This is a genomic window from Streptomyces sp. MMG1121, assembly GCF_001280015.1.
GTDB lineage: Bacteria > Actinomycetota > Actinomycetes > Streptomycetales > Streptomycetaceae > Streptomyces.
The window spans coordinates 224613-280160 of record NZ_LGDV01000213.1 but is presented as its reverse complement, the minus strand read 5'-3'; the positions used below and the strand labels follow the sequence as shown (position 1 = coordinate 280160).

Below are 55548 nucleotides of genomic sequence, written 5' to 3'. Positions count from 1 at the left end.
GACGGATGACTGCCGGTCGCCGCGCGGTGCTCGCCGCCATGGTGGGGGGCCTGCTCGCCGGTTGCGCGAGCCAGAAGAAGGGCACCGACGCCTCCGCCGCCTCTTCCGGACCGTCGGCGACGGGCCCGGCCCCGGCGCCGCAGGCCTCCGGCGCCACCCCCTCGACGACGGCGGCCGCGTCCCGACCCGCCGTCACCCGCGCTCAGGTCGTGGCCCGTTACGGGCGCAGCGTCCCGCACAGCTGGGGCTTCGACGCCCCCGGAGTGGTGCACTCCCTGCCCAAGGCGAAGAACGAGATCGCGCTGACCTTCGACGCGTGCGGCGGCCCGGGCGGCAGCGACTACGACCGTGCGCTGATCGACTTCCTCCGCGAGCGGCACATCCCGGCGACGCTGTTCATCAACTCCCGCTGGATCGACGCCAACCCGGCGGAGTTCCACCGCCTGGCCGCCACGCCGCAGTTCGAGATCGCCAACCACGGCACCCGGCACCGCCCCCTGTCCGTCACGGGCCGCTCCGCGTACGGCATCCCCGGCACCCGTGGCGCCGGCGAGGTGTACGACGAGATCGCCGGGAACCGGGCCAAGCTGACGCGGCTGCTGGGCGCGGCGCCTCGCTACTTCCGGTCCGGGACCGCGTACTGCGACGACGTCGCGGCACATATCGTCCGTGACCTAGGGGAACGCTTCGTCAGCTTCTCCGTCAACGGCGACGGCGGCGCCACCTTCACCCACGAGCAGGTCCACGAGACCGTCGCGGCGGCACCGGGCGGCTCGATCGTCCTGTGCCACATGAACCACCCCGAGGGCGGCACCGCCCAGGGCATCGCGAGCGCCGTGCCGCACCTGCTGGCCACCGGCCACCGCTTCGTCCGCCTCTCGGACGCATTGCAGGCATGACGGCGGAAGTGATCGCTCCGCGCGCGGCGTGAGGGCCGAGGCACCGCTGTCAGGAGCCGATCGGAGCCTTACCCGCGGCACAGCACTCGTCACCGCGCCCACGCGGGAGAACAATGTGTTCCAGAGGCGGACCGGGCACGGGAGGCGTCATGAGCACTTCAGCAGAGCCGAGGGTGTCCGGCCTTGAGGTCCGGTCCATCGACTACGTCCCCCTGGACGAGCGGCACGGCAAACTCTGGCATCTGGGCCCGCTGTGGTTCATGTCCAACGCCCAGATCGCCACCCTGGCCGTGGGGCTCATCAGCATCACCGGGGGCGGCAATCTGATCTGGTCGCTGCTGGCCATCGTCGCCGGCACCGTCATCGGCACGTTCTTCATGGCGTTCCACTCGGCACAGGGCCCACAGCTGGGCCTGCCGCAGATGATCCAGTCACGCCCCCAGTTCGGCTACGTCGGCGCCCTGCTCGTCTGGCTCTTCGCCTACGTGCAGTACGCCGGGTTCAACGTCTTCAACAGCATCCTCGCCGCCGACTCCCTGCACACCACCCTGCACGGCAGCGTGAAGCTGTGGGTGGTCGTGGTCACCGCGGTCGCGCTCGTCATCGCGCTGGTGGGGTACGACATCATCCACAAGGCCGAGCGGGTCCTGACGTACACCTTCCTGGTGATCTTCGGGATCTTCACCGTCGGCGTCCTCGTCACCCTGCACTACCCGGCCGGCTCCTTCGACCTGGGCGCCTTCAAGTGGACGCCGTTCCTGGCACAGTTCGGCGTGGTCGCCGGCTACCAGATCAGCTGGGCCATCTACGTCTCCGACTACTCGCGCTACCTCCCGCCGGACGTCACGGTCCGCAAGACCTTCTACTGGACGTACTTCGGCTCCGCGCTCGGCGGCATCTGGCTGATGGTGCTCGGCACCCTGCTGGCCGCCTGGGCGGGCAAGGACTTCGAGACGATCAAGTCGATCAACGCGGCGGGCGACAAGGTGTTCAGCGGCTTCGGCGCGATCGTCCTGCTCTTCGCCTCGCTGGGCCTGGTCTCCGTCACCGCCCTGAACATGTACGGCGGTTCCCTGACCCTCATCAGCGGCATCGACTCGTTCAAACGCGTGCGGCCGACACTGGGCGTACGCCTGCTGACCCTCGGCGTGACCGCGGCGCTCTCCCTGGTCGGAGCGCTGGCCGCCACCGCCAACTTCCTTCAGGACTTCAATAACTTCCTGCTGCTCGTGCTGTACCTCTTCATCCCCTGGACCGCGGTGAACCTCATGGACTACTACGTCGTCCGCCGCGGCCACTACGCCATCGCCGAAATCTTCAACCCCCATGGGATCTACGGCCGTTGGGGCTGGCGCGGCATCACCGCCTATCTGGTCGGCTTCGCCGCCATGATCCCCTTCTTCTCCGTCGGCACCCTGTACGTCGGTCCCGCCGCCAAGGCCCTCGACGGAGCCGACATCTCCCTGTTCATCGGTCTGCCGGTGTCCGCCCTGCTCTACTGGTGGCTGACCCGCTCGCTCGACGTGGCGGCCGAGACCCGCCTGGCCCTGGCGGAGGCGGCGGCGCTGGAACAGGCGGCACACGAACACCGCGAGCCCTGAGCCGGCCGTACCGGTCCCCGCGTCGGTCCCCCGGATGTTCGGTCGTCCGGACTCCGGTGACCAGCCGAGCGCCGGCGGCCGGTGCCGGGGAGGCGTTGCGGACCGTGGCCGGACCGGTATCGCGTCCGGGCTGCTGCTCCGGCGCGCGCTGGCCGTGGCCGGGCCCGCGGACGCGCTCGCCGCGTCGCCGCGTCGCCGCCTCGCCGAGGGCGTACCTGGCCGTCGAGCAGCTCGGCGCCGGCTACCTGGTGTTCCTGGGCGCGCAGTCCCTGTGACAGCACCGTCCCGCCGCAGCCGTACGGCGGCCACGGGGGCTCCCTCGGCCACCAAAGGCCCCTGGCGGACCGGGCCGATCAGCGACGCCCTCACCCCCAAGACCGCCGTCTTCTGCTCCGGGCCGCTCCCCTCCCCGGCCCCGCCACGGCTGCCGGCCGCCTGGGCCATGACGCTGCTCGCCCTCCTGCGCATCGGCCTGACCGTGGCCTGGCTGGGGGCTGCGCCGCCGGCGCCGGCCAGGGCTGGGCCGCGCCTGCACACGGCTCGGCCGCGCCGCGCGCTGGTCCGGGCGACCGGCGTCGTGCTGATCGGGTTCGGGCTCGTTGTCACGACCACGGACCGCTGACCCGCTCCGTGTATGTGTCTGGTCAGGACATGCCTAATGAATGCGACAAACGGGTACTTTCCGTAGAGAGATGCGCAGACGTGGGCGGCACGCCGGTGTCGTCAGCCCGCCTCGGGGTTCCGACCAGCACGTTCGTGGGCTAGCCAAGCGTCGGCTGCTGGTCCGGCTCTGCTCGAAGGGATGCCGGTCATGATCGAGGACACGAGGAGCCCGCACCCGGAGCGGCCACCCGCGGAGAACCCGCGCCCGGCGGTCTGGGGCGATCCGGCCCCGCTGGGCCTGGCCGGCTTCGCCCTCACCACCCTGCTGCTCTCCATCCTCAACACCAACCTGCTGAAGGAGGGCGCCGCCATTGTGCCGGTGCTGGGAATGGCCGCGTTCTACGGCGGCCTCGCCCAGTTCGCCGCAGGCCTGTTCGAATTCCGCCGCGGCAACACGTTCGGCGCGACGGTCTTCATCTCGTACGGGGCCTTCTGGATGGCGTACTGGTGGATCGCACCGCGCCTGGCCCTCGCCGGCGACGCGCACAACGCGCTCGGCCTGTTCCTGCTGGGATGGGGGATCTTCACCGCCTACATGGCGGTCGCCGCGCTCCGGGTCAGCCTCGTCGTGCTGGCGGTGCTGGTGCTGCTCGCCCTCACCTACGTCCTCCTGGCCGTCGGAGCGTTCCAGACCGGGGCGGAGCCACACGTCATGACCCAGTTGGGCGGCTGGTTCGGCATCGCCACGGGTCTCGTCGCCTGGTACGGGTCGGCGGCGACCGTCATCAACGAGACGCATGGCCGCACGCTCCTGCCCGTGGGCGCGCGCCGGCCCGGCCCCGCCCCGGCGCAGGCGTCGAGCGTTCCGCCCGAGGAGACATGAGCGGTCGCCGGCCGCCCCGGTTCCCGCCGGGAGGGGATCGCCCGCGACAATCCTCGTCATGAACGACGACATGGATGACGCCGAGGGCCGGCTGGCCCGGATCGAGCGGTTGCTGGAGAGCGGCGAGCGGGAGTTGGCCCCCGCGTGGCGCCGGGCGACCCGTGGTGAGCCGCGCTGGACGGTGACCGTCGTGATCCTCACGGCCGTCGCCCTGCAGCTCACCCTGCCGCACCGGCTCATCCTGCTGCATCCCGTCTGGGCCATGCCCGTGCTCGAGCTGGCCCTGCTGGCCGGCCTGGTCGCCGCCAACCCGCGCCGAGTGGAGCCCCGCACCCGGTGGTTGAGGTGGCTGGGTCTGGCCCTGATGTGCGTCATCAGCCTGACCAACGGCTGGGCGGCGGTCCGGCTCGTGGGGGACCTGGTGAACGGCACCGGCGGTGACCAGGCCGTGCCGCTGCTGCTCACCGGCGGCGTCATCTGGGTCACGAACGTGATCGTGTTCGCCCTGTGGTACTGGGAGTGGGACCGGGGCGGCCCGATGGCCCGCGTCCAGGGACGGCACCAGTACGCCGACTTCCTCTTCGTACAGATGCAGAACCCGGAGATCGCGCCGCCGGACTGGGAGCCGATGTTCCTGGACTACCTGTACCTGTCCTTCACCAACGCCACCGCCTTCAGCCCGACCGACGTCATGCCGCTGTCCCGCTGGTCAAAGATGCTGATGCTGCTGCAGTCGTCGGTGTCCCTGGTGACCGTCGTCCTCGTGGTCGCGCGGGCCGTCAACATCCTGAAGTAGCCCGCTCGCCCGGGCAGCCGCTCAGTCACCGTGACGGGAGCCTGCGCTGCGCCTTCTCGCAGCGGCGGACCGGCTCGCCCAGGGGCGGTGTCACCGCCGCGCGACGACACGGTCCCCACGCGTGCGGCGGACCGGGCGGCGTCCCCACGGCGGATCTCGTCGGGTGCCGTCGGACAGTCGGCGTACGGTGAGGACGGGTCGCGAGCGCGGCCGCGTAGGCGGGGACGGTGGACTGACACCGCTGCCCCCTCGCGCGGCCGTCGTCGTACAGCGTCCGCGCGCAGGTGTGGGGTCAACTGCCGCCGCAGGAGCGTAGTCGGCGTGATCCTGTGCCGCGCATGGGGACCAATGGACGGCCCGGGTGGATCGTCCTCACGGCTCTCGTCGCCCTCCTGGCGCTCACGGGACGGCCGCGTCCCGCCGTGTCCACGCCCGCCGCGCCGCCCCGGTCAGCCCGGGCCCGCTCAGCTGACACGTGCGGCGATGATGTGCGCGCACTCCATCGACTCGGTACGGGTGGTGTCCACCTCCAGGTCGTAGGCCACGCCCTCGTGGACGATGTCCGCCTGGGAGGCGGCCATCCCGATGACACGATCGCCCCGGGCGACCTCCCGCCCCGCGGCGACCGCGCCGTCACACCTGACGCCGACCCACAGCACCCACAGCCCACCCAGAGCCTTCTGCCATCGCTGCTGGGAGTCCGCTCCGCCGAGGAAGACCTCGTCGACGATGACCCGCGCGCCCGCGTGGGCCATCGCGGCGACCCCCTCGATCCATGCGGCCTCCACCGCGCGGAACTCCGGCCCGACGACCACCTGGCCGTCCGGAGCGAACTCGATCCCGGAGTCCGACGTCCGCAGCGACGCCGGCATCGCCTCGACCAGCACGTCCGTCCCGAGTGCCAGCCACGGATCCGGCAGAACGGCCTGCAGACACCGAACGATCCCGGACTTCCCCGAGCTGGAACCACCGTTGAGGACGATCACCTGGGTCATCACCGGGCCCACCCTAGAGGAACCGGTGCGGCGCTCCCGGCAGTTGGGACGGAGAGGCCGGGCCAGCCGCTGGGCGTTGCCCGGAGCGCCGCGTCCGCGGGCATGAAGTTCACCCCCGCTCGTCAGGACCAGCCGACCGGGCCGGTGCGGTCGACGAAGCGTCCCGAGCCCGCTCCGGGGTCCTCGGTGGCGAGACGGACGATCGCGTCCGTGCCCTCGGTGACGGACTGGGGCCCGGACTGGCCGTTGAGATCGGTCGCCGTGTAGCCGGGATCGACGGCGTTGATACGGACGTCCCGCAGAGCCTTGGCGTACTGCGTGGTCAGCATGGTCAGGGCAGCTTTGGAGGCCGTGTAGAGGGGTGCGACGACGGAGGACTCGATGCGCGACGGGTCGTGCGTGAGGGCCAGCGAGCCCAGTCCGCTGCTGACGTTGATGATGACCGGGTCCGGCGACCGGCGCAGCAGCGGCAGGAAGGCGGTGGTCGTCCGGACGACGCCGAAGAGGTTGACGTCGAAGACGCCGAGGGCGTCGGCGCCGGTCAGGTCGCTCGGATCAACGTGCGGACCGGACACGCCGGCGTTGTTGACCAGGACGTCGATCAGGCCCTCGTGTGCGGCGACGTCGGCTGCCGCGGCCGCGACCGAGGCGTCGTCGGTGACGTCGACAGGAACGCATCGCGCACCCAGCGAGGCGGCGGCCGCAGCGCCCCGTCCCGGATCGCGGGCTCCCATGAGCACGGTGTGGCCGAGTTCGACGAGGCGGCGGGCGGTCTCGTAGCCGAGACCCTTGTTGGCTCCGGTGATGAAGGTGATGGGCATGCCTCGATCGTCCCCGCCGCATCGTGATCCTGACCACGCTGCCCGGTAGTCCGGACGAGGCCAGGCTGCGGCTGGCCATGGCGGAGAAGTCCTCGTCCCGCACCTGAGCCGCTCGGACCGATGGCCGGCTGCCCATGTGCAGGCGGTAGTCCGGTGTGCGACGACGCCGTACCTGCCGCGACCGCCCCGTCCGTGCGCCCGCGTCGACCCAGCTCCCGGCCTCGCCCGCCCTGCGATGTCACACACGGCGGGCCTGTCTCGTCTCGGTCTCGGAAGCAGAGTTCGGGACCAGGGAGGCGATGGCCATGCGGGTGTTCGTGGCGGGCGGCACCGGAGCGTTGGGGCGACGGCTGGTGCCGCAACTCGTGGGCCGTGGCCACCAGGTGACGGCCACGACGACGAGCGGGGCCAAGCTGGGCCTGTTGGCACGGCTGGGCGCGGACGGTGTCGTGATGGACGGACTGAACGCGGTGTCCGTGGGCGAAGCGGTGGCCGTGGCCCGGCCCGACGTGATCGTGCACCAGATGACCGGGATCAGCGTCGCCCATGCCGGCAAGCCCGACCCGAAGCACTTCGATCAGTGGTTCATGCCCACCACCAGACTGCGCACCGAGGGGACGGACCACCTGCTGGCCGCCGCCGGGGCGACCGGCGTGTCGCACTTCGTCGCGCAGGGGTTCGCCAACTGGAACGGGATCCGCGCGGGCGGCTGGGTCAAGACCGAGGAGGACCCGCTGGACCTGCACGAGGGATCGCCCGCGCACGGGCTGATGGCGGCGCTGCGCCACCTGGAGGACGCGGTCGGCAGTGCCGGCGGCGCGGTGCTGCGCTACGGCGGGCTCTACGGACCGGGCGCCACCGACGAGGCGCTCGTGCTCGTGCGCAAGCGGCAGTTCCCGCTCGTCGGGGGCGGTACCGGCTACGCCTCCTGGGTGCACCTCGACGACGCCGTGAGCGCCACCGTCGTGGCCGTGGAGCAGAAGGCGAGGGGGGTGTTCAACATCGTCGACGACGAACCGGCCCCCGCGAGCGAGTGGTTGCCCCACCTGGCGGCGTGCGTGGGCGCCAAGCCGCCGTTACGGGTGCCTGCGTGGCTGGCCCGGCTGCTGGCCGGGGACGTGATGGTGACGATGATGACCGAGGGACACGGCTTCTCCAACGCCAAGGCCAAGCGGGAACTCGGCTGGCAACTGCGCTATCCGTCATGGCGGCAGGGCTTCAGGGAGGGGCTGGTATGAGCCGGATCGAGGATTTCGAGACGCTGCGACCGCTGTTGTTCTCCCTCGCCTACCGTCTCCTGGGCAGCGTCAGCGAGGCCGAGGACGCCGTGGAGGAGACGTGGCTGCGCTACGACTCGTCCCCGACCCGACCCGCGTCGGTCAGGGCGTTCCTGTCCGCCACGGTGACCCGGATCTCGATCGACGTGCTGCGCTCGTCCCGTGCCCGGCGTGAGTCGTACCGCGGACCCTGGTACCCCGCGCCCCTGCTCGCCGACCCGTACGAAAACCCCGAGCAGGCAGCGGAGTTGGCCGATTCGCTGTCGATGACTTCCCTGCTTCTGCTGGAGCGGCTCAGTCCTCTGGAGCGGGCGGTCTTCGTGCTGCGGGAGGTGTTCGGCTTCGAGTTCGCGGAGATCGGGCCCGTGGTCGGCAGGCCGGAGGCGGCGTGCCGGCAGCTCGCGGAACGGGCACGCCGCCATATGGAGGCGGGCCGGCCCCGTTTCGAGGCCGACCGCAAGAAGCGCGAGCAACTCGCCGAGCGTTTCTTCGCCGCCTTGGGGAAGGGAGACGTCGACGGGCTGCGCGAACTGCTCGCCGCCGACGTGTCGATGACCGCGGACAGCGGTGGCAAGGCCCCGCAGTGGGACAGGGGCGTCTTCGGCGCCGGGAACGTGGCCCAGGTGCTCACCTCGGTCGTCCTGCCGTTCACCCGGATCGCCGGCGTCGTGGAGCCCTGTCAGGTGAACGGCCAGCCGGGCGCGATCCTCCGCGACCGGGACGGCAACGTCATCAACACCTGGACCCTTGAGATCCTCGACGACCGTATCCAGACAATCCGCGCGGTGAGCAACCCCGACAAGCTCGGCCACGTGGGCCCGGTCGCGGACGCCTGGGCGATCCTGCGCGAAGCGCGGCGCACTCGCCGGGACGAGGACTGACACCCGTACTCGACAGCCGAGGTCGATCTGCCCGAAGAGGCTTGCCGCGCAGGGTAGTTGGGCCTGCGCGGTGATCAGTCGGACCCGATCCGGGCCCCGTCGCGCATGATGACTCTGCCGCGCAGTTCCGGCTCGCCGCGCCAGGCGCGCACGGTGTTCGGTACGACGCGCACGTACATGAACGGACCGTCTTCCGTACGCGGGTCCCAGCCGAACGTCTCGGTGTACGCCTGGGCCGCGTCAGCGGGCACCTCCTGCGCGGGGTGGGTCTCCGCCTCGCCCTGGATCAGCACCACGTCGAAACTGTCCGGCAGCGCCAGGCGCACGCGCGGTTCGGCACGGACGTTCCGCGCGGTCACGGATGTGGCGCCGGTGCACATCCACATCGCCCGCCCGTCCCACAGAAACCACAGCGGTACCTGGTGGGGTCCGTGATCGGGGTGAGCCGTCGACACCCACACATCCCGATCCGTGGCGAGCCTCTTCAGCGTGTCGCGCCTGCGTTCCGCAAGCCCGCGCGGGACCACGTCGTTGATCTGCATGAATTCAGAGCCTGCAGTCCGCGTCGTGAGGCTCGTCCGAGACGCCCGCGGGGGCCGTGCTCACGCCACCGGTGCCGCAGCCCAGGTCCAGCGTCGGAGTACGCCCGCGACAGGTGCGCGGGCGTCCGAGGTGGACCGGCCGACTGTTGAACGGAGTTGGGCTCAGGCGTTCGGGTCGAACGGGATGCCCGAGGGCATGGAGTGCGCCAGCGCGTACGCGAAGTCGCCGTCCTTGATCTTGATGGTCGCCGCGCCGAAGTCGGCGTTCATGAGCTTGTCGCGGAAGCCGGGCGGATAGCCGTTCCAGCCGACCAGGCGCGGGTAGAACCAGCCGCCGGTCACGTTCTCCGGCGGCTCGTCGTTGCTGTTGGCGAAGCGGAAGTCGTGGGTGGAGACGCCGTCCTTGTGGTAGACGATCTTCGGGTGGGTCCCGTCGAAGCGGACCGAGGAGCGGGCGGCCACCTGGTAGCCGGTGTGCTGGGACACCGACACGTACTGGACCTCGTTGTTGTTGACCCACACGACGACGTGCTCCCAGTCGTGGGTGTGGCCGATGGCCGCCGGGCCCAGGGTCGCCTGGTCCTTCTCGAAGTAGCTGGCATACACGACGGCACACCAGCCGTTGTTGCACTTCTCGCGTGAGTAGGTGTTGGCGTTGGCGAGCTGGGCGTAGTCGTGGCAGTGGCCGTTGACGTCACCGCCGAGCTTCAGGCCGGGGTTGATCGTGCCGTCGGCACCGATGGCAGCGGTGGCGTAGCAGCCGTCGCCGTCGTAGTCGTAGGCGGGGGAGAAGGTCTGTTCCAGGCCGTCGGCGTTCTGCGGCAGCAACTGCAGTACGGCGGCGTCGGCCTGGGCGGGGAGCGTCAGTACGAGGGCCAGTGCGGCGAGGAGAACGGCCGGGGCCGACCGGCGCAGTCGTGGCCGGCGGCGGTCGGCGGATGCCTGGGTGCCCGGAACTCGTGCGGGGGACAGGGGGGTTCGCACCTCAACTCCTCATAGGTGAGTACAGAAGGCGGGACCGGGTCGCGTTCACCTCGTGAACGGTGAACGCGTCGGACGGGGGCGTGGTCGCGCCGTGAACCTAAAGGTGTGGACCACTTGCGTCAAGAGGTGAAGTGAGGGGTGCGGGAAGGGAGGTGGGATTGTTATGGGTGTCGGGTGCCGGGGTGGCGTCGTCCGCCGGCCCGGCGGGGTGTCCGTCCGCTGCCCGCTCACGCTTCGCACCTCGCCGCTCGCCGACGCCCAGGAACGTCGCCGCGACGGAGGCGCAGGCGACGGCGGCGATGCCGAGCCACTGTGGCCAGGCGAGCCGTTGACCGAGGATGAGCAGTCCGAACAGGGCGCCGACGGCCGGCTCGAGGCTGGTCAGCACGCCGAAGACGCGCGGAGGAATCCGGCGCAGCGCCTCCAGATTGAGCGAGTACGGCAGCACGCTGGAGGCTACCGCCACCACCGCGGCGACCCACAGCACATGAGGATCCAGGAGCGCGCTCCGGGCGCGTGCGATGCCGTACGGGGCGCTCAACAGGGCGGCCAGCAGGACCGCGACCGCCAGCCCCTGCCCGCCGCTGACGCGCTGTGCCATGCGCGAGGAGACGAGGATGTAACCGGCCCAGCAGCACGCCGCCACCGCGGCCAGGGCGAGGCCGCCCGGGGCCAGCGGGACGCCGCCCCCGCCGAGCAGCAGCACACCGCCTGCTGCCAGACAGGCGGGCAGCAGGTCGGCCGCCCGTCGTGATCCGGCCAGGGCGATGGCGAACGGGCCGAGGAACTCGATCGTCGCGACGGCGCCCAGCGGGATGTGCCTGACGGCCTCGTAGAAGGCGAGATGGTGCCCCGCGAGCAGCACCCCGGCGCCGAGCACCACCCTCCAGGCACCCCGCGCCGTGCCCGGCGCCTGCCGTCGTGGGCGCCACACCAGACACAGCAGTACGCCCGCGATCAGCAGCCGCAGGAAGACCACGCCGGCGGCACCCACCTGCGGATAGACCCGAGGCGCGAAGGCGGCGCCGAACTGGATGCCGCACACGCCGCCCAGCACCAGCCCGGGAGCGGGTATCTTCCCGACGGCCGCCGTGTACGCCCGGGTCGTGCTGCCCTGCTTCATACCGGCTCGCATTTCCTTGCTCCGTACGGTCCGTGCTCAGTCGGTCGTGCGCAGCAGCAGTTTGCCGGTCGACGTGCGCCGCCCATCGGCCGGTGTGCCTCGGCGGCGTCCGACAGCGCGAACTCGGCGGTGACGGGAAGGCTCACGGTGCCGTCGGCGCCCGTGCGGAAGGCACGCTCGGTGGGTGCACGCAGCGCCTCGGGCGCGGACCGTGCGGGATTCAGGATGGAGAACGCCGCGACGGACCGGCCCCGGGCGCGGAGTTCCGCCTGCCCGATGCGCCACGGCTCGGCACCGCTCGCGTTGCCGAAGGACACCAGGCGGCCGAAGACGGCCGGCGTGTCGATGCCCCGGCGCAGGGTGTCGCCGCCCACCGGGCCGAGCACCAGGTCCACGCCCCGGCCGCCGGTGGCGCGGCGGACGTCGTCCGGGAAGGCGTCGGTCGTGAACACCTCGTCGTAGCCGTGCTCGAGGGCGTGTCCGGCCTCGTCGCGGGAGGAGACCACGCCGTACACCGCACCGGCGCCGGCCGCGCGGGCCAGTTGACCGGCCGCCGTACCGACGCCTCCCGCCACGCCGTGCACCAGCACGCTCTCCCCGGCGCGCAGCCGCCCGACCTCGTGGAGCAGGCGTGCGCGGTCGGCAGGACGGCCGGGAGCGCGGCGGCGATCCGCAGGTCCAGGCCCTCGGGCAGCGCGAAGACGGCGGCGGTCTCGGCGAGCGCGACCTCCGCGCAGGCGCCGCCGGTGACGAAGGCGACGACCTCCTGCACCGGGCGCAGCCCCTCGACGCCCCGGCCGACGGCACGGATCCGTCCCGCGACCTCCAGGCCGGGGCGGAACGGCGGTGACGGCAACTGGACGCCCGCGACCGCGCCCGGCCCGACGTCATCGCCACCGGGGCGGGCTGGTGCAGCCGTATCCACAGCACGACGGGTGGGCGCGGGCCGGTGATTACCTGCCGGGTAATCGACCACCGCGGGTCAGGGCGGCAGGATCGGGGACATCAACAGCCGACCGGCCCGGAGGATGCCATGTCCGCCTACGCGATTGCCCACCTGCAGGAATCCGCCCCGCACCCGGAGATCGCCGAGTACATGGCGCGCATCACCGCCACCTTCGAGCCGTACGGCGGCCGGTTCCTCGTGCACGGCGCCGCGCACGAGGTGAAGGAGGGCTCCTGGCCCGGCCACGTGGTCGTGATCGGCTTCCCGTCGCTCGCCCAGGCGCGAGCCTGGTGGGACTCGGACGCGTACCAGGAGATCGTTCCCCTGCGCGCGGATCACATCGAGGGCGACATCGTCCTGGTGCCCGGCGTGGCCGAAGGCTACGACGCGGCCGCCACCGCGCGGACGATGCGGGAGGCTCTCGTCGCCTGCTGAGCGCTCCGCGCCTCGGGGCGCGGGCAGGTGCTCCCCGTCCTGTCCGAATCTGGCCAGCACCGCGGCGGACGATCGCCTAGAACTGGGGACATGACGACTTACTCGGCCGTGGTGACCACCGGCATCTACTGCCGGCCGGGCTGCGGGTCGAAACCGCTCGCGGAGAATCTGCGCACCTTCGAGCTGCCGGCCGCGGCCGAGGCGCACGGCTACCGGGCGTGTCTGCGCTGCCGGCCCTACCGGGTGGCCGGACCGATCGCCGCCGATGCGCCCGAACTGCTCTGCAGGGCCGTGCAGTTGATCATCGCCGGGGCGCTGGACACGGGAACCGAGGCCGCACTCGGCGCCCGGCTCGCCGTGTCGCCCCGGCATCTGCGGCGGCTGTTCCACCAGCACCTGGGCGTGACCCCGGACCAGCTCGCCCGCTCACGCCGCGCGCACTTCGCCCGCCGGCTGCTGGACGACACGGACCTGACGGTCGCCGATGTGGCGTTCGCGTCCGGGTTCGGCAGCGTACGGCAGTTCAACCGGGACATGAGGCTCGTGTTCCGCGCCTCACCGGTGGAGCTGCGCAGCCGGCGCCGCCGCGCCGACCGGCTCGCCGCCGACGGCGGACTGGAGCTGCGCCTGCCGTTCGCACCGCCGCTGCACTGGCCGACGCTGCTGGCCTTCCTCGCCGAACGGGCCGTACCGGGCGTGGAATCGGTGGAGGGGGGCGTGTACCGGCGCACGATCAGCCTGGACGGCGAAGCCGGTCTGCTGGAGGTGCGCCCGGGCGGCGAGGACCATCTGCTGCTGCGGGCCCATCTGCCGTTCTGGGAAGGGCTGATCCACGTCGTCGAACGCGTCGGCCGGATCTTCGGCGTGGACGCGGACACCGTTCCGGCGGAGGCCGCCCTCGCCGGTGATCCGGTGATCGGCCCGCTGATCGCGGTCCGACCGGGGCTGCGGGTGCCCGGCGCCTGGGGCGCCTTCGAGATCGCCGTGGACGCCGTACTCGGCCAGTACGCCCCCCGGCCGAGAGTGCGCGAGCAGATGGCCGCCCTCGTCACGGCCGCCGGACAGCCGGTTCCCGGGATCAGCCACGGTCTGACCCACCTCTTCCCGTCCGCCGAGATGCTCGCCGGGACCGACCTGAAGGGCGTCGGACTGCCGCAGGACACGGCCGGCACGCTGGGCGCGCTCGCCCTCGCCGTCGCACAGGACGACACCCTGCTCGACGGCGGTCCGCCGCTGCCGGAGTTCGTGCGCGCCGTGGCGGCCGTCCCCGGTGTCACAGCGGACGCCGCACAGCGCATCGCCTTGCGGCTGGGTTACGGCGACGCCTTTTCCGTCGCGGACCGGGCCACCGCGTCGGCTCAGGCCGAGGCCGCCGCGGCATGGCACCCCTGGCGCGCTTTCGCCGCGACCCACTTGGCCGTGGCGGACCTCCCCACGACGACGGCCTGAACGAGCCGTCCCGTCATCCATCACCCCACCGAAGGGACCGAAGAAATGAAGACCGCCCAGCGAGACCTGGCCGCCGCCCTGCGCGCCCTGCACACACCCGCCGACGGCCGCGCACTGGTGCTGCCCAACGCCTGGGACGCGGCGAGCGCCGCGCTCATCGCACAGGCGGGCGCGCGGGCGATCGCGACGACCAGCGGGGGCGTCGCCTGGTCGGCCGGCCGGCCCGACGGCCACGGCCTGACGCGGGAACAGATGGCACAGGCGGTGCGCCGGATCGCCGACGTGGTCGACGTACCGGTCAGCGCCGACATCGAAGGCGGCTACGGCCCCGGCGGCGAGGATGTCGCGGCCACCGTCCGCGCGGTGATCACGGCCGGCGCGGTCGGCGTCAATCTCGAGGACTCGCTCGCACCGGGCGGTCCGCTGCACGATGTGCCGGCGCAGGCAGCTCGACTGGGGGCGGCCCGTTCCGCCGCCGCGGAAGCGGGGCTGCCCGGGCTGTGGATCAACGCCCGTACGGACGTCTTCCTGTTCGGCATCGGCGCCCCGGAGGGCCGCGTGGAGAACGTGCTCTCCCGGGCCAAGGCCTACGCCGGCGCGGGCGCCGACAGCCTGTTCGTGCCCGGGCTCGTGGACCTGGACGCGGTGGCCGAACTGGTCCGCCGCAGCCCCCTGCCGGTCAACGTGATGGCGGGCCCGGGAGCACCGCCGGTAGCCGCGTTCGAGGCAGTGGGCGTCCGTCGTGTCAGCGTGGGCACCGCACTCGCCCAGACCGCGTACGGGGCCATTCAACGCGCGGCCGCCGAACTGCTGGAGGCGGGCACCTACGACGCGATGGCGGGCGCGGCGGACTTCGGGACGGTCAACAGCGCGGTCAGCGCCGTGCGCACGGGGTGAGGAGATGCTTCGCCCCGATGCCCCGATGCCCCGCACACCTCGTTCGGCCTATTCCTCCGTTACTCACTTTTGGGTGATCGCGTCGGCGGTGGCGGGGTGGCGCGGGCTGGCGGTCGGTTGCCCGGGGCTTGTATTTCCAAGGCTTTCGCGCCCGGTATGGCGTCAACTTAGCGCATTCAGAACATAAATGGTCATTGCAGCCGAGAGTCACGGATTACTGCTGGAAACGTAATGCCATGCGGGTTTCCCTCACAAACTCCGACGAAGGTTGCAGGGTATGTGTGCGCGGCCGACCGGCCGCCGAATAGCACCACCGCTTCCTCGCGAAGGGGGACCTTGTGTCCGTTTCTTCTTCCGTCCGTCGTGTGACCGCCGTCGCTGCCGTGGCCACCGCCATGGTGGGCACCGCGGCACTCCCGGCCGCGGCCGCCGGTCAGCACCCGGGCCGTCTGCACCACGCAGTGGTGTACATCAGCGGCGTGCGGCACGACGGGCAGAGCCGGGCCGACCACTCCAACCGCACGCTGAACATGCAGTGGGTGGCCGTCACGAACAGCTCCCGCCAGGCGGTGAACCTGGACCGCTGGACCCTGTCCGACAAGGACGGTCACACGTACACCTTCCGTCACGTACGGCTCGCCGGCCGCGCCACGGTGCGCGTCCACAGCGGTGTCGGCCGGAACACCAAGACCGACCTCTACCAGGACCGCCGCACGCGCGCGTGGGACAACAACGCCGACAACGCCACCCTGCGTGACGCCCGCGGCCGTGTGATCGACACCGCGGCCTGGGGCGCCGGCCACCGCCGCGACGGAGGCGTCCGGCACCACGGGGTCGACCACCGCCGCTGACTCGTGGGCCCCGTGCCCTGACATCCTCACCGCTTCAGCTCCGGACGGCGTCCTCGCCGGCCGGGGCTGTCGCATGTCCCGCCGGATGGGCACGGCCGGCCCCAGCACCACCGCCCGCGCCCTCGAGAACGCCGTGGCTGCGAGGGGGAACCGCGCCGGCGGAGCACACGTCACCCTCGCCATCGGCTACGGCGGGCCCGAGAGTTCTCCTCCGTCACGCCTCCAGCGGCGCGGAGCAGGCTCGGCCCGGGCTCACACGCCCCTCTCGGCCCCTGTGCGGGGGGCGTAACCCCTGATGATCAGGTGCGGAGACACCCGCGTAATGAGCGGTTCGTACGGTCACGAACAGTGGGTTCAGGTCGAGTACAGGAGAGGGAGGCGCCCGTGGCCGCGCCGGGCTCGGAAAGCGAGGGCACGACGAAGGTGCGGACGGTCTGCTCGTACTGCGGGGTGGGCTGCGGCCTGGTCCTCGATGTCGGCCGGGGACCGGACGGGCGCCGTACGGTCCTGAAGGCGAGCGGGGACAAGGAGCACCCGGCGAACTTCGGCCGGCTGTGCACCAAGGGCGCGACCACCGCGGACATGCTCGCCGCCCCGGGCCGGCTGACCACGGCCCTCGTCCGGCCGGACCGCGGCGCGGAAGCACAGCCCGCGCCCGTCGCCGCCGCCGTCGCCGAGACCGCCCGCCGTCTGCGCGCGATCATCGACGAGCACGGCCCCGACGCGTTCGCCTTCTACGTCTCCGGGCAGATGAGCCTGGAGGCGCAGTACCTGGCGAACAAGCTGGCCAAGGGCTTCATCCGCACCAACCAGATGGAGTCCAACTCCCGGCTGTGCATGGCCAGCGCCGGTACCGGTTACAAACTGTCGCTGGGCGCGGACGGGCCGCCCGGGTCGTACCAGGACTTCGAGAAGGCCGACGTCTTCTTCGTCATCGGCTCCAACATGGCCGACTGCCACCCCGTTCTCTTCCTGCGGATGATGGACCGGGTGAAGTCGGCAGGCGCCAAACTGATCGTCGTGGACCCGCGGCGCACCGCCACCGCCGCCAAGGCCGATCTGTTCCTGCAGATCAAGCCCGGCACGGACCTCGCGCTGCTCAACGGGCTGCTGCACCTGCTGCACACCAACGGCCACACCGACCCCGGCTTCATCGCGGCGCACACCGAGGGCTGGGAGGCGATGCCCGCCTTCCTGGCCGACTACCCGCCCGCCACCGTCGCCGGGATCACCGGTGTCCCGGAGGACGACATCCGGGAGGCGGCGCGGCTGATCGGTGAGGCGGGGGAGTGGACGAGCTGCTGGACGATGGGCCTGAACCAGTCGACGCACGGCACCTGGAACACCAACGCCCTGGTCAACCTGCACCTCGCCACCGGCGCGATCTGCCGCCCCGGCAGCGGGCCGTTCTCGCTCACCGGCCAGCCCAACGCCATGGGCGGCCGGGAGATGGGCTACATGGGGCCGGGGCTGCCCGGGCAGCGCTCCGTCCTCGTGGACGCCGACCGGGCCTTCGTGGAGGAGCTGTGGGAGCTGGAGCCGGGCGCCCTGCGCCCCGAAGGCGTCGGCAAGGGCACGGTCGAGCTGTTCCGGAAGATGGCCGACGGCGGCATCAAGGCGTGCTGGATCATCTGCACCAACCCCGTCGCCTCCGTCGCCAACCGCAAGACGGTCATCGAGGGTCTGGAGGCCGCCGAACTCGTCGTCACGCAGGACGTGTTCGCCGAGACGGAGACCAACGCGTACGCCGATGTCGTGCTGCCCGGCGCGCTGTGGACCGAGACCGAGGGCGTGCTGATCAACAGTGAGCGCAACCTCACCCTCGCCCAGCCGGCCGCGGATCCGCCCGGCGAGGCGACGGCGGACTGGCGGATCATCGCCGCCGTGGCCCGCGAGATGGGTTACGACAAGGGCTTCTCCTACGACAGCGCCGAAGAGATCTTCGAGGAGATCAAAGGCGCCTGGAATCCGGTGACCGGCTGGGACCTGCGCGGGGTGAGCTACGAGCGGCTGCGCACCACCCCGGTGCAGTGGCCGGCGGCGACGGCGCAGGGCCCCGACCGCAACCCGATCCGCTACCTCGGCGAGGACGGCTCACCGGCCTTCCCGACCCCGAGCGGCCGTGCGGTCTTCCACGCCCGCCCGCACATACCGGCGGCGGAGATGCCCGACGACGACTACCCGTTCGTGCTCAACACGGGCCGGCTCCAGCACCAGTGGCACACGCTGACCAAGACGGCCAAGGTGGCCAGGCTGAACAAGCTCGACCCCGGCCCCTTCGTCGAGGTGCACCCGCAGGACGCGGCCGAACTCGGCCTCGCCGAGGGGGATTCGGTGGAGGTCGCCTCACGGCGGGGGCGGGCCGTGCTTCCGGCGGTCGTCACCGACCGGGTGCGGCCGGGCTGTTGCTTCGCGCCGTTCCACTGGAACGACCTGTTCGGCGAGTACCTGAGTGTCAACGCGGTGACCAGCGACGCCGTCGACCCGCTGTCGTTCCAGCCCGAGTTCAAGGTGTGCGCGGTCTCGCTGGCCAAGGTGGCCACTGCCGTGACGGTGCAGACACCGGCGCCGGTGGCCGACCGGGCCACGCCTGCGGTGCCCGTCGCGCCCGGCACGGTGTCCGCCCCCGCCCCGTTCGGGCTGGAGCCCGCCCCGCCACCGGTCCTGGCCGAACACGAACGCCGGTATCTGACCGGGTTCCTGGCAGGCATCCCGTCCGGTGGCCCGGGCGTACCGGTCCTGCCGCGGGACGCCCCGTTCAGCACCGAGCACGCCCTGTGGGTGAACGGCGCACTGGCCGGGATGTACTCCAGGGCCGCGGCGACGTCCGCGCACGGGACCGGCGGCTCCCCACAGCCGTCCGCCCCCCGCCGCCAGGTGGTGATCCTCTGGGCGTCGCAGACCGGGAACGCCGAGGAGTTCGCGACCGCGGCGGCGGAGCGGCTCACCGCCGACGGCCACCGCGCCTCGCTCCTGTCCATGGCCGAGGCGGACCCCGCCGGGCTGCCGTCCGACGCCGACCTGCTGCTGATCACGAGCACGTTCGGCGACGGCGACGCCCCGGACAACGGCGCCGGCTTCTGGGACGCCCTCGCCTCGTCCGGCGCCCCGCGGCTGAAGGGCAGCCGCTACGCCGTCCTGGCCCTCGGCGACTCCTCCTACGACGACTTCTGCGGCCACGGCCGCCGTCTCGACCGGCGGATGGCCGAACTGGACGCGACACGGCTGACCCCGCGCACCGACTGCGAACCGGACTACGAGAGCGCGGCCGGCGCCTGGCTCGACCAGGTGCTGACCGCGTTGCAGACCACCGAGTCGCCCTCGAAGCCCACCGAGCAGCCGGCCCCGACCGCCCCGACGGCTGCCCGCCCGAGCCGTCCCGCCCCGGTCGCCGCCCGCCTCACCGGCAACCGCCTGCTGAGCCTGCCCGGCGCGGGCAAGGAGGTCCGGCGCTTCACCTTCGACACCCGCGACAGCGACACCGCGCTCGGCTACGAGGCCGGGGACGCCCTGGCCGTACACCCGGCCAACTGGCCGGACCTGGTGACGGAATGGCTGGCGGTCACCGGTCTCGACGCGGACGCGGCCGTACAGGTCAAGAACGCCGCGGACGTGCCCTTCGCCGAGGCCCTGCTGCATCACCTGGACATCACCCGTGTCACCCCCGACCTGCTGCGCTTCGCCGCCGACCGCACCCGCGACCCGCGCGAGCTGCGCAAACTGCTACGGCCGGACAACAAGGGTGAGCTGGCGCGGTGGTCCTGGGGACGTCAAGCCGTCGACGTCGTCGCCGAGTTCGGCATCCGGGCCGGGGCGCAGGAGTGGGCCGATGCGCTGGGGCGCCTGCAACCCCGGCTGTACTCCATATCCTCCAGCCCCCTGACCGACCCGCACCTGGTGTCCCTGACGGTCTCCGTCGTCCGCTACGAGAACCTGGGCGGCCGCCCCCGCCAGGGCGTGTGCTCCCCCTTCCTCGCCGACGCCGAGCCCGGCACCCCGGTGCCCGTCCGCGTCCAGCGGGCGCCGCACTTCCGCCCGCCCGCCGACCCCACCACCCCGGCGGTGATGGTGGGACCAGGCACCGGCGTCGCGCCCTTCATCGCCTTCCTGGAGGAACGCCGGGCCCGCGGACACCGCGCCCCGAACTGGCTGTTCTTCGGCGAACAGCATCGGGCGACGGACTTCTACTACGAGCGGGAGCTGACCGCCTTCCTCGCCGACGGCACGCTCACCCGCCTGGACACCGCCTTCTCCCGCGACCAGCGCGCCAAGGTCTACGTCCAGGACCGCATGCGCGAACACGGCCCGCTGCTGTGGTCCTGGCTCCGCGACGGCGCCCACTTCTACGTCTGCGGCGACGCCTCCCGCATGGCCAGGGACGTCGACCGGGCCCTGCGAGAGGTCGCCACCGTGCACGGCGGCCTGGACGAGACGGAGGCGGCGGCCTACGTCAAACAACTCGTCGCCGACAAGCGTTATGTGCGGGACGTCTACTGACCGGGACGGCCTGCGCCGTTCGCCGGTCAGGGCTTGCGGGCGAGACCGCCGTGCTCGGCGATGATCTCCGGGGCTGCGGAGCCGGGCTCCGGGCGCCACTCGGTGACCGAGACGACACCGGGCTCGATGAGGTCCAGCCCGTCGAAGAACGTGGTGATCTCCTCGACGGTACGCAGGTTGTAGGGCACGGCGCCACTGTCGTTGTAGCCGTCCTGGGCCCGCTCGAAGACCGGGTCGATGCCGCGCGAACCGTCGTTGACGGAGAGGTAGCTGCCCGACGGCAGGGCGTCCATCAGCCGGGTGACGATGGAGCGGGCCTGGTCGTGGTCGGCGACATGCCCCAGGATGTTGCTGAGGATGAGCGCGGTGGGGCGGCTGAAGTCCAGTGTCTCGGCGGCGGTCGCGAGGATGCGGTCCGGGTCCGTCACGTCGGCGTCGATGTAGGCGGTCGCACCCTCGGGGGCGGAGTAGAGCAGGGCGCGCGCGTGGGCCAGGACCATCGGGTCGTTGTCGACGTAGACGATCCGCGTCCCGGGAGCGATCCCCTGGGCGACCTCATGGGTGTTCTGCGCGGTCGGCAGACCGGTGCCGACGTCCAGGAACTGCCGGATCCCCGCCTCGGCGACCAGATACGTGATGTTGCGGCGCAGGAAGGCACGGCTGCTGCGGGCGATGGTGACGATGCCGGGGAAGACGGCGGTGTACGCGTCGCCCGCCTGCTCGTCGACGGGGTAGTTGTCCTTGCCGCCGAGCCAGTAGTTCCAGATACGGGCGGAGTGCGGCACCGACGTGTCGATCTTCTGGCGGATCGCTTCTTCGGGCGTCGTCGCGGGGTCGGTCATGAGTCGCATCCATCTTTCGGCCATGGCGTGGATCATTCAGGGCACAACCTACGTCCGAACACCCGTGTCCCACCAAACAGTTCGTGATTCCGGCCGGCAGGACGACGCCGGACAGGCCGCCCGCACCGGGCGGCGGATCGTCCCCTCGAGTCGGTCTCCGTTCCGTAGTGCGCAGGTCAAGGGCAGGTCATGGGTGCGGAAGGCGGGTTGCGGCGCACGTAGGGTGGGTGCGGACAAAGAAAACAGGCACCTCGTTCGGTGAGGCGTCTTCACGGACACAGGCCACTGATCCCACCCGTCGAGAGACGCTCCGGATCAGGACAGGTCTCCCCGGCCCAAGGGGTGACCCCAAGTGGCTTCCCCGCACGGGGATCACGCCGTGGAGTGCCAAAGCTCTGACGAGAAGGGGTGTGCCGGGCCGTGCCGGCTTCGGCTGCCCTCCGCCGCAGGACCGCGACACTCGCTGCGCGGCCGTGACCGGGAGGAGGCGACATGGACAGTAGTCCGGGCCATAGTCGGCCCCTCCTCCTGTCGTCCGCGCCGTCCTTCCGCGGCCCGAAGCAGCGCCTTCTTCCCTGATCCCCGTCCGGCTCACCGGCCTGTCAGGCCGTGTGCCGGCGTGTGCCCGGTGTGCCTGGTACCCCGGCCCGGGGAGGATGCGCGCTGCCTTGGGCCGCCCGTAGCCCCGTCCTGCCGGGGCAAGGGGGTGTTTCTCTTGACTGCCCACACTCTGTTCATGTCCACCTCGGCCCGGTTGCGTGGCCGCCGGGTCGATCTGGAGCGCCGCGCCACGGCGTCCAAAGCGGTCCGCACCTCGCTGGTCTCCCTCGCCGGGCTGATCGGCGGCCCGGCGACCAACCAGTCCGGCGACGAGGTCGGCCGCGTCGTCGACGTCGTCGCGCGGCTCTACGGCACGGACTCCTACCCGCCGGTCACCGGGCTCATCCTGCGCATCGGCCGGCGCCTGACCTTCGTGCCCGCCGACGCGATCGGCAAGGTGCACGCCGGACACGTACGGCTGCGCACCGCCCGGGTCGACCTGCGGGACTTCGTCCGCCGCCCCGGCGAGGCCCTGCTCGCCAAGGACGTGCTCGACCACCAGTTGGTCGACGTCGACGGCGTGCAGGTCACCCGGGCCGCCGACCTGTATCTGACACCTCTGGTGGACCAGGTCGTCCTGGTCGGGGTGGATGTCTCGCTGCCCACCCTGTTGCGCCGGCTCGGCCCGCGCCGCTGGCAGGCCCGCCCCACCCCGGAGCGGGTCCTGGACTGGCAGGCCGTCGCGCCCTTCGCCGAGCAGGCCACCGAAGGCCCGCCCGAAGTGCGGCTGCGCGCCTCCCGTGCGGCCCTGCACCGGCTGCGCCCGGCCGACCTCGCCGACATCCTCGAAGACCTCGGCCGCGCCGAACGCCAGCAGCTGCTCGGCTGGCTGGAACCCGAGCAGGCCGCCGACGCGCTGGAGGAGATGGAACCGGCCGAGCTGCAGAACCTGCTGCGCGAGGCCCAGCCGGAACACGCCGCCCGTCTGGTCGACGAGATGGAGCCCGACGAGGCCACCGACGCCCTGCGCGACCTCACCCGCGAGGAGCGCGAGGCCCTGCTGACCCGGATGCCGAAGGACGAGGCGGCGGAACTGCGCCGGCTGCTCGCGCACCGGGAGGGCACGGCGGGCGGTGCCATGACCACACTGCTGATCACCGCCCGGCAGGACGAGACCGTCGCCGAGGTGCGCGGCCGGCTGGCCGAACAGGCCGAGCACCGTACCGAGATCGACGCGGTCGCCGTCGTGGACGGCACGGACCGGCTGCTGTGCGACCTGCCGCTGTTCGACCTGGCGGTGGCCGAGGACGCCACCCCGATGTCCGACCTGGTCACCTGGCGGGCGCAGTTCGGCCCGCCGGACACCGTCCGCGCCGACACATCCCTGGCGGAGGCCGCCGACCAGCTGGTCGCGGCCCGCGCCTCCTCACTCCTGGTGGTCGACCCGACCGACCGCCCGATCGGCCGGATCCTGGCCGACGACCTGCTCGACGCCCTGCTGCCCGAACGCGGGCGGCTCCACTTCCGGAGGTTCCTGCAGTGACCCGCGACCTCGAGACCGCCGCCGCGGCACCGCAGGCCACGACGCCCGCCCGCCGGACCGGCTGGCGGCGCATCACCATGATCGCGGCGGTCGCCGGACCCGGCCTGGTCGCCGCGAACGCCGGCAACGACGCCGCCGGCATCGCCACCTACGCCTCGGCGGGCTCGCAGTTCACCTACGGCACCCTGTTCTTCATGGTGCTGGTCACCATCGCCCTGGTGATGGTGCAGGAGATGGCCGTCCGCCTCGGCGCCCACACGGGCAAGGGCCTGGGCGCCCTGATCCGCGAGCAGTTCAGCCTGCGCCTGACCGCGCTCGCCGTCTCCTGCCTGCTGCTGGCCAACACCGGCCTGGTCGTGTCCGAGTTCGCGGGCATCGGCGCCGCGTTCGAACTCCTCGGCGTACCGAAGTGGGCGGTCATCCCGCCGGCGGCGATCCTGCTGTGGGCGCTGGTGCTCTTCGGCTCCTACCACTGGGCCGAGCGCATCTTCCTGATCATGTCGCTGGCCTTCTTCGCCTACCCGGTCGCGATGATCCTCGGCCACCCCGACTGGGGCACGGTCGGCCACCACCTGGTCGTCCCGCACATCGAACCGAGCAAGGCCTTCATCCTGCTGGCGGTCGCGCTGATCGGTACGACGGTCAGCCCGTACATGCAGTTCTACGCCGCCGCGGGCGTCGTGGACCGGGGCGCCAAGCCGGCCGACTACCCGCTCATCCGCGCCGACGCCATCCTCGGCGCCGTCTTCGCCTGCGTCATCAGCCTGACCATCATCGTCGCCACGGCCTCCGCCATCGGCGGCACCGGGCCGCTGGACTCCGCGGCCCAGGCCGCCGAGGCCCTCAAGCCGGTCGCCGGGCGGAACGCGGAGCTGCTGTTCGCGCTCGGCCTGCTCGGTGCCTCCGCCCTGGCCGGCGCCGTCGTCCCGCTCTCGGCCAGCTACGCCATAGGAGAGGCCGCCGGAGTGGAGCGCTCCGTCTCCCGCAGCTTCCGCGACGCCCCGCTCTTCCTCGGTCTGTTCACCGCCCAGATCGTGCTGGGCGCTACGGTGGCGATGACTCCGGTCGACGTGATCCAGCTGCTGATCGGCACCCAGGTCCTGCAGGGCCTGATCAGCCCCATCGTGCTGGTCTACCTCCTGGTCCTGACCAACCGCCGCTCCGTCCTCGGCCCGGCCGCCAACGGCCCGCGCTACCGCGTCGCCGCCACCGCGGTGGTCGTCGGCGTCGCCGCCATGTCGACGATCCTTCTCGTCCAGACGGTCCTGGGCTGGTTCGGTCTTGCCTGATCCTCGCGCTTCACTCCGGCGTGCGGTACCCCGATGCCGGGCTCCGGGCCGCCGGGGACTACCGTCCCCTGGTGGACCCGAGCCGGACTCTTCCGTGCTGAGTCCCCCGTATCAAGCCAAAGGAGGACGATCCGCATGGATGGTCACGCGCTGACCGCGCTGTCGGCCGGTCAGCTCCCCGAGCTGACCACGGGACGTCTGCTGTCCACATGGCACCTGGACGTCCCCGCGCTGCTGCTGGTCATCGCCCTGGGCGCGCTCTACGGCCGGGGCGTCGCGCTGCTGCGCCGGCGGGGCGAGCCCTGGCCGCCCGCCCGTGTCGCCGCCTTCGCGCTGCTCGGCCTGGGCGCGCTGGTGGTGGCCACGATGTCCGCCCTCGCCGTCTACGACCACGTGCTGTTCTGGCCGGCCGCCGTACAGAACATCCTCCTGGACCTCGTCGCACCTCTGGGTCTCGCCCTCGGCGACCCGCTCCGGCTCGCCGTCGAGGCCCTGCCGGCGGACTCCGCCGGCCGCGTGCGCCGGGCGATGTCCGGCCGCCTGGTACGGGTGCTGACGTTCCCCCTGGTCAGCACGGCACTGGTGCTGGCCACGGAGCTGACGGTGTACTTCACGCCGTACTTCGCCACCGCCCTGCGCGTGGGCTGGCTGCACGAGCTGATGTATCTGCACCTGCTCGTGGCCGGCTGCCTGTTCGTCGTACCGATGCTGACCCACGAGCAGACGCTGCCCCGCTGGTGCACCCACCCGGTGCGGGCGGCACTGGTCTTCCTGGACGGCATCGTCGACGCGGTCCCGGGCGTGGTGGTGATGACCCACGGCACACTGATCGCGGGAGCCTGGTACCTGCACCATGCCCCGACCTGGTCCCCGGACGTCCGGCACGACCAGCAGATCGGCGGGGGCGCCATGCTCAGCATCGCCGAACTGGTCGCCCTGCCGTTCCTGCTGGCCCTGCTCTTCCAGTGGGCGCGCGCGGAACGGGCCCAGAGCGCGGTCCTCGACCGCCGCCTGGACGCGGAACTTGCTCCGGCCGCCGTGCCCGCGCCCGCCTCGGACCACGACCGGGAGGCCCCGTCGGCCGAGCGGGTACGCCCCTGGTGGGAGACGGAACAGAACGAGGTGGCCGCGAGGATCCGGAGCCAGCAACGGGAGCAGTGACCGGTCCATGAGCGAACGCCGACGGTTCGGCTCCGGCCGAACCGTCGGCGTCGTACGTTCGCCGTAGGGAGAGCACCTGGACGGTCCGCCCACCGCGGCTGCCCGCCCCCTGCTCTTCGGCCATGAGCCTGGACTCCGGGCCGGCAGAGACCCGGACCTCCTACGACGCGGCCGCCGCACCTACGCGGGCCATCCCCTGGTCGGGCTTGGCGCGGACGCGTTCGGCATCGATCCGTCACCCGCGATGATCGACGTGAGCAGGCGTGACCACCCCGGTCCGCGCTTCGCGGCGGGCCCGATGACGGACCTCGACCTCCCCGACGCTTCGGTCGCCGCCCTGCTCGCCTTCCGGTCGCTGATCCATGGACCCGACGATGCCCTGCCTACGGTCCGCGCCCGCTTCCGGCGCGTACCGCGCCCCCGCGGGCCCCTGCTGCTCGGCTTTCACGTCGGCGACGAGTCGCAGGTGAAGACGCAGGGCTACGGCGCTCACACCCCAGAACGTCCACGCCCACCGCCGTAGGCCCGACCGGGTGGCGCCCTGGCTGCGCGACGCCGGGCTGACGGCCGAGGCACGCCTGCTGCTCGACCTCGACGAGAGCGCCTCGGGGGCGGTGCCCTTCGCGCGCCGCGACCGTCAGGACACGCCCTGGCGCGTCGCAAGTTTCGCGTGGTCGGTGTCGGGGAGCCAGTCGCGGCGCGGCGCGTACTCCAGCCAGCGGCGGGCTCGGCCGGTCTCGGCGAATCCACGCAGCAGGGTGTCGAGCATCGGGTGGCGGCACGACTCGCGCCAGGCCAGCGACCACGCGTACAACGGGGTGGGGTCGACCAGCGGGATGCTGCGCAGGCCCGTACGGTCCGGCAGCGGCGCGTCGGCGGGGAAGAGGGTGAAGCATGCGCTGTCGGCGCGGACGTGCTGCAGGAGATGGTCCAGGCCCAGGTTGGGGCCGTCGTGCCGCCGTGCGATGCCGAACTCGTCGGCGAAGCGGCGCAGGAAGTCCAGGCGGGCCAGTTCGGCCGGGCACGACAGGACGCTGTCGCGCAGGTCGGCGGGGCGCAACGCGTCGGCGTCGGCCAGCGGGTGGGACGCACTGACCACCGCGTCGACCGGCTCCAGACGTACCAGCCGCTGGGTGAGCCCCGCATCCCGTCCGTCGGGCAGCGGATGCACCCGGCCGAACCCCAGGTCGGTGTCGCCGCGCGACAGAGCTTGCGCGACCGAAGGCCAGTCACGTCCCGGGCCCGGCTCCCAGCGCACCGGCTCGACCGCCCAGGCCGCCGCGGCGACCGTGCGCATCGGCGCGTACAGATGGCCCCACGTGTCGATCCGAACGGCCGCGCCGGCGCCCGTCAACGCGGTGATCGCGCGTTCGCCGGCCGCGAGGGCCTCATGCGCGGCCGGCAGGAAGCGCTCGCCCGCCTCGCTCAACCGGATGCCGCCCTGGCGCTCGAAGAGGCGGACGGCGAGCGACTCCTCCAGCCGGGCGATGCGCTTGGACAGGGCTTGCTGGCTGGTGTTCAGCTCCTCGGCGGCTCGCCCGAAGTGCAGGGTCCCGGCGGTGGTGACGAAAGCGCGGACCAGGGCGAGGTCGAGATCCATGCCGCTGACCCTATGCGACAACCCCCCGTTGTCGGCGAGGCGGTTCGGTTGTTGGCCGTGCCCCCTCCCCGCCCGGTCAGATGGTCCCAGACGCCACACCGGCCGATGGCTCACGGGCCAGCGAGGAGGAAGACAACGATGAAGGCCTTCGTACCGACCGGGGATCCCGCCGAGCCGGTCGTGCTCGCCGACGTCCCCGAACCGACACCACGCCCCGATGAGGCGCTGGTGAAGGTCGAGGCGTTCTCGGTCAACCGGGGCGAGACGTTCAAGCTGGAGCAGCCCGTGCCCGGTGAACGCCCCGGCAAGGACATCGCCGGCCTGGTGGTGCAGCCGGCCGCCGACGGGAGCGGACCCTCGGGGATCACCCGGGTCGTCGGCCACCCCATGGCGGGCGGCTGGGCGGAGTACGCGGCCGTGCCGACCGACGCACTCGCCGAACTGCCCGACAGCGTCGGCGTCCTCCAGGGCGCGGCGCTGCCGCTGGCCGGGCTCACCGCGCTGCGGCTGCTGCGCTGCGCCGGGCCCGTCCTGGGCCGACGGGTCCTGCTGACCGGCGCGTCCGGGGGAGTCGGCCATTACGTCACCGAGCTGGCGGCCGCCGCCGGGGCTCAGGTCACCGCCGTGACCCGGGACCCCGAACGAGGCGCCCGGCTCACCGAACTCGGCGCCGCCGACATCGTCCACGACGTCGCCGACGCCCAAGGCCCCTACGACATCGTGCTGGAGTCGACCGGCGGTCCGGCCCTCTCCATCGCACTGGCACGGCTCGCCGGGCGCGGCACACTGATCTGGTTCGGGCAGGCCAGCCGCACACCGGCGACGCTCGACTTCTTCGACTTCTTCTCCGGCCCCGAATCGGCCGTCGTCCGCCACTTCCACTACCTCGACGCCGACACCCGGCTGGATGACGACCTGACCGCGCTCGTCCGGCTGACCGCCGAGGGTCGGCTGCATCCCGAGATCGGCCGCGTCACGGACTGGGCCGACACCGCGACCACGCTCACCGACCTGCGTGAGCGCCGCATCCGGGGCAAGGCCGTCCTCACCCTCTCCTGAACGACGCCACCCGCCGATCGACACACCGACAACCGAAGGAGCACGACCATGACCACCACCGACCCCAGGGCTGTCGTCGTCCGCTACGTCGAGGCCGTCCGCGACGGCGACGCGGACGTCATCCACGACAGCTTCGCCGCGGACGCCACCTGGCACTACCCGGGCGACCTGCCCATCTCCAAGGTCTGGCACGGCCGCGACCGGATCATCAACGAGTTCCTCGGCGGCATGGGCCCGATCCTCGTGCCCGGCACCCTGGTCATCGAACTGATCAGCACGATCGCAGAGGGCAACCGTGTGGTGGCCGAATGGACATCCAAGGCCGAGACCGTATACGGAGGCACCTACGACAACCGCTGCGTCGGCATCTACACCGTCCACGACGGCAAGATCACCTCGGTCGTCGAATACGCCGACACCCGGCATGTCGGCAACGCCCTCTTCCCCGACCACGCCACCACGTGCCCGTAATTCCCAGACGGGCGTGACGACAGGACCCGTACGGTGCCGGGATGATCACTGTACGAGCGATGACGGAAGCCGACGTCGAGGCCGTGTCGACGATACGCGTGAGCGGCTGGAAGGCCGCGTACGCCGGGATCCTGCCCCGGTCCTACCTCGACCGTATGACGGTGGAAGCGGATACCCGGCAGCGCCGAGAGCACTTCACGGGGGTGAAGAACGGCACGGCCAACCTGGTGGCGGTCGGCGCCGGGGGAGGAGTCGTGGGCTGGGCGTGCCACGGGCCCTGTCGCGGTCCCGGGACGAGTACGACCACCACAGGCGAGCTCCACGCCCTGTACGTCCAGCCCTCACGCATCGGATCCGGAATCGGCCGCACGCTGCTCGAAGCCGTGCACGCCCAGGCTCTGGCCCATGGCTTCGACACACAGTCGTTGTGGGTCCTGGCCGACAACACCACGGCACGGCGCTTCTACGAACGGGCCGGCTATGTCGCTGACGGCGCCGCCCGGGCCGACGACTACGACGGAGTGTCCGTGCCCGAACTTCGCTACCGGCGCGCCCTGTAGGGGGCTCACTGGCTTCACGGCCGTCAGATCGCCTCGGCTTCGACGACGGACGGCAGGGCCGAGGTCGGCACGACGCGGTTCAGCCGGAAGCCGGCGCGCGCCAGCAGCACCTCGAACTCGGCCGCCGTACGCTCCCGTCCCCTCAGCAGCGAGAGCATGACGATGTCCAGGCCGGATGCCGGATGCGGTGTGCCGTCGTCGGGCAGTACGGCGTCGATCACGAGCAGCCGGGTGCCGTCGGTCATCGCCTCGCGGAGGGCGGCGAGGATGCGCAGGCAGTCCTCGTCGGACCAGTCGTGCAGGATGTTCTTGAGCAGGTAGAGGTCACCGTCCTTCGGTACGGAGACGAAGAAGTCACCGTCCTGCACGCTCCAACGACCCGCCAGAGAGGGGGCGTTGAGCAGATGGTCGGCGACGGTCTCGGCCCGGTCGTAGAGAATTCCGGTCAACCCCGGCGACTGGACGAGCAGTTCGCGCAGCAGACCACCCCGGCCCCCGCCCACATCGACGACCGTGCCGCTGTCCGGGAACGGATAGCCGCTCACGATGTGGTGGTCGACGTCGCCCCGCGAGGCCATCGCCGCGTTGAAGAGCCGGCCGGCCGGGGGAGTGGCGGCCAGGTGATCGAAGAACGGGACTCCGTAGGCCGCCTCGAAGCCGGGCTCGCCCGTGCGCAGGGTGTGCGTGAGGTGTTCCGCGGAGCTGCGGAACATCTCGTCCGTGAACATCAGAACGGCGGCGTGCTGTGAGCCGGGGACGTCCGTGCGCAAGGGCCGGCCGCTCTGCGTCAGGCTGAAGGTTCCGGACCCGTCCTCATGGAACAGACCGTGCGTGGCGAGCAGCCGCAGGACGCGACGGAGCAGGTCGGGCCGGGCGCCGGAGCGTTCCGCCAGGTCCTCGGCCGTTCGCGCTCCCTCGGCGAGGTGATCGGCGATGCCGAGAAGAGCCACGGCGCGCAGGGCCGAGGCGTGGAAGTGGCCGTACATCAGATCGCGCACGGGGGAGGGCACCCCGGGGCCGGCGGGAGGCGTCGGCTGGGCGCCGGGGGCGGCCGCCCTTCGGGGCGTGGCTACGTCGTCGTGGTTCCGCGGGCTGGTCAAGGTGCTGTCCCTTCTGCGGTGGTCAGTGGTCCACGGTGACACGGGCGGCGGCCGCGCGGTCCCGGTTGGCGATGATCGCCGCCGTCGTGGTGGGGCGTCGCGTGGTCGCTCAACGGTGCAGCGCGGTGGTCCCATCGGTGCCTGCGCCGAGTCCGGTGCCCAGGACGGCCGCGTCGGCGATGGCGTGCGAGGCGCCCTCGCCGGCGAGCGGGTCCACAAGATACGCGGCGTCGCCCAGCAAGGTGACCCGGCCGTGCCGCCAACTGCCCAACGGGTCGCGGTCCGCCATCGGATGCTGCAGGATCTCGCCGCCGCCCGGGAGCAGCCGGGAGATGTCCCGCCGGCCGAAGTCCCGGTGCCGGAAGTGCCGCGGCACGTCGTGGAGGCTGCCACGGCGGCTCCGGTCCGCGACGCCGGCGCCGCTCGGCGGGCTGACGGAGACGAGGCGGACCCAGTCGAACTGGGCCGGGTGGCCCGCGCGTCGCTCGCCACATGGTGGTCCCCCGAACTCCTGCACATCTTCCTGTCGACGGCCGACCGGGGCGCAGGCCCGCCCGGACCGCTCGCGGTGCGCGGCACGGTCGGCTGGCGTTGCCTCGCGGATCCACGGCAGCGCGAGTACGCGCGGGACGGCTGGAACCTCACCGGCGTCACCGTCGTCCGCGAGCCCGACGGTTGCCTCCGGTACCCGTACGTCCAGCGGCAAGCTCCGGCGCGGCCGCCCGTACGGGTCGTAGGAGCGGACCGGTGGCGGGCGGTCGGCCGTTCCGGCGACTACCGTGCTGCCAGGCAGGCAGAAGCAGAGCGGGCACCGCAGCAAGGAGAACCACGATGGCTTCCACCGAGGTCACCTACGCCGTCACCGGCTCCTCCGGCCGTCTGGGCGGCCGGATCGCCCGCCGCCTGGCCGCCGGCGGCACCCCGCAGACCCTCCTGTGCCGCACCCCTGCCCGCGCACCCGAACTGCCCGGCGCGACCGTCGTACCCGGCGCGTACGACGACCACGCCGCCCTCGTACGATCCCTGCGCAGCACCGACCACGTCCTGATGGTCTCCGCCTCGGAGTCCCCCGACCGGCTCCGGCAGCACCGCACCTTCATCGACGCGGCGGCCCAGGTCGGCGTCGCCCACCTGGTGTACATCTCCTTCTACGGTGCCGCGCCCGACGCGACCTTCACCCTGGCCCGCGACCACTGGCACACCGAACAGCACATCCGCGCCGCCGGGGTGCCGTTCACCTTCCTGCGCGACAACCTCTACGCCGACTTCATGCCCGGCCTCGTCGGCGACGACGGCGCCATCCGCGGTCCCGCGGGCGACGGCCGGGCCGCAGTGGTCGCCCAGGACGACATCGCCGACGCCGCGGTCGCCGTCCTGCGCGATCCGGGCCCGCACGCCGGCCGCGCCTACGACCTGACCGGCCCCGAGGCGCTCACCCTCGCCGACGTGGCGGCGACGATTACCACGGTCACCGGGCGCCCGGTGACGTACGTGCCGGAGACGGTCGAGGAGGCGTACGCCTCCCGCCAGGGCTACGGCGCCCCCGACTGGCAGCTCGACGCCTGGGTCTCCACCTACACCGCGATCGCCGACGGCTCCCTCGCCGGGGTGACCACCGCCATCGAGGATCTGACCGGACACCCGGCCACGGCACTGGAGCGGGTCCTGCGGGCCGGGCCCGACCCGGCCGCCCAGCCCTGAGTGCCCCCGCTACTGGTCGGCTCCGCGCTCCAGGACGCGACGGGCCGCCTCGGCCTCGGCCGCCGGCGGGGACAGCTCGTCGAGGGTGTCGAGCTCGTCGTCCGCTTCCAGCTCCCGCGTCCAGGCCGCCGCCAGCCGCTCCTGGTCCTCGCGCGGCTTGGCGCCGACCGCCTCGCGGTGTTCCGGGTCCAGGGCCGCCAGGAATCGTTCGACCGAGTCCGTCGGCATACCGTGCTCCTTGTCGCAGGGAAGGGTGCGTGCCACTCCTGGCCCAGCATGGCCAAACGGGCCCGCACCGACCGCCCGACACCACTTGGAGACACCCTGATGGAAGAGCCGGTGCACTGGTGACCGCGGGGCATGACGGTCCCCGACCGGACGGGAACGCGTCAGACGGTCGTCGTGGGGCCGGCCCGCCCCGCGGACGACCTGGCCCGGTGCGCGGCAACGGCCATGACGACGGAGGCCAGGGTGATGCCTGCGCCGACGTAGAGGGGTGCGGTGCATCCGAGGCCCGCGGTGATGGCCAGGCACCCGAGCCAGGCGCCGAGGGCGTTGCCGATGTCGGACGCGGAGACGTTGGCGCCGGCGGCCGGGGCCGCCCCGTGGGCGAAGTCGGTGACGCGCGTGCTCATGCCGGGGACACCGGCGAACCCGGACACCCCCATGAGGAACACGAGGATCACCGATGCGACGGCGTTGCCCGCCAGCAGACCGGCCGGTCCATGGACGGAGACCGACGGTGCTTGGACGAAAGTGGCCCTGGACGCGGTTCAGGAAGCTGCCACGCGCCCGGATCCGAGTGTCCTGCGACGAGAAGCCGCGATGAGCACGCCCCCGCGCCGTACGCCCGGGTCGACCGCGGAATTGCCGGGCCGGTCCTGGATGTTGATCAGGTCATGACCCAAGGCCCAGCACCTCGCCCGCTGTCCGACGACGCCCTCTGCGCCCTGCTCGGCAGGCAGCAGTTCGGTACCCTGGCCACCGTCAAGCGGGGTGGCCACCCCCATCTGACCACCATGCTCTACCACTGGGACGCCGGGTCCCGCGTCGCGCGGTTCTCCACGACGGCCGACCGCGTCAAGGTCAGGCACCTGCGGCGCGACCCGCGTGCCGCACTCCATGTGCAGGGCGGCGACGTGTGGTCGTTCGCCGTCGCGGAGGGCGAAGCCGAGGTCTCCGAGATCACGACGGTTCCCGGCGACCCGGTCGGGCGGGAACTGCTCGGGATGATCCCGCAGGGCGCGAAGCCGGACGACGAAGACGCCTTCCTGGAGCAACTGGTCGCCGAACGCCGCCTGGTGATCCGGCTCAAGGTGGACCGGCTGTACGGAACGGCGCTCGACATCGCGGGCTGAGGTCCGCGGGGTCCGTCAGTCCTCGGGGATGACGAGCTGGAACCGCTCCGCCCGGTTCCGTCCTTGTCCCCGCCATCCCGCTTGCCGACGGCCGGGCGACCCATCGGGAACTGGGTCGTCAGGTCCGGCTCTCGGCCGACACCGTCGCCGACTGCGTACGCCGGCTCCAGGCTTCGGAATCGTCCGCGAGGAGCGGGCCGGGCTGAATGCGGCCGCGTTCGGGCGCGGCATGGAGCCGCTCAGCGATGTCCGCCTGCGCGAGGGCGTGGACCGCAAGGCGTTCGAGGACCAGCTGTATCAACTGCCGCAGATCTCGGCGCGATGCGGCGGACCGGGGACTACGACTGCCGGCCGCGCATGGCCTGCACCGATGTCCGAGAGGCCGAGACGGTCATCGACCGGCTCAAGGCCGAGTTCGGGGTACGGGAGTCGAGGAGCCGTCTCCTTCAGCACGAGGTCCCGCCCGGCCCGGACCGGGTCCTGGAACCCACCTCGTCCTGATCCCCGATCGCGGCCGCCCTCGCCCCCGACTACGGCGCTCCGTGTTCGCTGACGAGGCTGCGGAGCCAGACGTGGGCCGGATCGTCGGTCACACTGCTGTGCCAGATCGTGCTGACCGTGAACCGGGGCATCGGCAGGGGTGGTTCGGCGACGGCGAGGCCCAGGGTCTCGGCGTAGACGACGGCCGCATGAGTGGGGAGCGTGGCGAGGGCGGGCAGGGTGGCGAGCTGGAGGGCGGCGCCGGCGAAGTGGGTCGTGGAGACGATCACCCGGCGGTTCAGGCCGCGCTCCTCCAGCAGGTCGTCGACGATGCCGCGGCGGCCGTCGTAGGAGACCAGCAGGTGCGGGTGGGCCAGGTAGTCGTCCAGGCCGAGCGGTGCGGTCAGCGGGAGCAGACGGGGGTTGAACAGGACGCTGTAGCCGGAGGTGAACAGGGCGTGGCCGCGGTGGTCGGTGCCGTGTGCGGGCTCGGCGGCGACGCCGAGCGTGATCTCGCCGTGGTCGAGCATGCCGGCGACGGTGTTGCGGTGGGCCTGACGTACGGCGATCCGGATGCCCGGCAGCCCGGCCGTGGCGGACAGCAGCCGCGGCAGCAGCGTGGCCTCGATGTCGTCGGACATGCCCAGGGTGAAGGTGTGGCGCGCGGTGGCCGGGTCGAAACTGTCGGGGGCGGTCACGGCGCCGTGGATGAGCCCCAGGGCAGGTTCGATGCGGCGGGCGAGGTCGACGGCGTGCGGTGTGGGTTCGACGCCCGTGCGGGTGCGGGTGAACAGTTCGTCGCCGAACAGCCTGCGCAGCCGGCCGAGGGCGGCACTGACCGCGCCCTGGCTCAGGTGCAGGGCGGCAGCGGCCCGGGTGACGCTGCGCTCGCGCATCAGGGCGGCGAAGACGACCAGGAGGTTCAGGTCCGCCTTCCTGAATTCGGCTTCGTAAATGTCGATCATTATGAAGATTAGTTTGATCGATATGGCGGGCCGTTTCTAGTCTCGATGCCATGACCACTCTCACCGCCGCCGTCGTCCAGGCCGCCGCCCCGCTGTTCGACACGCAGGCCGCGCTGACCCGCGCCGGGGAGCTGATCCGGGAGGCGGTCCTGGGGCACCGGGCGAAGGTCGTCGTCCTGCCCGAGGCCTTCCTCGGCGGTTACCCCAAGGGCCTCGACTTCGGCATCAGCGTCGGCAACCGCACCCCGGCCGGGCGCGACCTGTTCCGCCGCTGCCACGCGGCCGCCGTCGACGTCCCCGGCCCCGAGGTCGACACCCTGGCCGCCGTCACCCGGGAACTCGGCTGCCACGCCGTGGTGGGCGCTGTCGAGCGCCAGGGCGGCACGCTGTACTGCGTCGCCCTCTACTTCGGTCCCGGCGGCTATCTGGGCCTGCACCGCAAGCTCATGCCGACCGCCGGGGAACGCTATCTGTGGGGCCAGGGCGACGGCTCGACCCTCCCGGTCGTCGACACCGGCACGGCCCGCCTCGGCGCCGGCATCTGCTGGGAGAACTACATGCCGCTGTTCCGTACGGCCATGTACGCCAAGGGCGTCGACCTGTGGTGCGCGCCGACCGTGGACGACCGCGAGGCCTGGCAGGCCACCATGCGGCACATCGCCCTGGAGGGGCGTTGTTTCGTGCTCAGTGCCAACCAGTTCCTGCGCCGCGACGCCCTGCCCGCCGACGTCCACCCCGTGCTGGGCGACGAGCCCGACACCGTCCTCATAGGCGGCGGCTCCGTCATCGTCTCCCCGCTCGGCGAGATCCTGGCCGGCCCGTTGCGCGGCGGCGAGGGCATCCTGGCGGCCGAACTCGACCTCGACGAACTGACCCGCGCCCGCTTCGACTTCGACCCCACCGGCCACTATGCGCGCCCCGACGTCTTCACCCTCCACGTCGACGAGTCCGTCCGTGCCGGCGTCGTCAGCGGCTGACCGGCGACCGGCTCCCGAGGGCGGCCGCGAGGAGCGGCGCGGCGCGAGCGGCGAGCGTGATGCCCCGTCGGCCGGGGGGCCGGAGCGGCGCAGCGGCTACGACGGCGGGTCCTGGACCGGCGGCGAGCGGTGCGGTGCCCGCCGCGGCGGCCAGTGCGCAGGCGACGATCACGGTGGCCGGGGCGTACCGGTCGGTGCGGGGCCCGGTGAGTGGGAGCGCCGCGAAACCCGGGGAGGATCAGCTTGAAGGCGAATCACCACAGCCCGCCGGTGGCGCGCGTGCCGGGCGGCTCCGGTCGCCGGATCAGCAGGTGCGCGGCGGTCGGAGGCGGGCAGCCAGGAGTACGCCCGCGCCGGGCGAGAGCGGCGGCCGGAGCGGTGAGCCGTGCGCCGACCAGGCGCTGGGGGCCGGGTTGGCGTCGTCGGCTACGGAGTCACGGAGTGCTGCCGCGAGCGAGGACGACGGCGTAACGGCACTCGGTGCCGGTGGTGTTGGCGAAGACGCGCTCGGCGGGCTCGCCCAGCTCGATGGTGTCGCCCGCGTCCAGCTCATGGACGGTGTCGCCGTCGTGGAAGGTCAGCCGGCCGTCGAGGACCCAGACGACCTGTCGTACGAAGGCGAAGGCCGCGGCCGGATACGGCACGCGGGCGCCGGCCGGCAGACGGATCTCGGCGATCTCCGCGGGGAAGCGCGGGCCGGTGATCTGGCGGCGCCGGTAGCCGGTCGCGGGGTCACGCCACTCGGCCCTGTCCGCCGGGCGGCGCACGCCCGCCGCGCCCTCCGTGTCCTCCCGCGTCCCTTCCGCGAGGGCGAGCAGGGAGGCGACGCTGAGCCGGAACGCCGCGGACAGCTTGCCCAGGACGACCGCGGTGGGGCTGCTCTCCGCGCGCTCGATCCGGCTGATCATGGCCTGGGACACGCCGGAGGCCTCGGCGAGCTGGGCCAGGGTCCAGCGGCGGCGTTCCCGTTCGGTGCGGATACGGGCCGCGATCTGCCCCACCAGTGGATCTACTATGTTGGACATGACTTCAATATACGCAAGGAACCCTGTGGCCGTGACAGTGCGCCCAGCGCGGCCCGGCGATGTGGAGGCCGTCCGCGCGATCCGCAACCACGCCGTCGAGCACTCGACGGCCCTGTGGACCCAGACTCCACAGACCCCTGCCCAGGGAGTCATCTGGCTGGCCGCGCACCTGGAGCGCGGCTCGGCCTTCGTCGCCGAGGTCGACGCGGAGGTGGCCGGGTTCGCGGTCTACGGCCCCTGGCGGGAGCTGGACGGCTACCGGCACACGGTGGAGAACTCGGTCTACGTCCGCGAGGGCCGGCACGGACTCGGCATCGGATCCGCGCTGCTGGACGTCCTCATCACGGCCGCGCGCGAGGCGGGCCACCATGTGATGATCGCCGGTATCGAAGCCGGGAACACGCCCTCGATCCGGCTGCACGAACGGTTCGGGTTCGACCACGCCGGCACGCTGCCGGAGGTCGGCACCAAGTTCGGCCGCTGGCTCGACCTGACGCTCATGCGACTGGCCCTGACCTGAGCAGCGGCGCACCCGTCCCTTGGCCGGCCGTCGGCGCCGGCCGGCGTGGCCGGCTCCTTGCGCCGCAGCCCCGGCGCGCGGCCGGGCGGGGGGCCGTGTCACATCCCGGAACGCCACCCGTGCCCCGACGTCACTTCGGCGGGGCCGGGAGCCGGACGCTCACCCGGTAACCCCCGTCGGCGGTCGGGCCGGAGGCGAACGTGCCGTGCAGGATCTCGGCCCGTTCCCTGAGGCCGACCAGGCCCTGCTGCGAGCCGGGCAGCGGGAGGGAGGGGCGGGTGGGGCGGCCGTTGGTGACCGTGACCCCGACGTCGTCGCCGTCGCGCCACAGCCTGACGGTCGCGTCGGCTCCGGGGGCGTGCTTGCGCACGTTCGTCAGGGCCTCCTGCACGGTGCGGTAGATCGCCCGCTGGGCGGGAGTGGTGATCGTGTCGGGCAGCCGGCCGGTCAGCTCCGCGTCGATGCCGCTCGTCGCGACCAGCCGTCGTATGTCGGCCAGGGTGGGCTGCGGCGTCAGCTCGGTGGCGCGGCCGCCGGAGGCCCGCAGCAGGGTGACCATGTTCCTCAGTTCATCGAGCGTGGACACACTCAGCGAACGGATGGTCCGTGCCGCCTCCCGGGCGTCCGTGTCCTTGGCCGCGACCTGAAGGGCGCCGGCCTGGACGGCGATCAGACTGACCTGATGCGAGACGACGTCGTGCATCTCGCGGGCCAGCTGGGCGCGTTCACGGGCGAGTACGGCCTGGGCGTGCAGGGCCCGTTCGTGCTCCCTGGCCTCCTCGATCTCGGCGAGGCGCTGCGACAGGTCCCGCCGTGCCTGGACCAGTTGGCCGAGGAGTACGGGGGCGGCGGTGCCGGCCAGGGTGTAGACGAACTGGATCAGTGTCCAGGTGCGGTCGCGCGACTCGGGGTCGTGCCACGGCCAGGGCGCGGCGGAGGCCGCCGCGGTCAGGACGGCGCACGCTGCCGGCAGGCGGCGGTCGCGGGACCGTTCGGACAGCGCGAACAGCGCCGCCAGCGGGGCCGCCACGAGGTCCACGACCACGGTGGCCGGCACCGTGAGCAGGACGACGGCCAGTGGCGCGCGGCGGCGCAGCGCGAGAGCGGCACAGGCCACCGCGGCGAGCACCACGCCGAGCCTTGAGGTGTCCCACGCGGCGAGCCAGGCGTCCGCCACGGCGACGGCGACGAGCCCGGCGTCGACGACGGGCGCCGGAAGCCGTGCCGAGCCCGCCCGCCGGCCGGTCATCGGCCGCCCTCCGACCGGCCCTGTCCGTCCAGGAGCCGTGCCCGCTGGGCGAGGAGCGCGGCCTGTATGCGGCTGGTCACCCGCAGCTTGGTGAAGATCGCGCTGACGTGGTCCTTCACGGTGCCGGCGCTGAGGTGGAGGCGCAGTCCGACGTCGGCGTTCGACAGCCCTTCCGCGACGAGCACGAGCACGTCCAGTTCGCGTGCGGTCAGCCGCCGTACGCGGGCCGCCTCCTCGGCGTCCGCCGACTCGGTGCCGGGGTGGCTGAGCAGCAGGGTGCGCGAGGCCTTGGGGGACATGACGATGCCGCCGGCGGCGAGCGTGCGGACCATCTGGGCCAGTTGTTCCGGCTCGGTGTCCTTGAGTAGGAAACCGGCCGCACCATGACGCAGCGCCGCCAGGACGTACTCGTCTGTGTCGAACGTCGTCAGCATCGCCACGACCGGCCCGTCCGGCAGCGTACGCACTTCGCGAAGTACGGTGAGCCCGTCGACGTCCGGCATGCGGATGTCCAGCAGGACGACGTCCGGACGTGTCTCGCGGACGCGGGCCACGGCCCCGGCACCGCTCACCGTCGCCACCACCTCGATGTCCTCGGCGGCGTTCAGGATGAGCTGGAAGCCGGAGCGGACGAGCGCCTCGTCGTCCACCACCACTACCCGGATCACGTGCACCCCGTCCCGCTGTCGTCCGTCCCGCGTCTGCGCCTACGACCCTAAGAGGGCTCGGCCACCGTCACGGTTGCCCCGGCCGAGTGGAACCAGCCGACCGGGGGGTCGACTCCAGCCGCCCGGCGGGGCAGGTCCGGCCTGCCGTCGGATACCTCAACGACCGGGCCCCGCCCCAGGCTGGAGGCATGACGCACAGCACAGAAGCAGATGCCCGGTGAACGGACACCTGGGCGGCGGCAGGGAGGCCGCCTTCGTGATCATCATGGCCTCGGCCGCGGTCCTGGCCGTCCTGCGACCCGACGTGTACGCCGCCCTCGCCCACCGTGTCGCCGCGACGATCGCCGGCCTGATCGGCTGAGCGAGCCACGAAGAGACGCGATGAAGATCACTTTCCTGCTCTACGACGCCTACGGCATCAGCGGCACGGTCCGGGCCACGACCAACCTCGCCGGCGCACTGGCCGAACAGCACGACGTGGAGATCCTCTCCTACTACCGCACCGCCGACCGGCCGCGCCTGGCGCCGGTGCCGGGCGTGAAGGTGCGTGCCCTGGTGGACCTGCGGCCCACCTCCCGGCACTTCGCCGGGAGCACCGCCGATCAGCACACCCGCGGCTCCGTGTGCCCCCACGGCCCGGTGCACGACGGCCCGACGCCGCCCAGCGCACTCGGCGAGGCGAGACTCGCGGCCCACCTCCGGGAAACCGACGCCGACGTGGTGATCGCGACACGGCCGTACCTGACCTGCTTCCTGGCCGAGCACGGCCGCACGGACCAGCTGCGCATCGGCCAGGAGCACGCCACCCGCGACCTCCACCCGGAAGCGCTCCGGGACGACCTCGACGGGGCCGCGTCCCTCCTCGACGCCTATGTGACCGTGTCCGCGGCGGACGCACGCGCCCACCGCAGGGTCCTGTACTCCGCACCGACGCGCCTCACCGCCGTTCCCGTCTGCGCCCCCGCGCCCGGCGTGGAACCCTCGAACGGGGAGTCGAGGACCGTGGTGACGGCGGGGCGGCTGACCGCGACCAAGCGGTACGACCGGCTCGTCGACGCGTTCGCCAAGGTCGTGGCGGTGCACCCGGACTGGACGCTGCGCATCTACGGCCGCGGCCGCGAGCACGGCCGCCTGCGCCGCCGCATCGACGCCCTCGGCCTGCACGACCACGTCCTGCTGATGGGGGAGCGCACCCCCATGGACCCGGAGTGGGCCAAGGGAGCCATCGCCGTCGTGTCGAGCAGTACCGAACCGTCGGGCACGACCCTCCTGGAGGCGATGAGCTGCGGGGTGCCCGTGGTGAGCACCGACTGCGACCACGCGCCCCGCGAGATCATCACGCACGGCGAGGACGGACTGCTCGTGCCCGCGCGGGGTGCGGTCGAGGACGCGCTCGCCGACGCGCTGTGCCGCCTGATCGAGAACGACGCCGAACGCCACCGGATGGCCGCCGCGGCACGCCGGACCTCCGTACGCTTCCGCCCCCGGCACATCGCCGCGCAGTACGACGCGCTCTTCGCGGACCTCAGGCCGGACATCGGCACCCGAAAAGGATTGTCCCTGCTGCGCGGAGCCCGCCCGGAGGCCGACGGCGGCCTTCCGCTGTGGCGTCGCGCGCTGGAACTCGTCGGCCTGGCCGGCCTCGGATCCCCGGTCGGAGTCGGCTGCCGTGTGCTGCCCGACGGTTCCCTCGCCTTCCACGTCGACCGGCCCACCCTCACGCCCGACGCCTGGAACCTCGTGCTGCGTCCCCGCGACAGTGCCGCGGGTGACGTCGTGAGACTGCGCCTCGAACAGTGGGCGACAGACGAGGGGCGGGGCCTGCGGGCGGTGCTGGACAAGGCTTCGTGGTCCCTCGCCGAAGGACACTGGGACGCCTTCGTCCAGCATGTCAGCGGCAACACCTCACGCCCGGTCCTGGCGGGCCCGATCGAAACGGCACGGCTCCTGGACCCCGCAGCGCGCCGCCCGTCCGACGCGGGCTGCACCGCATGGATCCCCTATACGGACCAGGACGGCGGTCTGGCCCTGCGCACCTGGCTGCGACCGGCCCACGCTGAGGTGGTGTCGGTCGCCGTCGGCGAGGCGGCGATCGAGCTGACCGGCTCGCTCCACGGCCGGGCCGCCCGTGCCCACCACTACCGGTTCCGGGCCCGGCTCCAGGGACACCGGGCCTGGGCCTTCGACGCGTACTGCTACGTCGATCCGTACGGCGACTTCGACATCGGTATCCCGCTCGCCACCGTGGCCGAGCACCACCCCGGCAAAGAGGCACGGTGGGACCTGCGGCTGAGCGCGTACGGCGGCCCCGAACTCCGCCTGGGCATGCTGACCGGCGACATCGCGGACCGCCGGGACATCAACACGTTTCCCGTGGCCCACTGCTCGCGGCCGGACGGCCGGGTCACCCTGCAGCCGTACCTGACACCGGATCACGACCTGGCCCTCAGAACCACCGACGCCGTCCTCGGCCGCCCCGGCGGCAGACCCGGGTGAAGGGTGCCGCACCGCCCGTCTGCACGGTGCGGACCGAGCCTGCCCCAGAAGCTGCCCTCCCGGTGCTTCCCCTCCGCCAGGAGCGCGGGCGAGACTTGGGGTGCGGATCTTGTCGCCGCCCTCCAGCGAAGGGTCACCATGCGCAAGCACGAGCAGCCGGGCGCCACCACCGACGAGGCGAGGGCCCGGTCCGGCAGGCCGGCCGTCGGCTCGCGCTCCCCGGCGCCTGCCTCCGCCCCGGTGGGACGGCTGTCCCCGGCTGCGGTGCGGGCCCTGCAACGCACCGTGGGGAACGCGGCGGTGGCCCGTCTGCTGTCCGGGCCGGAGCACGAGCACCGCGCCGAGGGCGACCACGATCCGGCCGCGCGGCGGGAGTCCGCTGTGCCCGACGTACAGCGCCAATCCAGCGTGCACGACGTGCTGCGCTCCCCGGGCCGGCCGCTGGACTCCGGCGTCCGCACCGAGATGGAGAACCGCTTCGGCGGCGCCGACTTCGGCGACGTACGCGTGCACTCGGGCGCCGCCGCCCAGCGCTCGGCGAGCGAGATCGGCGCCCGCGCGTACACCTCCGGCCGGCACATCGTCATCGGCGAGAACGGGTCGGACAAGCACACGCTCGCGCATGAACTCACCCATGTCGTCCAGCAGCGTTCAGGGCCCGTCTCCGGTACCGACACGGGTCAGGGCCTGAGTCTGAGTGACCCCTCCGACCGGTTCGAGCGGGAGGCCGAGGCCACCGCACACCGCGTCATGGCGGGCGGCGCGCCCGCCCCGGCCCTGCAGCGCGCGACCGACAGGAGCGACGGCGCGGGAGCGGCCGTCCAGCGCTACGTCGAGATCGAACCCGGCGCCGAGAACTACCCCACCAAGCACCGGCGTGCGTCGATCGGCTCCAACAAGTCCGCCGAGAGCGACGACCACTTCTTCCCCAGCCAGGATGAGGCAGGCGGCAGCTACTTCTCCGACGCCGGGACGCGGACGGCCAACATCGTCTTCAACGGCAGTGTCCGGTTGCGCCTCTCGGACGCCTTCGATCTCGCGATCGAGCAGGGACCGGGCGAGTCCAAGGTCTTCTTCGCCACCGAGGAGCACATCCGACAGGCCAACGAGGCGCTCGCCGGACGCGTACAGCTTCGCCGGGGCACCCGCTATCTGCGTGTGGAGGGCGAGTCGGGAGAGCGGCGGCTGTACCAGGTCAAGCCGGTGGTGGAGAACAAGCGAGCCGGCCTGGCCGGAAAGGTGGGCATGACGAAGAAGGCGACCGGTCTGTCTGTCCTCACCCCGCAGCGCTGCAACGAGATGGCGGAGTTCGTCACCGGCAAGAAGGGCCTGTCGGCCCAGGGCATCAAGGCCTGGGAGAACTTCCTGGCCCGAGTCCTCGACCTCGTCGAGGACAGCGGTACCCAGCATCTCGACGGGGTCGAGGAGGCCTTCCGCAAGGGAGTCGCCGGGGACCAGCAGGCGTACCTGGCCTACTCCCAGCAGATGAGCCGCACCTTCCAGGACCTGAAGGCGGCCAACTCGCCCCAACTGGACGCGGCCCTGAGGCAGTTGGGCCTCAACGAGTTCCTGCCGCCCCCGCCTCCCGGCTCCGCACTGGTGACGGTCGGCTACGGCGACGCGCAGCAGGAGAGCGACCGCGACCGGGACAGCACCTTCGAGTACCACTTCGGCGCCACCGTGGCGACCAGCGGCAACGACTACGTCACCATGGAGAACTACGCCCGCCGCGACCCCGGCGTCCGCAACACCACCGCGTCCGGCGGCGATCCCCTGTTCTTCTTCAAGATGTACGGCACCAGGCCGCAGGCGGGCGACACCTGGCACGGCGTTCAGACGGGGACCGGAGGCTTCATCGGGGCGATCCTGTCCGTCACGATCGAGGGCTGAGCCGACGTCACCGCGGCGGCACGAGCGGGATCGTGAGCCCGCAACGCGCTCCCCGAGTGCTTCCCGAGCCCCGTGCCCGGTGCCTCCGCGCCGCCGTTGACCCGTGCGGACGCCCTGGCCCGGTCACGTGTGGGAGACGACTTGAGTACGGATCGCCCTTGGGGCACAGCAGTTGTCATCGGCGGCAGCTACGCCGGACTGGTGACCGCGCGGGTGCTGAGCGACTTCTTCGCGCAGGTCGTCCTCGTGGAACGGGACGCCGTCGACGAGGACACCGGCGTGCATCCGGGCGCCCCGCAAGGCTATCACGCGCACGCGATGCTGGCCAAGGGCGGGGAGATCCTCGAGCGGCTGTTCCCGGGACTGCGTGAGGAGTTGAGGCAGGCGGGAGCGCCGGTGTTCGACTACGGAGAGGGCAGCGACTTCCTGCTGCCGGTCGGCCTCGCGCCACGCGTGCGCACGGGCGTCCGGATCCAGACCTTCACCCGTGACGAGCTGGAACGCCGGCTGCGACGCAAGGTGCTCGCCCTGCCCCAGGTCAGACTGATGCCGTCCACCCAGGGCACGGGTCTGCTCCGGGACTCCTCGGGCCGGGTGAGCGGTGTGACCTGCCGGTCGCAGGGCGCGGAGCCGTTCGAGCTGGCCGCCGATCTGGTCGTCGATGCCAGCGGACGGTCCAGCTCCCTGGCGGACTGGCTGGCCGCCCTGGGCATCACCGTGCCGCCCAAACGGACTGTGAAGGCGAAGGTCACCTATACGTCGATGACCTTCGACCGACCGGACGAGAGCGACCCCGGCCACCCCGGCTTCCAGGTCGCCTACCAGATGCTGTCCGCTCCCCGGGTGCGCCGGGGCGGGGTCCTGTTCGCCGTGGAGCGCAACCGGTGGACCTGCTCGCTGTTCGGCTTCGAGGACCAGCCGCCGACCGACGACGAGGGCTACCTGGCGTTCGCCGCGAGCCTGGACATCCCGCACCTGGCCAAGCAGCTCAGCCGGCGCACCGTCCAGGAGGCCACCCACCGCTACACCAACGCCGACAACCAGTGGCGGCCGTACCATGCCGTACGGGACTGGCCGGACCGGCTCATCGCCGTGGGCGATGCCGTCTGTGTCTTCAACCCCGTCTACGCCCAGGGCCAGACGGTGGCCGCGATGGAGGCGCAACTCCTGCAGGGCATGCTGGAACGCCACGGCGCGTCCGGGCACCTGGACGGGCTCGCCGGCCAATTCCAGAAGAAGCTGGCCCGTCTGCTGCTGGGCCCGTGGGCGCTGTCCACCAACGCGGACCTGATGTGGAACCCGGACGGCCGGACCCTCGCCGCGCGCTTCGCCCACTGGTACAACACCCGCCTCTTCGAGGTGGCGGTGAAGGACGCGGCCGTGTGGGCGAGGTTCGTACGCGTCGTGAACATGCTGGCCTCCCCGGCCGCGCTGTTCCATCCCGCGGTCGCGCTGAAGGTCCTGACCGGAGCGTCGGCCAGGCGCTGACGGTGGGCACGGCCGTCCGCCGTCCGCCGGCCAGGCCCGTTGACGCCGTGTGTCACGCCCGCCTGTCCTCGGCATGCCGCGGCGCGTGCCCGGCCGCGCTCCCGTGGTGTACGACCACCACGGGTACCCGCCCGTCGGCGGCGATCACGTGCTCGGCCGTCCCGCCGGCCAGGCCGCGCGTGCGGCTCGGCGGAGCCCGGCGGTGCGGGCGGCGAGCCCGGCCCGCAGGGCGCTCGCGGAGCCGGCGGACGGCATCGGGGCGTTCGCCGCCCCTTGCCGCGCGGACCGCCGGACGGCGTGGCGGGCGCGCGGGATGCCGAGTCCGCTCATGCCACCGCCTCCCGCTCCGTGTCGAGGGGCATGTCGTCCAGGTGCCAGTGCAGATCACGTACGCCGGGCTCCAGGGACAGCCGGGCGACGAGCTGCTCCAGGGCCCGGGCGGGGTCACCGTTCAGGGCGACGGCTGCCCGCAGGCTGGTGCTTGACTCGTCGTCGCGCCGCACCCTGAGGCCGGTGGGTGCCAGCCCGTCGCTCGCGAGTGCCTGGGACAGCAGCGCCCGCACGTGTGTCTCGTCGGCGCGCTCGCAGATCAGGTGCACGGTGGCGCGTACGCCCTCGTTGTCTGGGTCGCGCTGCGGAACACGGTCGATCAGCCGGCCCGCCGGGCGCAGCAGCACGTGTACGGCGAGGACGGTGGCCGTCGCGATGAGGCACAGCGCCAGCCGGCCGGAGGCGGCCAGCACGCCGACCGCGGCCGAACACCACAGGGTGGCCGCGGTGTTGAGGCCGCGTACGCCCCCGCCCTCGCGAAGGATGACGCCGCCGCCGAGGAATCCGATGCCGGAGACGACGTAGGAGGCGACCCGGGTCGGGCTGCCGGCGTCGCCGACGGCCTCGCTGTAGAGGACGAAGAGGGTGGCGCCGACGGCCACCAGGGCGTTGGTGCGCAGTCCGGCCGTACGGGCGCGCCACTGGCGCTCGACACCGATCAGGGCGCCGCAGGCGACGCCCACGGCGAGACGGACCGCGAAGTCGAAGGTGGTCAGGTTCGCCATGGGAAGCTCCCCTCGCCCCGCGGGAGCGGGACAGGTCGGGGGCAGGACGGGGCCCGCCCGGCCGTGGGGCCGGGGGAGGGGCTGCCGGATGCCCGAGGAGTCGGGGGACAGGGGGGCGGTGGGCCTGTCGCGCGTCGTCGCCGGCGGTGCGAGGCGTCGTGGCCCGGCTGTGCGACGGCGCAGGGCGTTGTGCGTGCGACCGGCTACCATATTTGCATGGGAGCGCAAGTAGCGTCATGGGACGAGGAGCGGGCCGAGCGGTCGGTGGCGGTGCTCAAGGCGGTCGCCGACCCGTCGCGCTACCGGCTGTTGTGGGCGCTGAGCGAGCACGAGCTGCCGGTCAGCCGGCTGGCCGAGCTGATCGAGGCGCATGTCGCGGCCACCTCCCAGCACCTGGCGAAGCTGCGCGCGGCCGGACTCGTCACGTCGCGGCGGGAGGGCACGCGCATCTTCTACCGGGCCACGGGCCCGCAGGTGCGAACGCTGCTGGAGAGCGCGGTCCTGGCCACGGACGAGGCCGTGGCCGCGGCGGACGCGGAGCTGGCGGGGGCGGTGGAAGCCGCCGCCGCGCAGGAGCGGAGCGTCCCCGCACGGGCGGCCCGGGTCCGGCGGACGGCGACGGAGCACTGATGCCTCCGGCTCACTCCCGCCCCACGGCGGTGGCGGCCAGACGCGTGGCCTCGCTCTCGTCGAGGCGGTACTCCTGCGGCTCCGCGTCGTAGGAGTACAGCTCGGCGTAGCGGCCCCAGTCGGTGGCCGTGTCCAGTTGGCGGGTGACCTGCTCCGCGGTGAAGTGGTGGGCCAGCAGGTCGCGGAAGAAGCCGGCGCGCAGGGTTCCGCCGGAGTTGCCGCGCAGGCTCTTGGTGATCAGCGTGACCAGCGGGGCGTGCTGGACCGCCTCGGCGAAGATCTTCTTCGACTCCTGCACATCAGCATCGGCGAACGCCGTACCCGTGTCGGTCAGCAGCAGGTCGTCCCCGCTGAGCGTGGTGAAGCCGAGCAGGTCGAGCGCGTCGACCTGGGGGAGCAGGTCGTCCACGGCCAGGCCGAGTTCGTCGGCGAGGTCGGCCAGGTCGCAGCGTCCGCCGCGGTCGAGCACCAGCTCCGCGAGCCCGGACAGTCCGTCGACGCTGGCCCGGGGCAGCGGGGTGTTCGCCGGGGTGCGCTTCTCCAGCTCCACCGCCTCGTGCCGGCCGGGGACACGGCCCTCCTTCTGACGGCCGGTCATGGTGCGGTAGACCCGGTCGATCAGGTCGTCGAAGGCGGCCGAGTTACGGTCGCGGGGGCGGTCGAGGCCGACCTCGAAGACCTCGCGGATCGTCCCGTAGGGGCGGGCGCCCAGGACGACGATCCGGTCGGCCAGCAGCACGGCCTCCTCGATGTTGTGGGTGACCAGGACGATGGCGCGGGTGGGGAACCGGCCGGACTCCCACAGCTCCATCAGCTCGCCGCGCAGGTTCTCTGCGGTCAGGACGTCGAGGGCGGAGAACGGCTCGTCCATCATCAGCACGTCCGGCTCCACGACGAGGGCGCGTGCGAAGCCGACGCGCTGGCGCATGCCGCCGGACAGCTCCTTGGGATAGGCGGACTCGAAGCCGTCCAGACCGATCAGGTCGATGGCCTGGCGGGCGGCGTCCGCGCGCTCGGCGGCCGGAACCCCCTTGGCCTCCAAACCGAGTTCGACGTTCTGCTGCACGGTCAGCCAGGGCAGCAGCGCGAAGGTCTGGAACACCATGGCCGTGCCCGGGTTGGCGCCGGTGAGCGGGGTCCCCTTGTAGCTGACGCTGCCGGAACTGGCGGGCACGAGCCCGGCCAGGCAGCGCAGCAGGGTGGACTTGCCCGAGCCCGACTTGCCGAGCAGGGCGACGACCTCACCGGCGCGGACCTGGAGGTCGATGCCGGACAGGACGGGCAGTTCGCCGTCGGCACCGGCGTACGACTTGGTGAGGCCGACGGTCTCCAGCAGCAGCTCGCCGTCGGCGGGGCGGCGGGGCCCGTCGGCGGTCAGATGGGCGAGGCCGGCCCGGGCCCGGCGGTCGGCGCGGAGGTCGCGCAGGACGTTCAACACCATGATGCGCTCCAAGTGTTTCTCAGGGAAAGGAAGTTCAGAGGGAGTAGCGGGTCTCGGCCAGTCGGTACAGACGGCGCCACAGCAGCCGGTTCAGCCCGACGACGTAGAGGCTCATCACCGCGACCCCCGCGAGCAGATGCGGGTAGTCGCCGCTCGCGGTGGCCTTCGCGATGTACGCGCCCAGGCCGGTGGCCGTGAGGGTGGTGCCGCCGAACGTGACCACCTCGGAGACGATCGAGGCGTTCCAGGCGCCGCCGGACGCGGTGATGCCGCCGGTGACGTACGACGGGAAGATCCCCGGGATGATCAGACGCCGCCAGCGCTGCAGGCCGCTCACGCCCAGGTCGTCCATCGCCTCGCGCAGGTCGCTCGGGATGGCCATGGCGCCGGCGATCGTGTTGAACAGGATGTACCACTGGGCACCGAGCGCCATCAGCAGTGTGCCGCCGAGGTCGATGGACAGTCCGGTCCGCAGGAAGAACCACACCGCCAGCGGGAAGAGGAAGTTGGCCGGGAAGGACGCCAGCACCTGTACGACCGGCTGGGCGATCCGGGTCAGCCGCGGCGAGAAGCCGATCTTCACGCCGATCGGCACCCAGACCACGGTGGCCAGCGCGACGAGGACCACCACACGGGCCAGGGTGGCCAGGCCGAGCAGCAGCGGTTCGCCGAAAACGCCGAGGCCGGTGCGGTCGTGGAGGTAGTGGCCGAGGTCGATCAGGCCCCACAGGATCAGACCGCCGGCGACGAGGGTGAAGGCGATGTCGCCGGTGCGCTGTCTCGTGCGGTCGACGACGAGCGGGCGGTCGTCGCGGCCGAGGACCCGGCCGGCGGTGCTCAGCGCGCGTCCCACGGGCCGCAGCAGCCGGCCCAGCACCTGCGGCCAGTGCGAGCGGCGCAGGAGGTCGAGGACGGCGGACCGCTGGATCTCGCCGGCCTCGGACTGCTCGTTCTTGAACTTCTCCGCCCACGCGGTCAGCGGCCGCCAGAACAGGAAGTTGACGCCGATCACCATGACCGCCATGGTCAGGATGGCCCAGCCGACCTTGCCGAGGTCGCCGTCGGTGATCGCGGCACCGGCGTAGGAGCCGACGCCGGGCAGCGCGTACTGCTGGTTGTTGACGCTGATCGCCTCCGAGGCGACCAGGAAGAACCAGCCGCCGCCGAAGCTCATCATGCCGTTCCAGACCAGGCCGATCGTCCCGGCCGGGACCTCCACCTTCCAGAACCGCATCCAGCGGGTGAACCCGAACGACCGTGACAGTTCGTCGAGTTCACGCGGGAGGGAGGTCAGCGAGTAGTAGAAGCCGAACGTCATGTTCCACGCCTGCGAGGTGAAGATCGCGAAGATCGACGCGCACTCCAGGCCCAGCAGCGAGCCGGGGAACAGGGCGATGAATCCGGTGACCGCCACCGTGAGGAAGCCCAGCACCGGTACGGACTGCAGGATGTCGAGGGCCGGGATGAGGATCCGCTCCAGCCTTCTGCTCTTGGCGGCGGCGTAGGCGTAGCCGAAGGTGAAGACGATCGACGCGGCCAGCGCGGCGAACATCCGCAGCAGCGAACGCGCCGCGTCGTACGGCAGCTGCGTCGGGTCGGTGTCCACCTTGACGTTCTGGTGGGTGTTGAAGGCGACGGTGGTGCCGTGCCCCACGCGCAGCACCACGTACAGGAGCACCAGCACGGCGGCGGCGACCGCCGCGTCCACCCAGGAGAACCGGCTCAGACGCCCGGGCAGCCTTGCCACCAGCGGTGTGCGCTCCACCGTCTCGGCGGGCTTGTTGTCCGTACGGATCGACATCACGAAGACCTCCGTCCCCACTCTGGGCACGACGGCATGACCGGCCGCGGTCAACGCACCGACGGCAGGGCAGGGGTCACCCAGGCATCACGGGAAAGTCAGTTGAGCAGGAAAGGCCCGCCCGGGCGGTCATGGCCGCCTCGTCGAGGCTGAGGCCGGTCCCGGCGGGGGAAACTGGGGCGAAGCGGCCCCGGCTGGTAAGAGTCAGCGAATGCCCTGGAGGCAGCGCGGACTGGGAGGTTCTGCACCCATGGCGGCCTCCGTTCCGTGATGTGGCTCCGCCCCGAGCACGCTCGGCGCGCGCAGGACCCGACTCCAAGAGTGTGCCCCTTGTTGCATCGATACGCAAATATGCGTCCGGGGGCGTGATCTTGGCTCCGTCCGCACGCGGTATAGGCCGGTGCCCGTCTTGGATGACGGCCGGTGCGTGCTCGCGGTTCCCTGCGAAGGCGCTGTGCCGGTGGAAGGAGACGCCTTGCTCACCGCCTGGAGCAGGTTGGCCGTGGCCGGCGCCGCCCACCGGGCGACCAGGGCCCCGGCGCCGCGACCGGGGCGGCGACGGCGGTGAGAACGGCGTAGCAGCGGCGTGGCGGCGACACGGCACACCGGTCCGCGCGCGACCGGACGCGTGGCTCGCCGACAGGGCGGGGCGGAGCGGCGGCGGGCCGTCCCCGCCGCCGTCGAGGGGGATGTGTCGTTCGCCCCGGTCTACGGTCGCGCGGACGCGGTGGGTGACTCGGGCGCGTGGACGTGCTGGCGGAGGAAGAGTGCCGCACGATCGAGCGCCTGGTCGGCCTCGTCGAGCACGCCGGTGAACGCCTGGAACACGTGAGGTACATCGGCGGTGACGTCGAGGACCACGTCCACGCCGGCCTTCCTCGCGCGTGCGGCCATGCGGGTCGAGTCGTCCAGGAGCACCTCGTTGGTGCCCGCCTGGAGCAGCATCGGCGGAAATCCGGTCAGGTCGGCGAAGACGGCGGGGCTGATCAGTTCCTGACGCGGGTCCTGACCCGCGAGATACATCGCACCCGTGTGGGCCAGGCCCTCGCGTGTGAAGAACGGGTCGATGCCCGCCTTGGTGTCCATGCTCTCGCCTGTCCGGGTGCCGTCGAGTCCGGGGGAGAAGGCCACGATCGCCGCGGGCAGCGGCAGTCCCGCGGCGCGGGCCGCGAGGCAGGCCGTGACGGTGAGGCCGCCGCCCGCGGAGTCCCCGGCGAACGCGATGCGCGAGGGGTCCTCGCCGTCCTCGAGCAGTGCGCGATAGGCATCGAGCCCGTCGTCGATCGCGGCCGGGAACGGGTGCTCGGGGGCGAGCCGGTACTCCGGTGAGAAGGCCCGGTGACCGGTCCTGGCCACCAGGTTCCCCGTCAGTGACATCGCGGTCTCGGGCGAGCCGTACACATAGCCGCCGCCGTGGAAATAGAGGATCGTCGCGGTGTGCGGGCGGTCGGCCGGCTCGACCAGCAGGGCCCGTCGTGCCCCGAGCGTCACCTCCGTGGTCCGGATTCCGTCCGGCACGATCATCGTGGCCATCATCGCCGCGAACCCCGTCCGGATCTCCTCGACCGACTGCGGGCCCTCGGGCCGCGGCCCGCGCAGCATCGCGTCGACCATCGCGCGTTGTTCCCTGCTCATCATCGCCTCCATGGCAAGTGGATGCCTGTACAGTATATGCCGTGGCATCTAAATCAAGTGGCTCCACGCCCGACCCCCGGGTCTTCTTCGCCGACCTGGTCCGCTGCGAGACGCGCCTGTACAACGCGCTCAACGACCGGCTGCGCGAGCGGCACGGGATCGTCACCTCGCAGTTCGAGTTCCTGCGCTACCTGCGTGAGCACCCCGGATCCCGGGTGGCCGACCTGGCCGCGGAGTTCGCCATCGGGATCGGGGCCACGAGCAAGGGAGCCGACCGCCTGGAGCGGCAGGGGTGGGTCGCCCGGCAGCCGAACCCGGCCGACCGCCGTTCGTCGCTGCTGGTGCTGACCGACGAGGGCGCACGCCTGACCGATGCCGCCGAGCGGACCTTCACCGAGCGTGTGACCGAACTGATCGAAGGTGCTCTCGACCGCACCCAGGCGTCGGCCGCCGCCCAGGTCCTCTCGGTGCTGCGCGCCGCGCTGGAACGCGACCGCACCGGCACACCCACGGGCTGACGGTCCTGGATCCCGGGCTCGAGGGTGCTGCCGGGGCGGAGTCCGCCGGCCCCGGCGAGGTCGTTCGGCACCGCAGACGGGCCGCAGGACCCATGGAAACGGCCGAACTCGACGCCGCCTACGACCGTTTGCTCACCGCAGCCGAAGCGATCGGCGATGCAGCGTCTACGGACAGCCGCAGCACAAGGACATCGACGCGTTCTGCATCCCCGCGGGAACCGCCGACCGGGGCTCCTGCGGCGTCGGCAACACCCATGTCCCGAAGAAGTGGACCCGCACCAGGAGCGGCTGGTGGAAGTCCTCCAGCGCCACCGTGGTGACCGCCGACCGGACCGGCTGAGCGGGACGGCGCGCATGCCCCTTGCACACCGGGGCTGCAAGGGGCATGCGGGGCGGGGAGGTCAGTCGCCGTCGTGGACGGCGGTCAGGCCGTTGAAGACGCCGATGTAGGCGGTGCCGTCGGGGCCGAGGGTGATGGGCGCCCAGTTGTTGTCGTAGCCGATGCCGGTGCCGACGAGTCGCTTCCACTGGGTGCGGCCGGTGCGGAAGTCGACGGCGGTCAGGTACCAGGCGTCGATGCCGAGGGAGTTGGGGTCCTTGGTGTACAGGTAGACCAGTCCGTTGCCGGTGGACAGTTTCGGTACGACGGAGGGTGACCGTTCGGCGCTCTGCCACACGGTGTCGCAGCCGCTGCCGTCGTCACGGACGTCGATGCGGGTGACCCCGCCGGTGACGCTGCGTCCGAAGGGGAGCGAGGTGATGTTCTCGTAGCCGTAGTTGTTCTCGACGACCAGACTGTCGCCCCAGCTGATCATGGAGTTGTCCGTCGTGGACGCACCCGATCCGAAGACGGGGATCTCGCAGACCAATCGGTGGTCGGCCGGGACGTCGGTGCCGCGCCGGTAGACGAGGACGTGCATGCGGTCGTCGGCGTTGTCGGTGATGGCGACGTAGCGGCCGTGGTCGCCGAAGATGTCCGGGGTGGTGCCCGAGCCCTGGTCGACGGATCCGGGTTTGGTGCCGGTACCCCGGTCGTAGGTCTGCCGCCACCGCACGACGGGCGTTCCGTCCGCCGTGGCGGTGAACTCGTACAGTGCGTGGTCGGAGACGATCGAGACGCCGTCGGCGGCGACGGAGAAGGAGTTCTGGATCTCCTCGCCGGCCAGCCGGACGGAGTGGATGGTGCCGGTGGCGGGGTCGACGGTGCCGATCCGTCCCTGCCGGGTGACCCACCAGATGCGGCCCTGCCAGTCCGGCATGACGGAGGTGATGGGATCGCACTCACCGCTGGGGTGGAGGTTGGTCCAGGTCACACAGTCGTGGGGGACCTGTCCGGTGAGGTCCCAGTCGTCGGTGACGGTGAACTCCCAGCTGCCGTCCGCCTTTTGCCGGTGGGCGAGGCGGAGGATGTGCTGGCGCGAGTCCGCGAGCACCAGCCGGTCCTGGTTGTCCAGGTAGGAGTAGGCGCCGCCGGAGGTGTCCTTGAAGATCTTCGAGAAGTCCAGCCGGGTGATCGCCTCCACGGTGGACGGCCGTTGCGGCAGCTTGTACTCGGCCAGGGTGGCGAGGGTGTGGGGGTCGAGCAGCTTGACCAGGAATCCGGTGAACGTTCCGCACACGGTGACGATCCGCCCTGCCCGGTCGAAGGTCACGGTGGCGCACTCCCCGCCCAGCAGGGCCATCCGCTCGCTGGTGACCTGCGGCCGGTTGCCGAGCGGCCCGGACCAGGGGTAGGTCGCGCTGCCCCAGCTGTCCGCGTGCATACCGGAGCGGCCGTTCGCCGCGAGGTAGGGATTGTGCGGGGGCTGCGTGCCGGGCAACGGCTGCGCGGCGGCCGGGGCTCCGGTGTAGGCGTCGACCAGACGGTGGCCGGGCGCCTCGGGGATCGGGTCGGCCAGCGCGGGCGTGGGCCCGGCGAAAGCCGTACCCGCGGCCAGCGCCAGAGCGACGGCCAGGGCACGGCTGAGTGTCCTGTGGGACATGCGGCTCCTACGGATGCGTACGACAGGGGGTCGCGCCGCCGTGACCATAGGAGCGCCGAATCGAAGAGTCCACACAAACCTGAGGAATGTTCATGATCCCGCAATGACGGCATGCGCCTCGCTCGACATTCTGAGGATCTGCTCCACCGCGGCGTCGTGGCCGTCCGGGCGGTGGACCGCGGCGACCGTCGTCTCCAGATGGGTCCCATCGCCGTGCAGGGGACGGTAGGTCACCCCGGAAAGCCCCAGTGAGCGGACCTGTTCGGGGGCGAGTGCCAGACAGAGGCCGGCGGCGACGTAACTGAGCAGGCCCGGCAGGTCGTCCGCCCGGCCGAGCGGCCGGGGAGTGAAGCCGGCCTGGGCGCAGGCGAGCGCGACCTGCCGGGCGAGCCCGGGCAGGGCACCGGGCCTGGGGAGCGCGAACGCGTGCTCGGCCAGCTCCCGCAGGCCGAGGGAGGGTCTGGCGGCGAGGACGTGGTGTTCGGGCACGGCCGCGACCAGCCGTTCCACCCCGATGTGCCGGACCGTCAGACCTGCTGTGCCGGTGACCGGGAGGCGGACCAGGGCCAGGTCGAGTGCCCCGGTGTGGACCATGTCGACGAGTTCCGCGGACGGGTGCTGGCTCAGGTGCAGCCGCAGACCGGGCAGCTCCGCGTGGGTACGGCGCAGCAGACGCGGCAGGAAGCCGTAACCGAGGCTGCTGATGAACCCGATCCGCAGCTCGCCCTCGTGGCCGCGCGCGATCCGCCGGGCCCGCTCGACGGCGGCGGCCTGAGCCTCCAGGAGGCGGCGGGCGTCCTCGGCGAACGCGCTGCCCGCCGGGGTGAGCCGAACGCCACGCCCGATCCGGTCGAACAGGGCGGCTCCGAGGCCGCGTTCCAGTCGCTGGATCGCCTGGCTGAGCGGCGGCTGCGTCATGGCGAGCCGTTCGGCGGCACGTCCGAAGTGCTGCTCCTCGGCCAGCACGACGAACTGCTGGAGCATGCGCTGGGTGAGTTCCATATGGTGCAGCGTATGAGATGTG

53 protein-coding genes, 2 pseudogenes and 1 riboswitch are annotated in these 55548 nt (G+C 72.2%); of the genes and pseudogenes, 32 read left to right on the top strand and 23 right to left on the bottom strand.

Annotated features, from left to right (window positions below):
* The first annotated feature begins 5 nt into the window (after window positions 1-5).
* The 6 genes from ADK64_RS30975 (at window position 6) to ADK64_RS30955 (ending at window position 4782) form a co-directional block, all read left to right on the top strand.
* Window positions 6-899, top strand: a complete 894-nt coding sequence (locus tag ADK64_RS30975; RefSeq protein ID WP_053664344.1) for a polysaccharide deacetylase family protein — start codon at window positions 6-8, stop codon at window positions 897-899.
* Between the two features lie 149 nt (window positions 900-1048).
* On the top strand, window positions 1049-2500 hold the full coding sequence (locus ADK64_RS30970; protein ID WP_199829750.1) for a purine-cytosine permease family protein: 1452 nt from the start codon (window positions 1049-1051) through the stop codon (window positions 2498-2500).
* Between the two features lie 104 nt (window positions 2501-2604).
* On the top strand, window positions 2605-2775 hold the full coding sequence (locus ADK64_RS46225; RefSeq protein ID WP_159046373.1) for a hypothetical protein: 171 nt from the start codon (window positions 2605-2607) through the stop codon (window positions 2773-2775).
* Window positions 2772-3122: a hypothetical protein gene (locus tag ADK64_RS45375; RefSeq protein WP_053664339.1), complete on the top strand. Its 351-nt coding sequence runs from the start codon at window positions 2772-2774 to the stop codon at window positions 3120-3122. Before ADK64_RS46225 ends, ADK64_RS45375 begins: the two co-directional genes overlap by 4 nt.
* A 189-nt stretch (window positions 3123-3311) precedes the next feature.
* Window positions 3312-3986: an acetate uptake transporter gene (locus ADK64_RS30960; RefSeq protein ID WP_053664337.1), complete on the top strand. Its 675-nt coding sequence runs from the start codon at window positions 3312-3314 to the stop codon at window positions 3984-3986.
* A 58-nt stretch (window positions 3987-4044) separates the two neighbouring features.
* A complete protein-coding gene (locus tag ADK64_RS30955; RefSeq protein ID WP_053664335.1) occupies window positions 4045-4782 on the top strand; it encodes a DUF1345 domain-containing protein in 738 nt (245 codons plus the stop codon).
* Between the two features lie 464 nt (window positions 4783-5246).
* Here the strand turns inward: ADK64_RS30955 and cpt are convergent, their stop codons facing one another.
* Complete coding sequence (gene cpt / locus ADK64_RS30950; protein WP_053664333.1) at window positions 5247-5777, bottom strand: chloramphenicol phosphotransferase CPT; 531 nt, start codon at window positions 5775-5777, stop codon at window positions 5247-5249.
* Window positions 5778-5899: 122 nt separating this feature from the next.
* Window positions 5900-6598, bottom strand: coding sequence for an SDR family NAD(P)-dependent oxidoreductase (locus ADK64_RS30945; protein WP_053664330.1), 699 nt, complete (start codon window positions 6596-6598; stop codon window positions 5900-5902).
* 299 nt (window positions 6599-6897) lie between these two features.
* On the opposite strand from ADK64_RS30945, the gene ADK64_RS30940 reads away from it, so the two are divergent.
* Both ADK64_RS30940 and ADK64_RS30935 read left to right on the top strand, forming a co-directional pair.
* Window positions 6898-7836 (top strand): NAD-dependent epimerase/dehydratase family protein, encoded by a 939-nt coding sequence (locus tag ADK64_RS30940; protein ID WP_199829749.1) that lies wholly within the window; start codon window positions 6898-6900, stop codon window positions 7834-7836.
* Complete coding sequence (locus ADK64_RS30935; RefSeq protein WP_053664328.1) at window positions 7833-8756, top strand: RNA polymerase sigma-70 factor; 924 nt, start codon at window positions 7833-7835, stop codon at window positions 8754-8756. Before ADK64_RS30940 ends, ADK64_RS30935 begins: the two co-directional genes overlap by 4 nt.
* A 74-nt stretch (window positions 8757-8830) precedes the next feature.
* On the opposite strand, the gene ADK64_RS30930 is transcribed toward ADK64_RS30935, so the two are convergent.
* From ADK64_RS30930 to ADK64_RS30915, 4 genes and pseudogenes are all read right to left on the bottom strand, one after another.
* Window positions 8831-9298 (bottom strand): pyridoxamine 5'-phosphate oxidase family protein, encoded by a 468-nt coding sequence (locus ADK64_RS30930; protein WP_053664326.1) that lies wholly within the window; start codon window positions 9296-9298, stop codon window positions 8831-8833.
* 162 nt (window positions 9299-9460) lie between these two features.
* On the bottom strand, window positions 9461-10213 hold the full coding sequence (locus tag ADK64_RS30925) for an NPP1 family protein (protein ID WP_053664435.1): 753 nt from the start codon (window positions 10211-10213) through the stop codon (window positions 9461-9463).
* 166 nt (window positions 10214-10379) lie between these two features.
* Window positions 10380-11405, bottom strand: a complete 1026-nt coding sequence (locus ADK64_RS30920) for an EamA family transporter (RefSeq protein ID WP_078992932.1) — start codon at window positions 11403-11405, stop codon at window positions 10380-10382.
* A 36-nt stretch (window positions 11406-11441) separates the two neighbouring features.
* Window positions 11442-12330, bottom strand: a pseudogene (locus ADK64_RS30915) (quinone oxidoreductase family protein).
* Between the two features lie 108 nt (window positions 12331-12438).
* Here ADK64_RS30915 and ADK64_RS30910 point away from each other — a divergent pair.
* The 5 genes from ADK64_RS30910 (at window position 12439) to ADK64_RS30890 (ending at window position 20480) form a co-directional block, all read left to right on the top strand.
* Window positions 12439-12786, top strand: a complete 348-nt coding sequence (locus ADK64_RS30910) for a DUF1330 domain-containing protein (protein ID WP_053664324.1) — start codon at window positions 12439-12441, stop codon at window positions 12784-12786.
* A gap of 90 nt (window positions 12787-12876) precedes the next feature.
* Window positions 12877-14235 carry a DNA-3-methyladenine glycosylase 2 family protein gene (locus tag ADK64_RS30905; protein WP_053664321.1) on the top strand — a complete coding sequence of 453 codons (1359 nt, stop codon included), beginning with the start codon at window positions 12877-12879 and terminating at the stop codon, window positions 14233-14235.
* A gap of 45 nt (window positions 14236-14280) precedes the next feature.
* The gene (locus tag ADK64_RS30900; protein ID WP_053664319.1) at window positions 14281-15132 is read left to right on the top strand and encodes an isocitrate lyase/PEP mutase family protein; all 852 of its coding nucleotides are present in this window, start codon (window positions 14281-14283) and stop codon (window positions 15130-15132) included.
* A gap of 365 nt (window positions 15133-15497) precedes the next feature.
* Entirely contained in the window at window positions 15498-15983 is a 486-nt protein-coding gene (locus ADK64_RS30895; protein WP_324614457.1) for a lamin tail domain-containing protein, read from the top strand.
* Window positions 15984-16367: 384 nt separating this feature from the next.
* On the top strand, window positions 16368-20480 hold the full coding sequence (locus ADK64_RS30890; RefSeq protein ID WP_053664317.1) for a bifunctional nitrate reductase/sulfite reductase flavoprotein subunit alpha: 4113 nt from the start codon (window positions 16368-16370) through the stop codon (window positions 20478-20480).
* Window positions 20481-20506: 26 nt separating this feature from the next.
* On the opposite strand, the gene ADK64_RS30885 is transcribed toward ADK64_RS30890, so the two are convergent.
* Window positions 20507-21322: an SAM-dependent methyltransferase gene (locus ADK64_RS30885; protein ID WP_053664315.1), complete on the bottom strand. Its 816-nt coding sequence runs from the start codon at window positions 21320-21322 to the stop codon at window positions 20507-20509.
* 243 nt (window positions 21323-21565) lie between these two features.
* Window positions 21566-21737, top strand: a riboswitch (M-box (ykoK) riboswitch).
* A 321-nt stretch (window positions 21738-22058) separates the two neighbouring features.
* On the opposite strand from ADK64_RS30885, the gene ADK64_RS30880 reads away from it, so the two are divergent.
* The 4 genes from ADK64_RS30880 (at window position 22059) to ADK64_RS48515 (ending at window position 26378) form a co-directional block, all read left to right on the top strand.
* Window positions 22059-23405 carry a magnesium transporter MgtE N-terminal domain-containing protein gene (locus tag ADK64_RS30880; protein WP_234384762.1) on the top strand — a complete coding sequence of 449 codons (1347 nt, stop codon included), beginning with the start codon at window positions 22059-22061 and terminating at the stop codon, window positions 23403-23405.
* Complete coding sequence (locus tag ADK64_RS30875; protein WP_234384761.1) at window positions 23402-24694, top strand: NRAMP family divalent metal transporter; 1293 nt, start codon at window positions 23402-23404, stop codon at window positions 24692-24694. The genes ADK64_RS30880 and ADK64_RS30875 overlap by 4 nt, the downstream gene beginning before the upstream one ends.
* A gap of 135 nt (window positions 24695-24829) precedes the next feature.
* A complete protein-coding gene (locus ADK64_RS30870) occupies window positions 24830-25855 on the top strand; it encodes a cytochrome c oxidase assembly protein (protein ID WP_053664311.1) in 1026 nt (341 codons plus the stop codon).
* A 253-nt stretch (window positions 25856-26108) separates the two neighbouring features.
* The gene (locus ADK64_RS48515; protein WP_267888577.1) at window positions 26109-26378 is read left to right on the top strand and encodes a class I SAM-dependent methyltransferase; all 270 of its coding nucleotides are present in this window, start codon (window positions 26109-26111) and stop codon (window positions 26376-26378) included.
* A gap of 114 nt (window positions 26379-26492) precedes the next feature.
* Here ADK64_RS48515 and ADK64_RS30860 read toward each other — a convergent pair whose 3' ends face one another.
* Window positions 26493-27455: a LysR family transcriptional regulator gene (locus ADK64_RS30860; protein ID WP_053664309.1), complete on the bottom strand. Its 963-nt coding sequence runs from the start codon at window positions 27453-27455 to the stop codon at window positions 26493-26495.
* 138 nt (window positions 27456-27593) lie between these two features.
* On the opposite strand from ADK64_RS30860, the gene ADK64_RS30855 reads away from it, so the two are divergent.
* From ADK64_RS30855 to ADK64_RS30845, 3 genes are read left to right on the top strand one after another with little or no spacing between them, the layout of a single operon-like run.
* Window positions 27594-28514: a zinc-binding dehydrogenase gene (locus tag ADK64_RS30855; RefSeq protein WP_053664307.1), complete on the top strand. Its 921-nt coding sequence runs from the start codon at window positions 27594-27596 to the stop codon at window positions 28512-28514.
* 48 nt (window positions 28515-28562) lie between these two features.
* Window positions 28563-28985: a nuclear transport factor 2 family protein gene (locus ADK64_RS30850; RefSeq protein WP_053664304.1), complete on the top strand. Its 423-nt coding sequence runs from the start codon at window positions 28563-28565 to the stop codon at window positions 28983-28985.
* A gap of 41 nt (window positions 28986-29026) precedes the next feature.
* Entirely contained in the window at window positions 29027-29545 is a 519-nt protein-coding gene (locus ADK64_RS30845) for a GNAT family N-acetyltransferase (RefSeq protein WP_053664302.1), read from the top strand.
* A 23-nt stretch (window positions 29546-29568) separates the two neighbouring features.
* On the opposite strand, the gene ADK64_RS30840 is transcribed toward ADK64_RS30845, so the two are convergent.
* A complete protein-coding gene (locus tag ADK64_RS30840; RefSeq protein ID WP_234384760.1) occupies window positions 29569-30645 on the bottom strand; it encodes a methyltransferase in 1077 nt (358 codons plus the stop codon).
* 109 nt (window positions 30646-30754) lie between these two features.
* Entirely contained in the window at window positions 30755-31351 is a 597-nt protein-coding gene (locus ADK64_RS49195) for an FAD-dependent monooxygenase (protein ID WP_420713059.1), read from the bottom strand.
* 125 nt (window positions 31352-31476) lie between these two features.
* On the opposite strand from ADK64_RS49195, the gene ADK64_RS30830 reads away from it, so the two are divergent.
* On the top strand, window positions 31477-32346 hold the full coding sequence (locus ADK64_RS30830; RefSeq protein ID WP_053664296.1) for an SDR family oxidoreductase: 870 nt from the start codon (window positions 31477-31479) through the stop codon (window positions 32344-32346).
* A gap of 9 nt (window positions 32347-32355) precedes the next feature.
* On the opposite strand, the gene ADK64_RS30825 is transcribed toward ADK64_RS30830, so the two are convergent.
* Both ADK64_RS30825 and ADK64_RS30820 read right to left on the bottom strand, forming a co-directional pair.
* Window positions 32356-32574 carry a hypothetical protein gene (locus ADK64_RS30825; RefSeq protein WP_053664294.1) on the bottom strand — a complete coding sequence of 73 codons (219 nt, stop codon included), beginning with the start codon at window positions 32572-32574 and terminating at the stop codon, window positions 32356-32358.
* A gap of 161 nt (window positions 32575-32735) precedes the next feature.
* A pseudogene (locus ADK64_RS30820) lies at window positions 32736-33062 on the bottom strand (MFS transporter); the annotation flags it as partial.
* A gap of 183 nt (window positions 33063-33245) precedes the next feature.
* On the opposite strand from ADK64_RS30820, the gene ADK64_RS30815 reads away from it, so the two are divergent.
* The 3 genes from ADK64_RS30815 to ADK64_RS30805 all read left to right on the top strand — a co-directional run bounded on the left by ADK64_RS30815 (window position 33246) and on the right by ADK64_RS30805 (window position 34205).
* Window positions 33246-33704 carry a PPOX class F420-dependent oxidoreductase gene (locus tag ADK64_RS30815; RefSeq protein ID WP_053664290.1) on the top strand — a complete coding sequence of 153 codons (459 nt, stop codon included), beginning with the start codon at window positions 33246-33248 and terminating at the stop codon, window positions 33702-33704.
* A gap of 74 nt (window positions 33705-33778) precedes the next feature.
* A complete protein-coding gene (locus ADK64_RS49190; protein WP_107093138.1) occupies window positions 33779-33910 on the top strand; it encodes an AsnC family transcriptional regulator in 132 nt (43 codons plus the stop codon).
* A 115-nt stretch (window positions 33911-34025) separates the two neighbouring features.
* Entirely contained in the window at window positions 34026-34205 is a 180-nt protein-coding gene (locus ADK64_RS30805; protein WP_053664286.1) for a hypothetical protein, read from the top strand.
* Window positions 34206-34234: 29 nt separating this feature from the next.
* On the opposite strand, the gene ADK64_RS30800 is transcribed toward ADK64_RS30805, so the two are convergent.
* Entirely contained in the window at window positions 34235-35149 is a 915-nt protein-coding gene (locus tag ADK64_RS30800) for a LysR family transcriptional regulator (protein ID WP_053664284.1), read from the bottom strand.
* Window positions 35150-35199: 50 nt separating this feature from the next.
* On the opposite strand from ADK64_RS30800, the gene ADK64_RS30795 reads away from it, so the two are divergent.
* On the top strand, window positions 35200-36126 hold the full coding sequence (locus ADK64_RS30795; protein ID WP_053664282.1) for a nitrilase-related carbon-nitrogen hydrolase: 927 nt from the start codon (window positions 35200-35202) through the stop codon (window positions 36124-36126).
* 434 nt (window positions 36127-36560) lie between these two features.
* Here the strand turns inward: ADK64_RS30795 and ADK64_RS30790 are convergent, their stop codons facing one another.
* The gene (locus tag ADK64_RS30790) at window positions 36561-37151 is read right to left on the bottom strand and encodes a helix-turn-helix domain-containing protein (RefSeq protein WP_053664280.1); all 591 of its coding nucleotides are present in this window, start codon (window positions 37149-37151) and stop codon (window positions 36561-36563) included.
* Here ADK64_RS30790 and ADK64_RS30785 point away from each other — a divergent pair.
* On the top strand, window positions 37150-37671 hold the full coding sequence (locus ADK64_RS30785; protein ID WP_053664278.1) for a GNAT family N-acetyltransferase: 522 nt from the start codon (window positions 37150-37152) through the stop codon (window positions 37669-37671). The two genes, ADK64_RS30790 and ADK64_RS30785, sit on opposite strands and share 2 nt — an antisense overlap.
* A gap of 130 nt (window positions 37672-37801) precedes the next feature.
* Here the strand turns inward: ADK64_RS30785 and ADK64_RS30780 are convergent, their stop codons facing one another.
* Window positions 37802-38920: a sensor histidine kinase gene (locus ADK64_RS30780; protein WP_053664276.1), complete on the bottom strand. Its 1119-nt coding sequence runs from the start codon at window positions 38918-38920 to the stop codon at window positions 37802-37804.
* Window positions 38917-39588, bottom strand: coding sequence for a response regulator (locus tag ADK64_RS30775; RefSeq protein WP_053664428.1), 672 nt, complete (start codon window positions 39586-39588; stop codon window positions 38917-38919). Before ADK64_RS30775 ends, ADK64_RS30780 begins: the two co-directional genes overlap by 4 nt.
* Window positions 39589-39805: 217 nt before the next feature.
* Between ADK64_RS30775 and ADK64_RS46220 the strand changes: the two genes are divergently transcribed.
* The 4 genes from ADK64_RS46220 (at window position 39806) to ADK64_RS30760 (ending at window position 45462) form a co-directional block, all read left to right on the top strand.
* Window positions 39806-39949 (top strand): hypothetical protein, encoded by a 144-nt coding sequence (locus ADK64_RS46220; protein WP_159046372.1) that lies wholly within the window; start codon window positions 39806-39808, stop codon window positions 39947-39949.
* A 20-nt stretch (window positions 39950-39969) separates the two neighbouring features.
* Window positions 39970-42084, top strand: a complete 2115-nt coding sequence (locus ADK64_RS30770) for a glycosyltransferase (protein ID WP_053664274.1) — start codon at window positions 39970-39972, stop codon at window positions 42082-42084.
* A 138-nt stretch (window positions 42085-42222) separates the two neighbouring features.
* Window positions 42223-43974 carry a DUF4157 domain-containing protein gene (locus ADK64_RS45365; RefSeq protein WP_053664273.1) on the top strand — a complete coding sequence of 584 codons (1752 nt, stop codon included), beginning with the start codon at window positions 42223-42225 and terminating at the stop codon, window positions 43972-43974.
* Between the two features lie 141 nt (window positions 43975-44115).
* Window positions 44116-45462, top strand: a complete 1347-nt coding sequence (locus tag ADK64_RS30760; RefSeq protein WP_159046371.1) for an FAD-dependent monooxygenase — start codon at window positions 44116-44118, stop codon at window positions 45460-45462.
* A gap of 144 nt (window positions 45463-45606) precedes the next feature.
* Here ADK64_RS30760 and ADK64_RS30755 read toward each other — a convergent pair whose 3' ends face one another.
* Window positions 45607-45792, bottom strand: coding sequence for a hypothetical protein (locus ADK64_RS30755; protein ID WP_053664268.1), 186 nt, complete (start codon window positions 45790-45792; stop codon window positions 45607-45609).
* Window positions 45789-46517, bottom strand: a complete 729-nt coding sequence (locus ADK64_RS30750; protein WP_053664266.1) for an MgtC/SapB family protein — start codon at window positions 46515-46517, stop codon at window positions 45789-45791. The genes ADK64_RS30755 and ADK64_RS30750 overlap by 4 nt, the downstream gene beginning before the upstream one ends.
* Before the next feature lie 216 nt (window positions 46518-46733).
* Here ADK64_RS30750 and ADK64_RS30745 point away from each other — a divergent pair, with 216 nt between their 5' ends.
* Complete coding sequence (locus tag ADK64_RS30745) at window positions 46734-47147, top strand: ArsR/SmtB family transcription factor (protein WP_053664264.1); 414 nt, start codon at window positions 46734-46736, stop codon at window positions 47145-47147.
* Between the two features lie 10 nt (window positions 47148-47157).
* Here ADK64_RS30745 and ADK64_RS30740 read toward each other — a convergent pair whose 3' ends face one another.
* The 3 genes from ADK64_RS30740 to ADK64_RS30730 form a co-directional block, all read right to left on the bottom strand.
* The gene (locus tag ADK64_RS30740; RefSeq protein WP_063789980.1) at window positions 47158-48588 is read right to left on the bottom strand and encodes a nitrate/sulfonate/bicarbonate ABC transporter ATP-binding protein; all 1431 of its coding nucleotides are present in this window, start codon (window positions 48586-48588) and stop codon (window positions 47158-47160) included.
* A 34-nt stretch (window positions 48589-48622) separates the two neighbouring features.
* On the bottom strand, window positions 48623-50389 hold the full coding sequence (locus ADK64_RS30735; protein ID WP_053664262.1) for an ABC transporter permease: 1767 nt from the start codon (window positions 50387-50389) through the stop codon (window positions 48623-48625).
* Between the two features lie 708 nt (window positions 50390-51097).
* Window positions 51098-52024, bottom strand: coding sequence for an alpha/beta hydrolase (locus tag ADK64_RS30730; RefSeq protein ID WP_053664422.1), 927 nt, complete (start codon window positions 52022-52024; stop codon window positions 51098-51100).
* A gap of 41 nt (window positions 52025-52065) precedes the next feature.
* Between ADK64_RS30730 and ADK64_RS30725 the strand changes: the two genes are divergently transcribed.
* Window positions 52066-52542, top strand: a complete 477-nt coding sequence (locus ADK64_RS30725) for a MarR family winged helix-turn-helix transcriptional regulator (protein WP_053664260.1) — start codon at window positions 52066-52068, stop codon at window positions 52540-52542.
* Between the two features lie 401 nt (window positions 52543-52943).
* Here the strand turns inward: ADK64_RS30725 and ADK64_RS30715 are convergent, their stop codons facing one another.
* Complete coding sequence (locus ADK64_RS30715) at window positions 52944-54524, bottom strand: hypothetical protein (protein WP_053664256.1); 1581 nt, start codon at window positions 54522-54524, stop codon at window positions 52944-52946.
* A gap of 90 nt (window positions 54525-54614) precedes the next feature.
* Entirely contained in the window at window positions 54615-55526 is a 912-nt protein-coding gene (locus ADK64_RS30710; RefSeq protein ID WP_053664254.1) for a LysR family transcriptional regulator, read from the bottom strand.
* Window positions 55527-55548: the final 22 nt, after the last annotated feature.

Bases quoted from the DNA above. Each gene is read 5' to 3' on its own strand.
- ADK64_RS30975 (WP_053664344.1), top strand. From the start codon at position 6: ATGACTGCCGGTCGCCGCGCGGTGCTCGCCGCCATGGTGGGGGGCCTG.
- ADK64_RS30970 (WP_199829750.1), top strand. From the start codon at position 1,049: ATGAGCACTTCAGCAGAGCCGAGGGTGTCCGGCCTTGAGGTCCGGTCC.
- ADK64_RS30960 (WP_053664337.1), top strand. From the start codon at position 3,312: ATGATCGAGGACACGAGGAGCCCGCACCCGGAGCGGCCACCCGCGGAG.
- ADK64_RS30955 (WP_053664335.1), top strand. From the start codon at position 4,045: ATGAACGACGACATGGATGACGCCGAGGGCCGGCTGGCCCGGATCGAG.
- cpt (WP_053664333.1), bottom strand. From the start codon at position 5,777: ATGACCCAGGTGATCGTCCTCAACGGTGGTTCCAGCTCGGGGAAGTCC.
- ADK64_RS30945 (WP_053664330.1), bottom strand. From the start codon at position 6,598: ATGCCCATCACCTTCATCACCGGAGCCAACAAGGGTCTCGGCTACGAG.
- ADK64_RS30940 (WP_199829749.1), top strand. From the start codon at position 6,898: ATGGCCATGCGGGTGTTCGTGGCGGGCGGCACCGGAGCGTTGGGGCGA.
- ADK64_RS30935 (WP_053664328.1), top strand. From the start codon at position 7,833: ATGAGCCGGATCGAGGATTTCGAGACGCTGCGACCGCTGTTGTTCTCC.
- ADK64_RS30930 (WP_053664326.1), bottom strand. From the start codon at position 9,298: ATGCAGATCAACGACGTGGTCCCGCGCGGGCTTGCGGAACGCAGGCGC.
- ADK64_RS30920 (WP_078992932.1), bottom strand. From the start codon at position 11,405: ATGAAGCAGGGCAGCACGACCCGGGCGTACACGGCGGCCGTCGGGAAG.
- ADK64_RS30910 (WP_053664324.1), top strand. From the start codon at position 12,439: ATGTCCGCCTACGCGATTGCCCACCTGCAGGAATCCGCCCCGCACCCG.
- ADK64_RS30905 (WP_053664321.1), top strand. From the start codon at position 12,877: ATGACGACTTACTCGGCCGTGGTGACCACCGGCATCTACTGCCGGCCG.
- ADK64_RS30900 (WP_053664319.1), top strand. From the start codon at position 14,281: ATGAAGACCGCCCAGCGAGACCTGGCCGCCGCCCTGCGCGCCCTGCAC.
- ADK64_RS30885 (WP_053664315.1), bottom strand. From the start codon at position 21,322: ATGACCGACCCCGCGACGACGCCCGAAGAAGCGATCCGCCAGAAGATC.
- ADK64_RS30880 (WP_234384762.1), top strand. From the start codon at position 22,059: ATGTCCACCTCGGCCCGGTTGCGTGGCCGCCGGGTCGATCTGGAGCGC.
- ADK64_RS30870 (WP_053664311.1), top strand. From the start codon at position 24,830: ATGGATGGTCACGCGCTGACCGCGCTGTCGGCCGGTCAGCTCCCCGAG.
- ADK64_RS30860 (WP_053664309.1), bottom strand. From the start codon at position 27,455: ATGGATCTCGACCTCGCCCTGGTCCGCGCTTTCGTCACCACCGCCGGG.
- ADK64_RS30855 (WP_053664307.1), top strand. From the start codon at position 27,594: ATGAAGGCCTTCGTACCGACCGGGGATCCCGCCGAGCCGGTCGTGCTC.
- ADK64_RS30850 (WP_053664304.1), top strand. From the start codon at position 28,563: ATGACCACCACCGACCCCAGGGCTGTCGTCGTCCGCTACGTCGAGGCC.
- ADK64_RS30845 (WP_053664302.1), top strand. From the start codon at position 29,027: ATGATCACTGTACGAGCGATGACGGAAGCCGACGTCGAGGCCGTGTCG.
- ADK64_RS30830 (WP_053664296.1), top strand. From the start codon at position 31,477: ATGGCTTCCACCGAGGTCACCTACGCCGTCACCGGCTCCTCCGGCCGT.
- ADK64_RS30825 (WP_053664294.1), bottom strand. From the start codon at position 32,574: ATGCCGACGGACTCGGTCGAACGATTCCTGGCGGCCCTGGACCCGGAA.
- ADK64_RS30815 (WP_053664290.1), top strand. From the start codon at position 33,246: ATGACCCAAGGCCCAGCACCTCGCCCGCTGTCCGACGACGCCCTCTGC.
- ADK64_RS30805 (WP_053664286.1), top strand. From the start codon at position 34,026: ATGCGGCGGACCGGGGACTACGACTGCCGGCCGCGCATGGCCTGCACC.
- ADK64_RS30800 (WP_053664284.1), bottom strand. From the start codon at position 35,149: ATGATCGACATTTACGAAGCCGAATTCAGGAAGGCGGACCTGAACCTC.
- ADK64_RS30795 (WP_053664282.1), top strand. From the start codon at position 35,200: ATGACCACTCTCACCGCCGCCGTCGTCCAGGCCGCCGCCCCGCTGTTC.
- ADK64_RS30785 (WP_053664278.1), top strand. From the start codon at position 37,150: ATGACTTCAATATACGCAAGGAACCCTGTGGCCGTGACAGTGCGCCCA.
- ADK64_RS30790 (WP_053664280.1), bottom strand. From the start codon at position 37,151: ATGTCCAACATAGTAGATCCACTGGTGGGGCAGATCGCGGCCCGTATC.
- ADK64_RS30780 (WP_053664276.1), bottom strand. From the start codon at position 38,920: ATGACCGGCCGGCGGGCGGGCTCGGCACGGCTTCCGGCGCCCGTCGTC.
- ADK64_RS30770 (WP_053664274.1), top strand. From the start codon at position 39,970: ATGAAGATCACTTTCCTGCTCTACGACGCCTACGGCATCAGCGGCACG.
- ADK64_RS45365 (WP_053664273.1), top strand. From the start codon at position 42,223: ATGCGCAAGCACGAGCAGCCGGGCGCCACCACCGACGAGGCGAGGGCC.
- ADK64_RS30755 (WP_053664268.1), bottom strand. From the start codon at position 45,792: ATGAGCGGACTCGGCATCCCGCGCGCCCGCCACGCCGTCCGGCGGTCC.
- ADK64_RS30750 (WP_053664266.1), bottom strand. From the start codon at position 46,517: ATGGCGAACCTGACCACCTTCGACTTCGCGGTCCGTCTCGCCGTGGGC.
- ADK64_RS30745 (WP_053664264.1), top strand. From the start codon at position 46,734: ATGGGAGCGCAAGTAGCGTCATGGGACGAGGAGCGGGCCGAGCGGTCG.
- ADK64_RS30740 (WP_063789980.1), bottom strand. From the start codon at position 48,588: ATGGTGTTGAACGTCCTGCGCGACCTCCGCGCCGACCGCCGGGCCCGG.
- ADK64_RS30735 (WP_053664262.1), bottom strand. From the start codon at position 50,389: ATGTCGATCCGTACGGACAACAAGCCCGCCGAGACGGTGGAGCGCACA.
- ADK64_RS30730 (WP_053664422.1), bottom strand. From the start codon at position 52,024: ATGAGCAGGGAACAACGCGCGATGGTCGACGCGATGCTGCGCGGGCCG.
- ADK64_RS30715 (WP_053664256.1), bottom strand. From the start codon at position 54,524: ATGTCCCACAGGACACTCAGCCGTGCCCTGGCCGTCGCTCTGGCGCTG.
- ADK64_RS30710 (WP_053664254.1), bottom strand. From the start codon at position 55,526: ATGGAACTCACCCAGCGCATGCTCCAGCAGTTCGTCGTGCTGGCCGAG.